Origin of the sequence: Sphingomonas asaccharolytica NBRC 15499 (assembly GCF_001598355.1) — a bacterium.
In the GTDB taxonomy this organism is placed as follows: Bacteria; Pseudomonadota; Alphaproteobacteria; order Sphingomonadales; family Sphingomonadaceae; genus Sphingomonas; species Sphingomonas asaccharolytica.
In genome coordinates this window covers 1-57,671 of the sequence record NZ_BCYU01000004.1, presented here as the reverse complement: position 1 = coordinate 57,671, position 57,671 = coordinate 1, and the positions used below count along the sequence as shown (strand labels likewise).

At 63.2% G+C, this 57,671-nt stretch carries 52 protein-coding genes (1 of these 52 running past the window's edge); 21 read left to right on the top strand and 31 right to left on the bottom strand.

Annotated features, from left to right (window positions below; genetic code table 11):
- From SAS01S_RS01945 to SAS01S_RS01935, 3 genes are all read left to right on the top strand, one after another.
- Positions 1-837, top strand: the 3' portion of a protein-coding gene (locus SAS01S_RS01945; RefSeq protein ID WP_066803950.1) for an NAD-dependent epimerase/dehydratase family protein. 12 nt of this gene lie to the left of the window's left edge; the window shows 837 of its 849 coding nt (coding positions 13-849); its start codon lies beyond the left edge, outside the window; its stop codon occupies positions 835-837.
- Between the two features lie 73 nt (positions 838-910).
- Complete coding sequence (locus tag SAS01S_RS01940; RefSeq protein WP_157082623.1) at positions 911-3,139, top strand: glycosyltransferase family 4 protein; 2,229 nt, start codon at positions 911-913, stop codon at positions 3,137-3,139.
- A gap of 105 nt (positions 3,140-3,244) precedes the next feature.
- Positions 3,245-4,138, top strand: coding sequence for a methyltransferase domain-containing protein (locus SAS01S_RS01935; protein ID WP_084238396.1), 894 nt, complete (start codon positions 3,245-3,247; stop codon positions 4,136-4,138).
- A gap of 122 nt (positions 4,139-4,260) precedes the next feature.
- On the opposite strand, the gene SAS01S_RS22345 is transcribed toward SAS01S_RS01935, so the two are convergent.
- Positions 4,261-5,493 carry a hypothetical protein gene (locus SAS01S_RS22345; RefSeq protein ID WP_157082622.1) on the bottom strand — a complete coding sequence of 411 codons (1,233 nt, stop codon included), beginning with the start codon at positions 5,491-5,493 and terminating at the stop codon, positions 4,261-4,263.
- A 506-nt stretch (positions 5,494-5,999) separates the two neighbouring features.
- Between SAS01S_RS22345 and SAS01S_RS01925 the strand changes: the two genes are divergently transcribed.
- Positions 6,000-7,640, top strand: coding sequence for an outer membrane protein assembly factor BamB family protein (locus tag SAS01S_RS01925; protein ID WP_157082621.1), 1,641 nt, complete (start codon positions 6,000-6,002; stop codon positions 7,638-7,640).
- A 159-nt stretch (positions 7,641-7,799) separates the two neighbouring features.
- Here the strand turns inward: SAS01S_RS01925 and SAS01S_RS22060 are convergent, their stop codons facing one another.
- The 5 genes from SAS01S_RS22060 to SAS01S_RS01900 form a co-directional block, all read right to left on the bottom strand.
- Entirely contained in the window at positions 7,800-9,644 is a 1,845-nt protein-coding gene (locus tag SAS01S_RS22060) for a glycosyltransferase (RefSeq protein WP_157082620.1), read from the bottom strand.
- 44 nt (positions 9,645-9,688) lie between these two features.
- On the bottom strand, positions 9,689-10,348 hold the full coding sequence (locus tag SAS01S_RS01915) for an ABC transporter ATP-binding protein (RefSeq protein ID WP_066803936.1): 660 nt from the start codon (positions 10,346-10,348) through the stop codon (positions 9,689-9,691).
- Positions 10,345-11,148: an ABC transporter permease gene (locus tag SAS01S_RS01910; RefSeq protein ID WP_066803933.1), complete on the bottom strand. Its 804-nt coding sequence runs from the start codon at positions 11,146-11,148 to the stop codon at positions 10,345-10,347. Before SAS01S_RS01910 ends, SAS01S_RS01915 begins: the two co-directional genes overlap by 4 nt.
- On the bottom strand, positions 11,145-12,260 hold the full coding sequence (locus SAS01S_RS01905; protein WP_066803930.1) for a KpsE/RkpR family capsule polysaccharide export protein: 1,116 nt from the start codon (positions 12,258-12,260) through the stop codon (positions 11,145-11,147). The genes SAS01S_RS01910 and SAS01S_RS01905 overlap by 4 nt, the downstream gene beginning before the upstream one ends.
- 113 nt (positions 12,261-12,373) lie before the next feature.
- On the bottom strand, positions 12,374-13,501 hold the full coding sequence (locus SAS01S_RS01900) for a polysaccharide biosynthesis/export family protein (protein WP_245656716.1): 1,128 nt from the start codon (positions 13,499-13,501) through the stop codon (positions 12,374-12,376).
- Between the two features lie 386 nt (positions 13,502-13,887).
- Between SAS01S_RS01900 and rfbA the strand changes: the two genes are divergently transcribed.
- The gene (gene rfbA, locus SAS01S_RS01895; RefSeq protein ID WP_066803924.1) at positions 13,888-14,760 is read left to right on the top strand and encodes a glucose-1-phosphate thymidylyltransferase RfbA; all 873 of its coding nucleotides are present in this window, start codon (positions 13,888-13,890) and stop codon (positions 14,758-14,760) included.
- 46 nt (positions 14,761-14,806) lie between these two features.
- On the opposite strand, the gene SAS01S_RS01890 is transcribed toward rfbA, so the two are convergent.
- Positions 14,807-16,117 carry a capsule polysaccharide biogenesis protein gene (locus tag SAS01S_RS01890; RefSeq protein WP_066804080.1) on the bottom strand — a complete coding sequence of 437 codons (1,311 nt, stop codon included), beginning with the start codon at positions 16,115-16,117 and terminating at the stop codon, positions 14,807-14,809.
- Between the two features lie 337 nt (positions 16,118-16,454).
- Here SAS01S_RS01890 and SAS01S_RS01885 point away from each other — a divergent pair, with 337 nt between their 5' ends.
- Positions 16,455-17,852 (top strand): LTA synthase family protein, encoded by a 1,398-nt coding sequence (locus SAS01S_RS01885; RefSeq protein WP_245656715.1) that lies wholly within the window; start codon positions 16,455-16,457, stop codon positions 17,850-17,852.
- On the opposite strand, the gene SAS01S_RS01880 is transcribed toward SAS01S_RS01885, so the two are convergent.
- Entirely contained in the window at positions 17,833-18,609 is a 777-nt protein-coding gene (locus SAS01S_RS01880; protein WP_066803921.1) for an SDR family NAD(P)-dependent oxidoreductase, read from the bottom strand. The genes SAS01S_RS01885 and SAS01S_RS01880 overlap by 20 nt on opposite strands.
- Before the next feature lie 201 nt (positions 18,610-18,810).
- Here SAS01S_RS01880 and SAS01S_RS01875 point away from each other — a divergent pair, with 201 nt between their 5' ends.
- Complete coding sequence (locus SAS01S_RS01875; RefSeq protein WP_245656714.1) at positions 18,811-19,368, top strand: sterol desaturase family protein; 558 nt, start codon at positions 18,811-18,813, stop codon at positions 19,366-19,368.
- Between the two features lie 52 nt (positions 19,369-19,420).
- On the opposite strand, the gene SAS01S_RS01870 is transcribed toward SAS01S_RS01875, so the two are convergent.
- The 5 genes from SAS01S_RS01870 to SAS01S_RS01850 all read right to left on the bottom strand — a co-directional run bounded on the left by SAS01S_RS01870 (position 19,421) and on the right by SAS01S_RS01850 (position 24,827).
- Positions 19,421-20,614, bottom strand: coding sequence for a glycosyltransferase family 4 protein (locus tag SAS01S_RS01870; protein WP_066803911.1), 1,194 nt, complete (start codon positions 20,612-20,614; stop codon positions 19,421-19,423).
- Complete coding sequence (locus SAS01S_RS01865; RefSeq protein ID WP_369405699.1) at positions 20,614-22,254, bottom strand: capsular polysaccharide export protein, LipB/KpsS family; 1,641 nt, start codon at positions 22,252-22,254, stop codon at positions 20,614-20,616. Before SAS01S_RS01865 ends, SAS01S_RS01870 begins: the two co-directional genes overlap by 1 nt.
- 155 nt (positions 22,255-22,409) lie before the next feature.
- Positions 22,410-23,018 (bottom strand): histidine phosphatase family protein, encoded by a 609-nt coding sequence (locus SAS01S_RS01860; protein ID WP_066803907.1) that lies wholly within the window; start codon positions 23,016-23,018, stop codon positions 22,410-22,412.
- Positions 23,009-23,839 (bottom strand): 3-deoxy-manno-octulosonate cytidylyltransferase, encoded by an 831-nt coding sequence (locus SAS01S_RS01855; protein ID WP_066804068.1) that lies wholly within the window; start codon positions 23,837-23,839, stop codon positions 23,009-23,011. The genes SAS01S_RS01860 and SAS01S_RS01855 overlap by 10 nt, the downstream gene beginning before the upstream one ends.
- Entirely contained in the window at positions 23,832-24,827 is a 996-nt protein-coding gene (locus SAS01S_RS01850) for a KpsF/GutQ family sugar-phosphate isomerase (protein WP_066803905.1), read from the bottom strand. Before SAS01S_RS01850 ends, SAS01S_RS01855 begins: the two co-directional genes overlap by 8 nt.
- A gap of 157 nt (positions 24,828-24,984) precedes the next feature.
- On the opposite strand from SAS01S_RS01850, the gene kdsA reads away from it, so the two are divergent.
- From kdsA to SAS01S_RS01820, 6 genes are all read left to right on the top strand, one after another.
- A complete protein-coding gene (gene kdsA / locus SAS01S_RS01845) occupies positions 24,985-25,833 on the top strand; it encodes a 3-deoxy-8-phosphooctulonate synthase (protein ID WP_066803903.1) in 849 nt (282 codons plus the stop codon).
- Between the two features lie 35 nt (positions 25,834-25,868).
- Entirely contained in the window at positions 25,869-26,177 is a 309-nt protein-coding gene (locus SAS01S_RS01840) for a hypothetical protein (protein WP_066803899.1), read from the top strand.
- 126 nt (positions 26,178-26,303) lie between these two features.
- Positions 26,304-27,968 carry an efflux MFS transporter permease gene (locus SAS01S_RS01835; RefSeq protein WP_066803896.1) on the top strand — a complete coding sequence of 555 codons (1,665 nt, stop codon included), beginning with the start codon at positions 26,304-26,306 and terminating at the stop codon, positions 27,966-27,968.
- A gap of 1 nt (position 27,969) precedes the next feature.
- Positions 27,970-29,166 (top strand): HlyD family secretion protein, encoded by a 1,197-nt coding sequence (locus SAS01S_RS01830; protein ID WP_084238390.1) that lies wholly within the window; start codon positions 27,970-27,972, stop codon positions 29,164-29,166.
- The gene (locus SAS01S_RS01825) at positions 29,163-30,572 is read left to right on the top strand and encodes an efflux transporter outer membrane subunit (protein ID WP_066803893.1); all 1,410 of its coding nucleotides are present in this window, start codon (positions 29,163-29,165) and stop codon (positions 30,570-30,572) included. Before SAS01S_RS01830 ends, SAS01S_RS01825 begins: the two co-directional genes overlap by 4 nt.
- Before the next feature lie 112 nt (positions 30,573-30,684).
- Positions 30,685-32,133, top strand: coding sequence for an ATP-binding protein (locus SAS01S_RS01820; RefSeq protein WP_066804062.1), 1,449 nt, complete (start codon positions 30,685-30,687; stop codon positions 32,131-32,133).
- A gap of 13 nt (positions 32,134-32,146) precedes the next feature.
- On the opposite strand, the gene kynA is transcribed toward SAS01S_RS01820, so the two are convergent.
- Both kynA and kynU read right to left on the bottom strand, forming a co-directional pair.
- Positions 32,147-32,986, bottom strand: coding sequence for a tryptophan 2,3-dioxygenase (gene kynA, locus SAS01S_RS01815; protein WP_066803890.1), 840 nt, complete (start codon positions 32,984-32,986; stop codon positions 32,147-32,149).
- The gene (gene kynU / locus SAS01S_RS01810; RefSeq protein WP_066803887.1) at positions 32,983-34,176 is read right to left on the bottom strand and encodes a kynureninase; all 1,194 of its coding nucleotides are present in this window, start codon (positions 34,174-34,176) and stop codon (positions 32,983-32,985) included. Before kynU ends, kynA begins: the two co-directional genes overlap by 4 nt.
- Positions 34,177-34,333: 157 nt before the next feature.
- Between kynU and SAS01S_RS01805 the strand changes: the two genes are divergently transcribed.
- Both SAS01S_RS01805 and SAS01S_RS01800 read left to right on the top strand, forming a co-directional pair.
- Entirely contained in the window at positions 34,334-34,678 is a 345-nt protein-coding gene (locus tag SAS01S_RS01805) for a contact-dependent growth inhibition system immunity protein (RefSeq protein ID WP_066803885.1), read from the top strand.
- 60 nt (positions 34,679-34,738) lie between these two features.
- Complete coding sequence (locus SAS01S_RS01800; protein WP_066803883.1) at positions 34,739-35,437, top strand: NAD-dependent deacylase; 699 nt, start codon at positions 34,739-34,741, stop codon at positions 35,435-35,437.
- A gap of 167 nt (positions 35,438-35,604) precedes the next feature.
- On the opposite strand, the gene era is transcribed toward SAS01S_RS01800, so the two are convergent.
- The 3 genes from era to lepB are packed head-to-tail and all read right to left on the bottom strand — an operon-like array spanning position 35,605 to position 38,086.
- Positions 35,605-36,498 (bottom strand): GTPase Era, encoded by an 894-nt coding sequence (gene era, locus SAS01S_RS01795; RefSeq protein ID WP_066803880.1) that lies wholly within the window; start codon positions 36,496-36,498, stop codon positions 35,605-35,607.
- The gene (gene rnc, locus SAS01S_RS01790; RefSeq protein ID WP_084238388.1) at positions 36,495-37,259 is read right to left on the bottom strand and encodes a ribonuclease III; all 765 of its coding nucleotides are present in this window, start codon (positions 37,257-37,259) and stop codon (positions 36,495-36,497) included. The genes era and rnc overlap by 4 nt, the downstream gene beginning before the upstream one ends.
- Positions 37,196-38,086, bottom strand: coding sequence for a signal peptidase I (gene lepB, locus SAS01S_RS01785; protein WP_066804060.1), 891 nt, complete (start codon positions 38,084-38,086; stop codon positions 37,196-37,198). Before lepB ends, rnc begins: the two co-directional genes overlap by 64 nt.
- Positions 38,087-38,195: 109 nt before the next feature.
- On the opposite strand from lepB, the gene pgi reads away from it, so the two are divergent.
- Complete coding sequence (pgi, locus tag SAS01S_RS01780) at positions 38,196-39,686, top strand: glucose-6-phosphate isomerase (protein ID WP_066803876.1); 1,491 nt, start codon at positions 38,196-38,198, stop codon at positions 39,684-39,686.
- A gap of 88 nt (positions 39,687-39,774) precedes the next feature.
- Entirely contained in the window at positions 39,775-41,124 is a 1,350-nt protein-coding gene (gorA, locus tag SAS01S_RS01775; RefSeq protein ID WP_066803873.1) for a glutathione-disulfide reductase, read from the top strand.
- Between the two features lie 157 nt (positions 41,125-41,281).
- Here gorA and SAS01S_RS01770 read toward each other — a convergent pair whose 3' ends face one another.
- Positions 41,282-42,112, bottom strand: a complete 831-nt coding sequence (locus tag SAS01S_RS01770) for a TauD/TfdA dioxygenase family protein (protein WP_066803872.1) — start codon at positions 42,110-42,112, stop codon at positions 41,282-41,284.
- Between the two features lie 72 nt (positions 42,113-42,184).
- Here SAS01S_RS01770 and SAS01S_RS01765 point away from each other — a divergent pair, with 72 nt between their 5' ends.
- A complete protein-coding gene (locus tag SAS01S_RS01765; protein ID WP_066803869.1) occupies positions 42,185-42,841 on the top strand; it encodes a Crp/Fnr family transcriptional regulator in 657 nt (218 codons plus the stop codon).
- Here the strand turns inward: SAS01S_RS01765 and SAS01S_RS01760 are convergent.
- A complete protein-coding gene (locus SAS01S_RS01760; RefSeq protein WP_066803866.1) occupies positions 42,838-43,494 on the bottom strand; it encodes an ArsR/SmtB family transcription factor in 657 nt (218 codons plus the stop codon). The genes SAS01S_RS01765 and SAS01S_RS01760 overlap by 4 nt on opposite strands.
- A gap of 71 nt (positions 43,495-43,565) precedes the next feature.
- On the opposite strand from SAS01S_RS01760, the gene SAS01S_RS01755 reads away from it, so the two are divergent.
- From SAS01S_RS01755 to SAS01S_RS01745, 3 genes are all read left to right on the top strand, one after another.
- A complete protein-coding gene (locus SAS01S_RS01755; RefSeq protein ID WP_066803864.1) occupies positions 43,566-43,871 on the top strand; it encodes an NIPSNAP family protein in 306 nt (101 codons plus the stop codon).
- A complete protein-coding gene (locus SAS01S_RS01750) occupies positions 43,868-44,215 on the top strand; it encodes an antibiotic biosynthesis monooxygenase family protein (RefSeq protein WP_066803861.1) in 348 nt (115 codons plus the stop codon). Before SAS01S_RS01755 ends, SAS01S_RS01750 begins: the two co-directional genes overlap by 4 nt.
- A gap of 134 nt (positions 44,216-44,349) precedes the next feature.
- A complete protein-coding gene (locus SAS01S_RS01745; RefSeq protein ID WP_218016230.1) occupies positions 44,350-45,801 on the top strand; it encodes a GH1 family beta-glucosidase in 1,452 nt (483 codons plus the stop codon).
- Positions 45,802-46,376: 575 nt separating this feature from the next.
- Here SAS01S_RS01745 and SAS01S_RS01740 read toward each other — a convergent pair.
- The 11 genes from SAS01S_RS01740 to SAS01S_RS01695 all read right to left on the bottom strand — a co-directional run bounded on the left by SAS01S_RS01740 (position 46,377) and on the right by SAS01S_RS01695 (position 57,626).
- Positions 46,377-49,094, bottom strand: coding sequence for an RHS repeat-associated core domain-containing protein (locus tag SAS01S_RS01740; protein ID WP_157082619.1), 2,718 nt, complete (start codon positions 49,092-49,094; stop codon positions 46,377-46,379).
- Complete coding sequence (locus tag SAS01S_RS01735) at positions 49,091-50,767, bottom strand: hypothetical protein (protein WP_157082618.1); 1,677 nt, start codon at positions 50,765-50,767, stop codon at positions 49,091-49,093. Before SAS01S_RS01735 ends, SAS01S_RS01740 begins: the two co-directional genes overlap by 4 nt.
- Before the next feature lie 106 nt (positions 50,768-50,873).
- The gene (locus SAS01S_RS22340; protein WP_245656712.1) at positions 50,874-51,131 is read right to left on the bottom strand and encodes a hypothetical protein; all 258 of its coding nucleotides are present in this window, start codon (positions 51,129-51,131) and stop codon (positions 50,874-50,876) included.
- A gap of 117 nt (positions 51,132-51,248) precedes the next feature.
- Positions 51,249-52,001 (bottom strand): sigma-70 family RNA polymerase sigma factor, encoded by a 753-nt coding sequence (locus tag SAS01S_RS01730; RefSeq protein WP_157082617.1) that lies wholly within the window; start codon positions 51,999-52,001, stop codon positions 51,249-51,251.
- A complete protein-coding gene (flhA, locus tag SAS01S_RS01725; RefSeq protein WP_281179303.1) occupies positions 51,998-54,073 on the bottom strand; it encodes a flagellar biosynthesis protein FlhA in 2,076 nt (691 codons plus the stop codon). The genes SAS01S_RS01730 and flhA overlap by 4 nt, the downstream gene beginning before the upstream one ends.
- 3 nt (positions 54,074-54,076) lie before the next feature.
- Positions 54,077-55,048, bottom strand: coding sequence for a hypothetical protein (locus SAS01S_RS01720; RefSeq protein ID WP_066803849.1), 972 nt, complete (start codon positions 55,046-55,048; stop codon positions 54,077-54,079).
- 192 nt (positions 55,049-55,240) lie between these two features.
- A complete protein-coding gene (locus tag SAS01S_RS01715; protein WP_066803847.1) occupies positions 55,241-55,558 on the bottom strand; it encodes a hypothetical protein in 318 nt (105 codons plus the stop codon).
- Entirely contained in the window at positions 55,545-55,841 is a 297-nt protein-coding gene (gene flgM, locus SAS01S_RS01710; RefSeq protein ID WP_066803844.1) for a flagellar biosynthesis anti-sigma factor FlgM, read from the bottom strand. The genes SAS01S_RS01715 and flgM overlap by 14 nt, the downstream gene beginning before the upstream one ends.
- Positions 55,842-55,903: 62 nt before the next feature.
- The gene (locus SAS01S_RS01705; RefSeq protein ID WP_066803841.1) at positions 55,904-56,431 is read right to left on the bottom strand and encodes a flagella basal body P-ring formation protein FlgA; all 528 of its coding nucleotides are present in this window, start codon (positions 56,429-56,431) and stop codon (positions 55,904-55,906) included.
- Positions 56,428-56,958: an OmpA family protein gene (locus SAS01S_RS01700; protein WP_066803838.1), complete on the bottom strand. Its 531-nt coding sequence runs from the start codon at positions 56,956-56,958 to the stop codon at positions 56,428-56,430. Before SAS01S_RS01700 ends, SAS01S_RS01705 begins: the two co-directional genes overlap by 4 nt.
- Positions 56,955-57,626, bottom strand: a complete 672-nt coding sequence (locus SAS01S_RS01695; RefSeq protein ID WP_174544930.1) for a motility protein A — start codon at positions 57,624-57,626, stop codon at positions 56,955-56,957. The genes SAS01S_RS01700 and SAS01S_RS01695 overlap by 4 nt, the downstream gene beginning before the upstream one ends.
- Positions 57,627-57,671 lie beyond the last annotated feature (45 nt).

The following is a 57,671-nucleotide window of genomic DNA, read 5'->3' as shown; positions in this document are numbered from 1 at the left end:
CTGGTCACGGGCGCGGCGGGATATATCGGTCTCCATGTCGTTGACGCGCTTTCGAGCTTGGGGGCGGAGGTCGTTGCCGTCCACCGGGGACGGCGACCGTTCGATCGGCAAGTCCGCCAGATCGTCTGCGATTTTGCCGAGCTGGATGCTGCCCGCCTGGCCGAAGGCGGCGCTCCGGATGTTATCTTGCACCTAGCGTGGAATAACGGATTCAACCACAATGCCACGTCTCATATCGACGATCTACCCGACCATGCCCGGTTCGTTCGGCACGCGATTGAGGCGGGCACGCGGCGGTTCGTCGGCCTCGGTACGCTGCACGAGATCGGTTATTGGGAAGGCATGATCGACGAGACCACGCCGAATGCTCCGCGGTCGATGTACGGTGTTGCCAAGAATGCCCTCCGCGAAGTCGCCCGCCTGGAAGTGGAAAAAGCGGGCGGTGTCTTCCAGTGGCTGCGCGCCTATTACATTCTGGGTGACGACGAACGAAATCAATCTCTTTTCACCAAGATTCTTCGCTGGGAGGCCGAAGGGAAGGCGACATTCCCGTTCAACTCCGGCCTCAATAAATATGACTTCATCGATGTCCGCGATCTTGCGCGCCAGATAGCGCTGGCCAGTCTGCAAACCAAAGTCGCGGGCGTGATCGATTGTTGTAGCGGAGTGCCGATGAGGCTGCGCGACAGGGTCGAGGCATTCATCGTCGACAATGCGCTGACCATTCGCCCCGAATATGGGGCCTTCCCGGATCGCCCCTATGATTCTCCCGCGGTCTGGGGCAGCGTCGCAAAGATCAATCGTATATTGGCAGATGCGCCGGAGGCGGGGGCATGAATTGCATTGCGGCCGCGGGCCTCCGCGAGTTCCTGGAAGTCGTACAATTATCTGAATTGGGTAAGGGCTAGACGTGTCATTAGACAAGGTGTTGTTCATTCTCGGGTGCAACGAAGGTCCGAGCGCACGCTATCGCGTTTTTAATCATATCGAGGCCCTGCAGGGCCTCGGCATCGCGGCCGAATGGATGTGGGACATCCATCCCGAGATCCGCGAGGAATCCTATATGAGGGATTTCTCGATCGTGGTGAATTTCCGCGGTGGCTATTCGGACCGGCTCGAAGAAATGCATCGGTTGCTCAAGCGGCTTTCAATCCCCACCGTGTACGACATCGATGACCTCGTGTTCGATCCGTCGCTCACCGATCAGATCGACGCATATCGTAAAATGGACGCTCAAGGGCAGGGCGATTATCTCGCGGGCATGCAGAGCATCGAGCGGGCGATGAAGGCGGCCGACTATGTCACCACTTCGACCTCTTATCTCGCCGACTATGCCAGTCGGTTCACCGGAAAGCCCACCTGGATCATTCCGTTCGGCGTGAACGACCGTCAGGTCGAGATCGCACAGGCCATGTCGGGTTATTCCGCCGGCCCGCGCTTCATCACTTACCTCAGCGGCACCGCTACTCATGAACGCGATTTCGCCGAGGCTGTCGACGCGCTACGCAGGATCCTTGCCGAATATGACGACGTCTATCTGAAGCTTGTCGGTCCGCTCGATATCGAGACTCATTTGCCGGGCCTGCAGCACAAGGTGATCCGGGTTCCGTTCATGGACTGGAAGAACCTCGTGATGGAGGCTGCCAGCGCTTATGTGAACATCGCGCCTTTCGAGGCCGCCAGTCCGTTCTGCCAGTCGAAAAGCGATCTCAAATATGTCGAACCGGCGCTTTCCGGTGTACCGACGATCGCTTCGCCGGTCCGTTCGTTTCAGGACAGCATCACGCATGGCGTGAACGGCATGATCGCCGAAACGGCGGACGATTGGTATGCCGCGTTCAAGGTGGTGCTCGATGATCGGCAATTGCGTAGCCGGATGGGCGCGGCGGCAAAGCGCGACGTCGAGCGTGAGCGGTTTCCCGGTTCGATCGGTCGGAAACTGGTCGATGTCTATCGCAACATCATCGAGTCGCATCGACCGGTGGCGCGGCGATCGGGAGTGCAGAATGTCGCGGCGCCCGATCCCGCCGGGCTGGGAAGCAAGAAGCCGCTTCGGATTGCGTGGGTCATCCCGCAGCCGTTCGAGGCGTCCGGTGGACATCGCAACATTTTCCGGGCGATCCGCTATCTTTCCGAGTTCGGGCATTCCTGCTCGCTTCATGTTCTTCCCGACAATCACCGTTTCAGCCGCGGCGATGAGATCAGGAAGTTCATTGCGGACGAGTTTTTCGACATAATAGCGACCGACGGCGTTTTTCACGGCGTCGACAACATCCCCGAATGCGATGTTCTTGTCTGCACATACTGGACGACTGCCTATGTCGTGAAGGACAATGCCGAAAAGGCCCCGCTGCACGTCTATTTCCTGCAAGACTATGAACCGATGTTCTTCCCGATGGGAACGGACTATGTCCGCGCCTGCGAAACCTATCGGTTTGGCTTCTATCCCATCACGTCGGGGCCATGGCCGCTCCGGATGCTGGAGAAGGAATGGGGAGTCGAGCATGGCGCCTTCTTCCGATTCCCGATCGATCGCGGCATCTATCACGCGCCAGCCTTGCCCAGGTCGAATCCGAGCAAGAGGATCGCGTATTTCGCACGTCCGGACATGCCGCGCCGTTGCTACCCGCTTGGCGTTTCCGCGCTGGAGATCGTCAAGCGCGAGCGCCCGGACGTTGAGATCCTGTTCTACGGCGACAAATCCGAGAAATTCCAGCACGTCCCGTTCGAATTCACCAATGTCGGGATGACCCCGCAGATCAGCGATCTGGGCGACCTGTATCGGTCGGTGGATGTCGGGGTTTGTTTCTCAACCACCAATCCTTCGCTGGTGCCGTTCGAGATGATGGCGTGCGGGCTTCCCGTCGTCGATCTCGACGTGAACGGTAACGAAGTCAGCTATGGCGGGCGGGAAAATTGCATGCTTGCCGCCGCCAGCCCTCGCGATATCGCCGACAAGATCTACGCTATTCTCGATGATCCGGAAAAGGCTGCAGATCTCGCCGGGCGTGGGATCGAATATGCGAGGGAATTTCCGACCGAGGTCGAAATGGTGCGTTTGATCGAAGGCTATATGGTCGATGAGTTCGAGCGCATGACAAATATGCGAAATTTTCCAAATTCGAAGACAAACTTTTGAGTAAAATAGAATTTGTTCTATTACAAATGAGCAGAATAGATGTATCGCTATAATGGCGTCGTAGTTTGTTCGACTCCTCTAAAGGACGTATCTTAACTTTCGGAGATGATCGATTCAATCACCTTCTTGGCGAAAGTGATCGGATCCCGTTGGCTAGATATCTTGGATAAGAGCGGAGAAAAAATCTTGTTGAAAATGGCACGCAATCTGCTGAATCGGGCAGATATCAGTGAAATAAGGCACAATCCTTTCCTGGAATCAATTCCCAACGCAGTTAAGAAAGATCGTTGCGGTGTATGCCACTCAACTGGTCTCGTTAAATATCTCGAGTGCAGGAGCCTGGATTCTGGTTATGCACCATTGTATATGTGTAAAAGCTGCCTTTGTTTATATAATGCGACGGCAGAATTTAACGAGATGGATGTCGTTGAGTGGCAGAAGCGTTGGGCTGAAGATCCGGAATTCTATAAAGTTCCCACAGGCGATGAATTTGTAGCTCTCGTCGACAGAGCAGCTCCAACATTTGAGTGGTTGGAAAACGACTTGGGGGTCAGATTTTCCGGCTCTTACATGGAGATCGGGGCGGGTAGCGGCATCATGGCAGCGTCCGCGTTACGTTTCTTCAGTGATGTCTACGTTCTAGATCATGTGCATGATCGGTTGTTAAAAGTACGCGAAATTGTGGGCGAAAGATATCATGTCATAGACTATGATGATGGACTAAATATCAAGGTAGACACTGTACTTATATGGCATGCAATGGAGCATTTTCTGAATCCTGGCGGCGTGTTCGCATTTGGTGCTGGCCAGCTTAAGAAAAAAGGGTACTTTTTAATGCAAGTTCCGGTGCTTACCGAAGAGCACGTCTATCCAGGGCACTATTATTTTTATAACGAGCTGGTTTTTAAGAGGTTGGCCGAACAAAATGGCCTTTCCATATTAAATTTTTACTACGATCATGCGATGAATGCGATGACTGCGGTTTTACGCAAGAATTAATCGTGTCGTGACGGCCTATGGCGTTAACCATGGGTGTTAGTGGACGTTTCGGCAGATTCCGCTGCTGTAGTGGATAAGGTCTTTACCCTCTGTCGCTTTTCCGGGCGCAAATCACAACTGCGTCAATGTGTATCCAGTTCGGCACCCCACGTAAGATTTACGGGAGCCGCTTTTGCGCTCGAGGTGAGCTTGATCGTGTATTGCTGCCCGGCGATCACATTTGCACTATGAGTTTTGTCGGAGCATGACGTGGCCGCGTCCGAAATTGTGCAGCTCAAAGCGGTTGACGATATGTTCGTTGCGAAGGTGATCGTATATTGCTGGCCGGTTCCGGCAGCAGTGTTGGTAACTACGAAAAGATTCTTAATGGTGGCGTCAAGTGGTGCTACGGCTGCGCACAAGCCGAAGGTGGGGTTGACGCAATTTAGGATGTAGGTCGTGGCGCCGCCAAGTATCGCTATTGCTCCATTGTTACCGCCGATGAAGCTTGGCGCACTGCCTGCGGTAACATTTCCGCTCGCGTCCGTTGTCAGGACGCCACGGCCATATTGAGGAAGCTGAAGCGAGCCTGAGCTTGAGAGTACGAGATGGTTCGCAACTCCGCTCTGCGCCTTGATCGCAAAGCCATTCGTTCCTTCATTCGCGATAAGGTAATCGGATGCATTATAGATTGAAGCAGAATTTGCGCCGGATCCCTTAAAGATTGCACCTCCGGCAGCGCCATTTGGAAATATAACGCATCCCTCAACGACCGATCCCGGGGCACACTGGAGGCCGACGGCCCACGTCCCTCCGGAGTCTCTGTTGATGGATATCGCGCTGGATGGATTTGCGACGGTCCAATTGTTGACGATAAGGCCAGCCGATGCCCCGTTCAAACTCGTGCCGGATCCCGGTTGTATGTCTATTTCGAGCCCGGTTGCTTGGACATTGCTTAAATTCTGATCCGTTGTTGCAACGATATTACTACCAAAAATAACGCTGTTATTCTTTTTGGCCCATCCCCAGGACATATTTCCGACGACTTGCTGAGGAGAGCCGTTATTAATCGCCAGAGACCAAGTGGCTGCCGATCCGGCATTTCCTTTTCCTGTGTCGGCTGGAGTGAATGTTCTAGCCCACCCTTGTCCAATATAGACGTTGTCGTCAAAAAAACCTCCGACAACTGAGATATCGGTGGAACCTTGCCGCCAAGCCGAGTCCACTTGGGCGGTGCTGCCTGCGGTTGGTGAGGCGGGGCCAGCCGTTAGGACGTCGTCCGCTCTCGATATAGTGTACGTTGGTCCAGGGACCGTTTGGCCGAAGCACACTGAAGGGGTGATGAAGAAAAGTGCAGCGAGTGTCTTGTATTTCATGACAATTCTCTCTGTATAAGAAGCATCTCAACCTCATTATCTGCGGCTCGCATTGTTCTACAATCTAGGGTCCGGACCCATGAACGGGATTCCCAAGCGAAGGGACGATTCAAGGCTTCCGGTTAGGAGGCTTGGAGATCGCAGATTCTTCCGGTTTCGAATGCGCAGCTGTCGCGGATCGCGCCCGCCCAAACGGCATCGCAAGGTCGTCGAACGCGTATTCTGTCGCTTCAAGGGACCGGCGTGGCGTCGCCATAGGCCTTGAACCGCAACGTCAGACCTACTTGGCCGCCATGTGGCGGCCCTAACGAGCCTAGACCTTAGTAAAACTGGCACCGTAATCGCCATAAGCGAATATGGAAATTTTGGGGAATTTTGCTTGTATGTCAATCTTCGTGCTAGAAAATACATGGGGCACAATCACTATCCATGCATAGTCTACAAGGCCGGCGATCAATGAGAGGCGAGCATGCCTGGCGGCGGCCCGGCGCAGCGCGCATTAGGGGATGATCATGCGTTCCAGATATGTGGCATCAGGTTGCTTGATATTGATATTCGGGACGCTGGCGGGATGCGGCGGCGACGGCGCGCCAGTGGTCACTGTGCCAGGCGGGGGGAGTCCTACCCCCACCCCCACCCCCACCCCTACGCCTGCCGCAACATTGCCGGTTACGCTGTCGGCCTCGTCGGCGACTGTAACCGTGGATGAAGGACAGGCCGCTACCTTTGGGTTCACAGCGACTTATACCGGCAGCAGCTCACAACCGGTCGTCGCCGACGTTACAATTGGCAGTAAGCGCTATGTGCTCGACGCCCCCCCCACAGCATCCGGCACCAGCTTCCCTGTTGCGCTGAAACTGCCGCCGTTCAGTCCGGGCGGGCAGGAAGCGAGTACAGTAACGTTTCGCCTATGCACGTCCGCGGATTGCGCCACTGTCTATCCCGGTTCGACAGCTTCTTTTGCGGTGTCTCTGGATGTGCGGTTGAAGGATTGGGGAACCTTTCAACGCGATGCGGCGCATACCGGCTATGTCGCGGTAAAATACAAGACCACCGATTTCACTACAGCATGGAGTATGACGGACTATTCGTCGGCGGGTTACATCCCGACTCCAATCGCGGCTCGGCGCGGCAGGGTATTCGTCAACATCCAGACTCAAAACGCATCGGGAAATCCTCGGACGCTCGCGATAAATTCGCTGTCGGGCACGCAGGACTGGGCGTTCGATACCACTCAGGGCTATGTCAGCCCGCCCAGCTACGCCAATGGTCGCCTGATCCATGCGGCGAGGAACTTGACCATATTTGGCACTGTCTCGATGTATGTGCTGGGCGCCGATGGCGGCAACCGTCAGCGCGAGCTACCCATTGCCGGCCGGTTCGCGGCCGACGGCACTCCGATGGCGCTCGACGATAACGTGTACTACGCGACGGAAGGGTATTATGCCGGTGGCCAAGACGGCAATGTGATCTACAGCTACGATGCCGCCACCGGCGCGCGCCAATGGCTTGGCCAACCATTTCCATCGGGAAGTGGGATTGTTCGGGAAGGAGAAAGCGTCGCGGCGGACGGAAAGTTCGTCTATTTCTTCAGCGCCGGCTCTCTGTTCGCCTTGTCGCGGACCACTGGAGCGATCGTCCATGCGATCCAAAACCCGTTCGTTTCCTCGGGCGGTCCCAACTCTTATTATGGCGGCCCCATCCTCGACGGCACTGGGCGCGTGTTCACCTTCTCCGACTACAGGGCCAAAGGGCAAGTATTGCCGTTGGTCGCGTTCTCGATCAACAGCGATTCGGTGCTCTGGCACAGCAGCCGGAGTTATGCGGGGGAGCCGGCGCTACGCGACGGAAAGCTGTACGCGATCCGCGCGAACAGCGCGGTCGTGGACATAATCGACACGACGAACGGATCGGTCACGGCATCGATCGACCTTGGGGCCGACAAGGGGATTCTGACCAGCAACGTGGTGGTCACCGGCAGCCATTTGTTCGTCGCCAGCGATACCACGACATACGCCGTCGACCTCGAACAGTCGGGAAATCCGACGGTATGGTCGGCGCCGCATGGAGGTCCGCTTGCGATCACACCCGACAACCTTCTGGTCGTTTCCGCGTCGGGAGGGATTTACGCATATCGCCTTGCCTGAGTGCGCGAAAGAAAAACGGCTGCTCCGCAACTCAGGATAGGCCACTGCCTGAACTGAAAATACCTCGGTGAATCCGGACCCTTATCCGCGCTGACCGTGAATGGTGGAGGCCGTTCACCTAAAACCGAAAATACATCGCAGAGATTGAGGCGTCGTCTATTAGCGCGGCGGTGGCACTTGCCAAGGGTTGGCCTCCGCCGACAAGCGGATGTGGCGACAGATGTCGGCTATCTTTGGCACGACATATCCGTCGAAACTGCAATCTTCTCGCGTCCAGAGCGGATTATAGCCGGGATCAGCTATCGCCGCGTCGCCCCAACGGGCAAGGAAGATATCGAGTTCGCGTCTCACCCGTCGCCGCTTGGCGCGGCTGCGATTGAAGCCGCGCGAAACTGATTCGTGGTGCAGCGCGGTGATCGCGCCGGTATAGATCACTGCCTTGCCCATCGCTCGCACCCTTAGGCACATGTCGAGGTCGGCAAAATCTATCGCTAGGCGCGCGTCGTCGAATCCGCCTATCTCCTCGAACAGGTCCCGTCGCGTCGCTATGAACGCGCCGGTGACAGCCGCGGCCTGCCGCGTGGCGGCCCAGCGACCGGCCGGCCCGTCGCAGACCGAGGAAATCCAGCGGCCTTCGTGCTGTGGTCCGTCGCCCATGCCAAACACAAAACCCGCATGCTGTATCGTACCATCGGGGTAGATCATGCGAACGCCGACGACGCCGTTGAGCGGGTCATTCAGCAAGTCGGCCAGGATATTGTCCCAAGCCGGCGTGAGCATCTCGGTGTCGTCGTTGAGGAACAGGAAGTGATCGCCTTCGGCGGCGGCCGCTCCGAGGTTGTTCGCGCGAGACCAATTGAAGGGGGCTACAAAGGGCACGACGCGTGTTCTCGGCCGCGCGGCGAGCTGGCTGAGCAGCGCAACCGTCTCGGGGCGCACGCTGCCATTGTCGACGATCACGAGTTCAACGCGATCGGGGCGCGCCGCTGTCGCGAGCAGCGTTTCGACACAGCGTTCGAGCAAGGCAGGATTATCGCGCGTGGGAATGATTACGGATATGCGCTGTTGGTTTGGTGTCGTCTCTGGCTGCAGTCGTTTTTCGGGGTTCGGGGGTAAGGTCCCGAGAACCAGCGGTATGTGCGCCAGGCGCTGATCCGTCCCAGCGGTGAAGCGTTGCGCTTTCAATCGCGGGCCGTATCCGGGCTGTGAGAACCAAATCCTGTCGGCCATGGAGTATAAGGTTGGCGCCCCTCTTACCCGAACGCCGTTGGTATCCAGGACGAACTGGTCATGATCGCTATAGATCACATCTGCCTCGGTCGTACTGGCCGCCCAGGCGATCCATCCGAGCGCCTGGGGATGGAGCTCGGTACCCGCCTCAATCATCAAGTCCCAAGTGCGCGGTTCAACTGCGCAGTGGCCGCCTCGGTCTGTAACGCTCGCTGTCCAATGCGCGTAACGTTGCATCCGAAGGCTGCGCAATGTCACCTCGGTCGCCCCGGTCGCCTCGGGGCAATCCGGGAGCCCGGCGATGTGCACGCGGAGCGCGGGCGCGGGCAATGCCTCGGGAGCTTCCAGGTCAGTCAACAGTCTCGCAAATGCGGGATAGTCGGCGAGTGCGTGGATATGGGGCCGCGTGTTGGGCGCGGCGTCGCGCGCGCCGTACCGGCAAAGCTGCGCGCCAGCGGCGCGAGTTGCGCCAAGGGACGACGCTTTTTTGAGCGCCGTGATCGCATCGGCGCGCCGACCGGCGCCACGACAGGCTCGACCAAGGGCGAGATAGGCCTGGGGACTGGTCGGCCTCAAGCGGCTTGCCTGCGCAAAACAGTCGATGCTCTCCTCATAGCGCTCGCTCAGGCGCAATGCGGTGCCTAGGGCGATCGCGACCCAATACCGGCTTGTATGTGCGGCCCCAATGTCGAGCAGGCACTCCGCAACGGCAGACCAATGCCGTGGTTCCATCGTCGCCCAGGCTCTCGCCGCTTGAAATGGCAGCGCGGCCACACTTGCGAAGGCTGCGAGCGACCGCGGCAGACCTTTAGGCACGCTCACTGAAGATGGATGGCCCGGTGGTAGAATTCGTACGCCTCGTCCGCGTCGTCGAAGCTGGAGAGATGGCCCTGCGACAGAACGCACAATTTCGAGCAATGCTCACGCACATATCCCATATCGTGCGATACGATGATCAACGCACGATCGGCGCGTTTATCGAACAGCTCGCGCTGGCACTTCTCGTGAAAGCGCGCGTCGCCCACCGAAACGACCTCGTCGATCAGGAAACAGTCGAATTCGATCAGCATCGACAGCGCGAAGGCGAGGCGAGCACGCATACCCGAGGAATAGATACGCATGGGCTCGCGCAGATAGCTACCCAACTCGGAGAATTCCTGAACATATTCAACCTTGTCAGTAGGATCGATCCCATAGATCCGACAGATGAACCGCAGATTGTCGTAGCCGGTCAGCGTCGTCTGGAATGCTCCGCCGAAGGCGAGGGGCCATGACACCGACATTGTCCGTTCGATACTGCCCGAGGTCGGGCGCTCGGCACCGCTGAGCAGGCGGATCATGGTCGACTTGCCGGCACCGTTGCGGCCAAGGATGCCGACCTTCTGGCCGCGCTCGACCGTAACGTTCACGTTCTTCAGGACTTCGTGCTGGCCCTGCGAGGTATGATAGCTCTTGCAGATATCATGCAGCCGGATCATTCGGGAGTAACCTCGCGACTGATCTTGAGCATTTTGGCGAGGCCGAGCACGGTCAATACCAAGTTTGCCTCAGCCATATACGCCATATCGTAATGCGATACGATGACCGAGCCGAAGAAGCCCTCGCGTATATACTCCACCCCATTGATCATCGGAAGCCAGAGGATCGCGTCTTGCCCCTCCTTAGGGAGGGTATCGACGATGAAGCCAGCGCCCGACAACGGCATGATTATGTAGGCAAGAGGGTGCCAGAGCTTCTCGATGATCTCGTAATCTTCGGCGAGTGCGCCCAGGAGAATCGCGAGCGCGCAACCGAACCATGTCAGCATCAGCCAACCCTCGATGACCTTCAGCAGGTCTTCGGGCAGCGACATCCAGTCGAACGTCGCGAAGATGATCGTCAATGCGATGAACGATATCGTGGCGCCCATGAATTCGATCAGCAACCGCGAGACAAAGACGTCGATCACCTTGACTTGACGGTGATACATCAGTGAAAGATTGGGCTGCACCGATCCGATCAGCCGCCCTGGCATGTTGCGCCAGAGCAGGATGCTCGAATAGCCGGTGACGGCGAAAGCCGTGATCGGCAGGGCGCTCACGTGGTTCAGCTTGAGGCCACCCCAAAGCAGCGTGACGGCGAGTGTGAACAGCATAGGCTCGACGAAAAGCCACAGGAAGCCAATATTGTGTCGGCCATAGCGTGTGATCACCTCGCGCATCATCAGCGCATAGATCACCCGGCCCTGAACCCTGAGCGCCTCGAAGATCGACGGTACGGCGGGGGACGGCGTGTTCATTGCGCGTGCTCTTTGATCCCGGCGAACAGCATGCTGAGTACAGCCCAGGCAATGAAGCTGAACATCAGGGTCGAGAGGATTCCCCGCCAGCGGCGTGGCTCGATTGGATAATCAGGCAGGTTCGGCTGCACGATCCGCTCGACATAAGCGTGTTTGCGAAGCGCCTCGTTTTCAGCATCCTGAAGCGACGCCATTGCCGCCGCGAGTTGTTTGTCGGCAAACTGGCTTTCGAGTGCTAGGCGCTGATATCGAGCCGCCGTGCTGGATAGCGAACGCGATCCGCCGGCCACGGCACCGAGTTGCTCTTTGATGGCGGCCTCCAGCCCATGGATCTGCGCCTGGAGAACCTCGACCTGCGAATTCTCGGGCGCAATGGTGCGCAATTGCTGGAGCTGGGTGCGCGCCGCGATGAGTTCGTCCTGCAGCTTGGAGATCATCTGAATCTGAACGGTCGCCTGCTTCTCCGGGTCGAGCACACCTTCGCGGTTCCGGAAAGCCGAGAGGCCGAGTGCTGCGACACGCGCTCTTTCCTTGGCGTCCTCGACCTCCTTGAAAGCCGTTTGGATCAGATCCTGCCTGGCGCGATCGTTGAGGCGATTGACCGTTGCTTCGGCCATATCGAGCAGCTGCCGATTGAACCTAGCGGCATCTTCGGGCCGGAAGGCGCGCACTGAAAGCGTCGTGATCGACGACGTCGCGTCATGATCCGCATGCACCTTGCCCGTATAATAGCTGAACATGCCCTCGAACGACTTCGAGAAGCCGAACGGGTTCAACCGATCGAAGACCGAGATTGAGCCCGCGCTATAGGCGTTACGAAAACTGCCGTCCTTGTCGAGAGCCCGCAACGCATCCCGCGAAAGCACGAATTGCTGCGCTGCGAAGACCTCGTCCCCCGCAGTCGAAACGCCCACTCCCTTCAGCAATACGCCGAAGCTGCTGGCTGCGGGTTTATCCGGGCTGCGAACGACGAAGCGAGATTCCGAAACATAGACGTCGGACGCCAACAGACCGAAATAAAGGATGGAAAGCAGCGTCGGTACGACGACCACGATCAGGAAGAGGCGATCGATTCGGCTGGCCCGTCGCGTCAGCGTGTCACGAAAACTCATAATTCCAGATCAGTTCTTTTCTTGCGGTTTGAGATGAGCACGCGACAGAAACCGCATTGAATACGGGGCGATGAAACTGGGCGGCAACACATTCGTCAGAATCGCGTCAAACGCTAGGGTGCCACAGCAGCCGCCGTAGCGACCGGCAACACGGCGGAATAGAGCACGCTGATAAACTTCTGGATATCCGCGAGCGGCGCGTTCGATACGTAGAGCACGTCCTTGTTCCGTATCGGAAAGGATTGCGAAATGAACAGCGATGCCGGATCGCTCAAATCGACCCGATAAATCACCGGGACTTTGCCGTCAGGTGTCAAATGGGCGGTTTGTACCGTAGCCGTGGGGAGCGCCGCAGGATCCTCGAACCGGAAGATGAAGACGCCCTTCACGTTGGCCCGCGCATCTTGCAGGCCGGAGACACGGCCGAGCGCCTGCGATAGGGTGATACCGGTCGCTTCGAATGGCAATTCCTCGTTGCGTCCGGTCGCACCGAGCGCGACGAAACTGTAAGGCTGGAAGAGCGCGGCGACTACGTCGTCGGGTCGCAAGATGATGTTCTGCCGCGGATCACGAATGATCGTGTCGAGCGGCATCGAAACCACTTTCGCCCCCCGTGTGATCTGGATCGAGGTCTTGTTGAGCGGTTGCTTCACGCCGCCGACGCTCGCCAGCACATCAAGTAGGCGCTCGCCCTTCGTGGTCAGCGGAACGCGCGTGCTGCCGGCGACGTCGCCCACCACCGTCACTGCGCTGGATACGTTGCGCACGACCCGCACGATCACCTGTGGCTGATGGGCCTTGCCGATCAGCCGCCGGGCGATCTCGCGTTCGATATCGGTCGGCGTGCGGCCGACGGCGTTCACGGCACCGACGAACGGCACGATCACCTGACCTTCGGCGTTGATCATCTGCTCGGGAATTGATGTGCCGCGCGCGGTGGAACTTGACGACGTCAACCGGGGATCTCCGCCGGTCATGCCGAACAGCGCCGCGGGCGGGGCTTCCCAGATCGCGATATCAAGCACGTCGCCGGCACCGATGATGGCGCCGATCGGCTTGCCCGGGCCTAGCGTATCGGAGAACTGGCTCGCATGGCTGGCGTTGATCAGGCCGCGTGCGATGTCGTCGGTCACGTCGACGACCGCGATCTTTGAATTGCCCAGCGCGGACGAATTGGCGTGCCATACCGCGCGCGAACTCGGGCCTCCGCCGGGCGCAATCGCGCAGCCAGAGGTCAGCAAGCAGACTATCGCTACGCCGAGACGCGTAAAAGCCTTTCGCCGCGGCGGGCTACCGAAATTTAATACCGAAAAACAACGCAAAATCTATCTCTGCCCTTTTTGGCCGGGGGGCACATCTCGGCGCCGCGATAGCGATCCGCCGCACCCAATGCAATGGTCGAGCCCCCCGTCGTCGCCATAGGTGCGACGATCCGAGCCGGTGGGTTTCGTCGGCCTGACGCCCGGTACGAGCGGCGGTTGCTGGCCGGTGAAGGGCTGGTTATCAGGGGTACGCTGCAGGCGCCGCGGAGCAAGAATGGGAAACGCTCCGTCGAGCGCCGGACCTGAGCGATCGGTGAAATAATCCGACGGCATATTCAGATCGAAATGATGGAGAAGAGTTCGCTATGAAAGGAATAATATTGGCCGGAGGTTCGGGCACGCGACTCCATCCCATGACGTTGGTGACATCGAAGCAGCTCATGCCCGTCTATGACAAGCCGATGATCTATTATCCACTGTCCACGCTCATGCTCGCCGGAATTCGCGAAATCCTAGTGATCTCGACCGAACGCGACACGCCGCGCTTTCAGGAGTTGCTGGGCGACGGGGCGCGATGGGGCCTGTCGCTGAGCTATGCCGTGCAGCCCAGCCCAGATGGCCTGGCGCAGGCCTATATCATCGGTGCCGATTTTGTGGCCGGCGAGCAGTCGGGCCTGATCCTGGGCGACAACATCTTCTTCGGCCACGGCATGGACCAACTGTTCGATTCAGCCAAAACGCGCACTCAGGGAGCCACGGTATTCGCCTATCACGTGATTGACCCGGAACGTTACGGGGTGGTCGAATTCGACGCCGCCATGCGCGCGCAGTCGATCGAGGAAAAACCGCACGCGCCAAAGTCCAACTGGGCCGTCACAGGCCTTTATTTCTATGACGAGCACGTGGTGGACATTGCCGCCAACCTCAAGCCTTCCGCGCGCGGCGAACTTGAGATTACCGACGTCAATCGAATTTACCTCGAGCGCGGCGAACTCGCCGTCGAGATCATGGGCCGGGGTTTCGCATGGCTAGATACGGGCACGCCAGACAGCCTGCTCGAAGCGGCCGAGTTCGTTCGCACGGTCGAAAAGCGCCAGGGTCTGCGGATTTCGAGCCCTGAAGAGATCGCGTTTCGAATGGGCTTTATCGACCAGGCACAGCTTATCAGACTGGCAAGCGACCTCGGAAAGTCGCGATACGGACAACATCTGCGGATGGTGGCGGAAGGCGGTCACTGATTGCGCAATCCCAGTCGAAGAAATCCGGCGAGGCATGCAAAAAGGCTCAATCCCGAACCAACCTGCCCTTCGTAGGCAGGGGCGAACCCGTTTGCGCGACCGAGCGCGGCTTCAACGGGCTTGCCGCCTCTAGCCGGGCGATCACGCCCTCGGTGACCTTGGCGAGTGCCTCCTCGGAGAAGAACCCACCCGCCACGAGACACCGATCGATCAACACGCGGCGAAAAGCCGCGAAGGTTTCGGTATCCGGCTTGCCTGGATCACGCCAGAAATCGTCAAGGCCTCCCTGAAAAGTGATGCCCTCGATATCGTAGACCGCCTGGCCGAGCGTGATCACCGGCACATCGAGCGCCAGCGCCAGCGTGCCGCTGGTGCTGTTGATGGTTACCATGCCTTTGGAGCGTTGCGCGACCGGTACGATATCGCCGCTTTCGAGGTAATCGACCCGGTCGGCGACGCCGTGGAGTGCGGCCAGTGTTTCTGTTTCAAGGCGCCAGTCGCGCACGCCGTTATCGAGCGGATGCTCCTTCACCACAAGCCGGAGATCCGCAGGGGCGTTGGCCGCGAACGAGGTGATCACCATGCGTAGCGCGTCGGCAATGCCGGCAAAGGAGGAATGCAGTCGTATCTGGGCATCGGAATCGAGCTGCAACGGGAAAATCACATAAGGGTCGCCGCTTGCCTCGAGGCCGGCAAGCACCTCTTGTGTCCGTGCGGCCGCAACCTTGCGCCGCATCAGCTTACGCGTCCAGCCCATACCCTCGACCAGTGGGTGCCAAGGCCGATGATTCTCCCAATAGGGGTAGCGCCACCGCGTGAGCACGTCGGCAACGTTATAGATGAGACCCTCCGTGGCACGGCGGCGGAACGAAGACGGCACCGGATGGTGTTGGGGAGCCGGTGGCAAAGCGGCCGCCTGCGCGCGATACCAGGCTGGATCGCGCGGCAAGGTCGAATGACCGTTGACGCCGCCAAGTTCGAGCGTGACCCAATCGGGGCGGATATAGCCCTCCTCGAACACATGGACGGGAACATGCAGATCACGGCAGACGCTGATCGCTGCCATATGCATCGGACGGCAATCTCCGAAGAGAACGACGTCGGTGATCTGACGATCGGCGATCAGCGAGGCAAGCGCTGCCGGCCATTCAGCGGGCGAACCACGATAGTCGATTCCGTTGGGTAACCCCCAGAAAAACCGATCACCCCCATTGAAGTTGACCTTGTGTACGCCGTAACCGTCGCGCCGCAACGCCTGTCCGAGGCGGCGGAACAGCGGCCCCATCAGGCCCTGCAACAGCAGGACGTTACGTCGGGCAAGCGGCCGCGCCTCGCCGGGGGCCGCGACCTGCGGCATCACTTCCGGGCCGCCGGTAAACATTTCTGGCATTAGTACTTTTCTCTTCCGAACCGGCAGCGACCCCTCACGTGCCGATCCCGCGGATATAGATGGCGGCGCCTATTTCCAAGTCGTGTCTCGACCAACCGAGGCCGTGACAGGCGCCGGGCTGCCCGCTATGGACAAATCACCCTTCTGTAACCGCTGCCGGACGGCGTGGCTCAATCGAGACTGACGGCGCGACCATCCTGTGACGAACGGTTTGATTTCTCTTTTGGCGATGTTGGCGGCATCGTTGTTGTTGGACGCGACCGTACGTCCGCGCTCGGGTGGCCTACGACATTGGCAAGGAGTCTTGCTTCACCTGCTGGTCGTGACGGGCGTGTTCGCGCTGTGGTTGACCGGCTTCGGCAACGCAACGGCCGCGGCAGTCTTGGCGATCGCTGTGATGGCGCTCTTCACGGTCGCCTCCAACGCGAAGTACAAGATGCTGGGCGAGCCACTCGTCTTCTCCGATCTGGCGTTGATCGTCGGGATATTCCGCCACCCGCGCTTCTATTTCACGGCGATCCCGGCGCGTCAGCGCTGGGTAGCGGCTATCGGCGCATTGCTGGCGGTGATCGCGCTACTGCCGCTCATCTCGAGCCGCCCGCAGCCCCATTTGGTTGGAGCCGGGCTATTACTGTTGGCGAGCGGTGCCTTGTGGTTGTTACTGCGCGCCGAATGGTTCGCTTCGTTGGTGACGACGCCCGACCTAGCGGGTGATGTCACCAGATTCGGCTTGATCGCAACGTTGCTCCTCTATTGGCAGCGCTGGCGGCATACGCCCGACCCTCAGCCTTCCTCACCGCTTGCGGCGATCGGCAGCCTCGTGGGTCCAGCAGTTCCCGAATTCATCGTCATCGTCCAATGCGAATCGTTCGCCGACCCCGGCGAGATCACGGGTGAAGCATTGCCGGCACTGCCCGGGCTGGATCGCGCCCGGGCGATCGCTTGGCAGCAGGGCGACCTTCATGTCAGCGGATTCGGTGCGTACACGATGCGTACCGAATATGGCGTGCTGTTCGGGCGCAGCGAAACCGCGCTCGGCTTTCGGCGCTACGATCCCTTCCTGACCGCGCAAAGCGAGGCCTCCTACGCGCTGCCGGCGCGCCTGGCGGGGGCGGGTTATCGAAGCTCGTTCGTCCACCCGCATGACATGCGCTTCTACAGCCGCGATCGCTTGATGCCCGCGATCGGCTTCGATGAGGTGATCGGCGAAGCGGATTTTGCGCCGATGCCTCCGGGCGGCGGTCGTTACGTCGATGACCGGACGCTCGGCGCGACGCTCGTCGATCTGGCGAGCCGGGCCACGACACCGAGGCTGATCTATGCCGTAACGATGGAGAATCACGGCCCGTGGGACAGCGACAATGCGCGGGACGCGACCGGACGGCTGGATGCCTATCTGGGTCGCCTGCGGAGCAGCGACGCTATGTTGGGCGACCTCATCCAATATCTGTCGACTGACGGACGGCCGGCGCTGCTCGTCTTCTTCGGCGATCATCGGCCGAGCATTCCGGGCGTGACCGCTCCGGGCGGCGCGAGGCACACGCCCTATGTCGTCGTGCGGTTCGACGTCGGCGGGCAGATCGTGACTGGCGATTCCGCGGCGGCCGACCTGACGCCGGCGACCTTGCATCATCTGATTCTCCGGTGCGTCCAACCTGATGTCGCGACGCCCGATGCCGCGCTCAATCGCCCGGAGGCGTGAGCGCGAGGAGCAGCCGGTCGCGCAACGCTGGTGGCAGCAAGCGATCGACCCAGCGCATCACGATGAACGGCCAGGGAAAGATTGCGTGCGCCCGTCCACGCGCCGCCGCCCTTGCGATCCGCGCCGCAGCATCCGAGGATTGCAGCGCGAAAGGCCGGGAGCCGGCAGCCTCTGGCCCGCCTGGGGTATCGATGAACCCGGGCGAAACCAGCGTTACGCCGACGCCATATTGCTTCAAACCCAGCCGCAAAGCCTGGGCAAAATGTGCGATCCCAGCCTTCGATCCGGCATAGGCGGCGGCAAAGGGCAATGCGTGAAACCCAGCTGCCGACCCGACCAGCACGATCCGGCCTCCGCCACGTCGCGCCATACGATCCCCCATCGCAGCCGCGAGCGCAGCAGCAGCGACAAAGTTCACCAATCCCAAGCGGGCGACTTGCGCCGCATCCTCGACCAGGTCGCCAGGCGCTCGTGTGTCGCCCCTTCCGGCAACGAACAGCGCCAGATCGATCGCGCTCGCGTCGTCATCTTGCTCGATCGCAGCGATCGCGGCCGCGCTGTCCGACAGGTCAAGCGAGCGAACCGCAACTTCTGCCCCCGCCCCGCGGCAACTCGCCGCGACCGCATCCAGCCGTTGGCGATCGCGGCCCCATAGCAGCAGGGTGAGACCGGGCGCGGCATAATGACGCGCCAGCGCCGCTCCCAACCCGCTCGAGGCGCCGGTGATCAGGATTCGATTCGGTAATTGCCCCTTCATGGGTGGGTCCTATGACCCTTCCGTCGCGGGCATTCCAGGCGGTCCGCCCCTGTTTCGACCATAACGGCGGCTTTTTGCTGCATTGCAACTTGACGGGCGTCGGCGCGGTGGTCATGCCCGGGGAATCGAAGGGAAAAACGACTGTTCGATATGAAGTACGGGTCCACTTCGCCGCGTATCAGGTTGTTTCGTAACGATTTGATGGAGCAGCTAACGCTGGTGTCGCCGCCGGTGTTCGCGCTGATATGGACGGCGTTCCTCGCTGTTGCCGTCTATGCCAGCTGGGGCGTGGCAAGCCTTCCGGTTTCGATCGTGCTCGTCTCGCTCGGGATGCTGACCTGGACGCTGTTCGAATATGCGATGCACCGCTTCGTCTTTCATTTGAAGCCGAGATCAGCGGTGGGCCGCGCGTTCATCTTCCTCGCGCACGGTAACCACCATGCGGCGCCCGGCGATCGCTATCGCAACATCATGCCGCCGCTGGTGAGCGTGGTCATATCGGCGATGATCTGGGCTGCGTTATGGCTGATGCTCGGGCCGATCGGGTCGGTATTCTATCTCGGCTTCGGGATCGGCTACGTCGTGTACGACACGATCCATTATGCCTGCCATCAATTGCCGATGCGCAGCCCCTTGCTGCGCCATTTGCGTCGCCACCACATCCGGCACCACCATGCCAGGCAGGAAGGTAATTATGCGATTACCGCCACCTTCTGGGATCGCCTGTTCCGAACCGAAATTGCCGCCAAGCGGCGTTAGAGTTTGTTTCAGCGAAGCTGAAACGATTGCGATGAAAGCCATGGCGGCGCGGTCATAGCCGCAGCTCGTCGATGGCCTCGCGGACGATCGCGATATGGTCTTGCCAGGACGGCGGCCGCCACTCCATCAGGCGCTGATTTTGCGCCGCGTGAAGCGGCCCCGCGCGGAAATGATCGAGGATGTGCGCGGTCCAGCCTGGCCCGTCGAGCGGATCGAGAAAATCGGGCACATCCCCTCCCGCCTCGCGCAGTGCGGGAAGGTCGCTGCAGATCACCGGAGTTCCCACCGCCAGCGCCTCGGTGACCGGCATGCCATAGCCTTCCGCGAACGATGGCAGGAGCAGCGCACGCGCACCGCGCAGCAATGTTTGCATCCGCTGATCCGAGCAGCCGTTGAGTTCCTCGACATGCCCGCGTAGCGCCGGACAGCGCTCGAGCATGTCGATCACCTGCTCATTCTCCCAACCGCGGCGGCCGACAATGATCAGGCGGGGAACGGCGTCGCCGGGAAGCTTGTCGGCCATCGCCCGCCATAGATTGAGCAGCAGCAGATGGTTCTTGCGCGGCTCGATCGTGCCGATGCAGACGAAATAGGGCTCGGCTGGTGCGGCCTCCGGCAGGGATGGCGCGGGACCCTCGTGCGTGCCGAGCAGCGCGACGCGCACCTTTACGTTGCGCCCTGCCCGCTCGAGCCAGGGCCGCAGCGAGTCGCCGGTCGCACCCGAATTGACGATGATGCTATTGGCCAGGGCCGCGATTGTTTCGATCCGCCGCTTGTGAAGATCGGCACCATTGGGACGCGCATATTCGGGATATTCGATCGGAATCAGATCGTGGACCAGACACAGGAACCGCGCCTGCTCGCGCGCGAGAATGCGTCGGACGAGCGCGGGTCGCGTGAGATGATGCGGCGAGGCCTGGACATAGACGCTCCCCGCCGCCGCGCGCGGTCGTTCCGGCAGCAGGCCGAGCAACGTCGGCAGAATCTCGAACAGCGAGCGCTGTTCGGCCCCACCCTCTTCCGATTCCCAGCGCTTTTCCAGCGTGTCGAGAAAGCGCAAGACCTTCTCGTTCGAGAGTCGGCCGTAAAAGTCGAATGGATGCACGGCGGCGAACCGCAGGCGATCGCCGAAACGCGCGTGCAGCCCGCGCGCGTAGGCCATCTCCACCCGATCGACGCCGGAGGGTGTGTGATGCCGGGCCCGCGACACCAGCCGCGACAGGTCGAGAATGACGTCGCCGGCCATCAAGCCCACCGCCTCGACAACCGGCCCTGGGTCTGGCGGAGCTTCGTAACCCAGCCCAGCCGGTTATGCGCGGCGCCATCGCCAAACCGCCGGATCAGCACTTCCGGCGTGCATGGCAGGCCCGTCGCCGGGTCGAGATAGCGTGGATAGACGATCAGTACCGCGGCGATCAGTTCGTCGAGCGTCAAGCGCCGACCGCGCCGGTCAGGCACCTCGGCGAGATCGCGCGTCAATCCCCAGCCGGCATAGAAAGGCATTCCATGGCAGGTCACGTCGCGTCGTCGCAGCAGCGCTTCAAAACCGGTGAGCGACGTGAGTACATGGACCGCATCGACCTGATCGAGAAGGGAGGCCATGCCGCCGCCCCGAACGATTCGGTCGGCATGTTCGAGCGCGTCGCTGTCGCGCACCGCGCCCTTGCGATGGCCGGCATCGACGTCCGGATGCGGCCGGAACCAGATTTCCGAGTCCGGTTCGAGCGCGCGCACGCGGCGCACCAGGTCGAGATTGCTCGACAATCCGCCGCCGCCGAGCCGCACCGACATATCGTCCTCGACTTGCCCGGGGACGAGAACCAGGCGACGGCCGATCTGGCGAGGCGGGAAGGCATGCGCGGCGCCATTTCCATATTTGCTGATCCCCGCCGCGACGATGGCCTCGCGCAGCCGTTCGGCACGCGCGAGCAATGCCGGCGGGAAGTCGGCGCCGGCAAGCAAGTCTTCCAGATCACTCGGCCGACTAGGGTCATAATGGATGCCGCGTCGATCGACAGTCACCGATGCAGGCGGCACGAGGTTGCTGCCCAGGCCGACCGAGCGCACGAAGCCATCCTCCACGCGTACCAGCGGGACATGTTTTTCGGTCGCCGACACTGCCATGCCGTCGGACACACGCGACGGCCAGATCGCGACGGCGCCGTCATGCCGGGCGGCAAAGGAAAGCGCGCGGGCCTCGGATCGAAAGAAACGCATGGGGTGCTGGGGCGTCCACAGGAACCGTGCGATCTCGCGCCGCTTCCACCAGCTGAAGCCACATGCCGCGACGATCCGCCGATTGGCGTCAAGCGTCCGGCGCCAGTCTCCCAGCAGGGCTATTGTTTCGTCGATGCCCGCATCCTTCCCATTGAAGGGGTCGCGATACCGCGCGCGCGCGGTATCTTCGGCGACGATCCGGCGCAGCCGCGCGGTATCGTCCGCGGGTGCGCCAAAACGACCGGCGGACAAGAAGTGAATGCGCGCGCCGGCGATCACGGCGATCGCTACCCATTCGTCGTCGCCGTGCGCGATCAACGTCGCCGCGTCGTCGAGCAGCGACCAGGGGTCGATCTCGCAGGTCCCGTCATGGGCCTGGCCAGTATCATCCGCAGGGGATATCCGGACCGCGGCACCGCGCTCCGCCTCCGTCAGCATCGCCTCTGCCTGCTCGACATCGTCGGCGGAACGGCAACGGAGGATCACTGTCGCCCCTGCATCCTCGCCCGGCGATGCCCAAAAGCATCCGCCGATCCGGACGTCGCGGATCGCGGCGAAAAGGCGGTCGATCGCCTCGGACGAAAGTGCGGCCGCAGCGTCGGTTCCCGGCCGCGTAACCGAGGCGCCGATGACGGGGAATGGCGGCGCGCGGAGAAGGGGAATGCTCATCGGCATCGTCTCGGCGGGCGCAGTTCTGGCGATCGTATCACGCGCACCCACGCCTTCGTCGCACCTGGCTGCGGGTCTGTCTCATCGACGGAAGCGAACGGGCACAGCTCATCGCCCGGCTTTCTCTTAATGCCCCTGCCGATGCAAGCCGAGGGTCATGGCCGCCGATCCCACGCGACCAGGCGGAGCTCGTCCTGCTCGCGCACGATCGTCCCATAGGCCCCGGTACGAAGCTTCAGCGACGACAGCGCCGACGCCTGACTGCGCAGCCGCTCGTCGGAAAGCAGGGCGAAACGCGCCGCGCCGTTGCTGGTGACGATCAGGACATGTCCACCGCCGGTCTTCCAGAGATTTTGCCAACCCGCGATCCGGCGGTCCGAATCGACGATCCAGCCGTCGGGCGCCCGCGCCTCTTTGTCCCAGGCGACCAGCGCGTCGTGCCCGATCCTGGCGATGACATCGCTATCGATTAGCCCCTCATCCGGACCATGATCGATTTCCGTCAGCCAATCGACGGATTGGACGACCGGCGCCTGGGGTTGACCAACGAGAATGGCGTCGATCGTCGCCCGCGTCCGCAGCAGCGGCGCCGCCAATGCGCGGTCGAAGACCAGCCCCAGCTCGGCAAAACTCCTGCCTAGCGCCCGCGCCTGATCGAGGCCGCTCGCGACGAGGGGCAAATCGGTCCGCGCTCCGATTCTGCGCGCCTGTTCTCCGGCATCGAACGTATTGCCGTGCCGGACGATCGTGACGATCAGATCCATGACAAATGCGGCTCGCCATGATCGGCGATGAGGCGCTCGGCCATCGCAACGTCGGCCGGGGTGTCGATCCCCGACATGGCATGAGGAAGCGCCGCGACTTCCACCGTGAGGATATCCTCGCCTGATTCGAGGAAACGCAATTGCTCCAGTCCTTCGAGAATTTCGTAAGGCGTCGGAGCCATCGCCTCGAAACGCCCGAGCGCCTCGAGACGATAGGCATATAGGCCGAGATGCCGGAAAACCGGCGACAGCGGACCCTCCTGCCGCAGCTGCGCTTCGCCGCGAATTGCGGGGATCACCGCTTTGGAAAACCACAATGCACGATGGTCCGCACGCCGCACGCAGGTCGTCCCGCTGAACGGCGAGGTATGCTTATGCCGTCGCAATGTATCGAGCGCCTCCCACGACAGGCGAACGATCGGTGTCGCGACGCTTAAGGTCGAACCACGCAGCGCCGCGATCAGCGCAGCGATCGTCGCCGGCTGCACGAAGGGCGCATCGCCCTGCAGGTTGAGCACCACGGACGGCGCAATCTCGCGGTCGCGGGCGACCGCCCAGGCCCGGCCCGACCCCGAGCTGATCGCGGCGTCGGTGACGATCGCGTCACATCCAAGGCTCCGGGCATGATCGAGGATACGCGCATCGTCGGTTGCGACGACGACATCTGCATTGCCGACCCGCCGTGCTCCTTCGCGCGCGACGGCGACGACTCGCTCCAACAGCGTGCGGCCGGCGATTGGGATCAACGGCTTGCCGGGCAAGCGTTGGGACGCGAAGCGAGCCGGAACAACAATCAGCGCGGGCCGCTCGTCCTCAGGCAACGCCGGCACGAAGGATGTCGTGGAGGTGGATCACGCCGACCAGTCGCTCGTCCTTGCACACGAAAAGCGCCGAAACGGCATTCTCGTTGAGGATACGCAGGGCATCCGATGTCAGCGTATCGGGGGACACCGAGATCGGCGTCACGGTCATGTGATCGCGGATATCGTCGCCGAGATGGTTGGCCGTGAAGCTGCGCCGAAGATCGCCGTCGGTAAAGGCGCCGATAAGGCAACCATCATCATCGACCACGGCGGTGCAGCCATGGCGTTTTCGGCTCATCTCGATCGTCGCGTCGACCAGCGTGGCACCGATCCGCACCTTCGGAACATCGTCGTCGCGCGCCATCAACTGTGCGACCGTCGTCAGGCGCGCGCCCAGGCTGCCGCCGGGATGGAATGTCAGGAAATCCGATCTGCTGAAGCCGCGGCGTTCGATCAGCGCCACAGCCAGTGCATCGCCGAGCACCGCCTGAACCGTGGTCGACGATGTCGGTGCCAACTCATTGGGGCACGCCTCTCTAATCTCCGGTACGACAAGACATATGTCGGCGGCACGTCCGGCGGTGCTGTCCGCGAACGCGGTCGCGACAATGAGCTTCACGCCGAAACGGCGGCAATAGGTAATGACGTCGCCGAGCTCGGCCGTTTCGCCCGACCAGCTCAGCGCCAGCACGATGTCGTCCCCGCCGATCATGCCGAGATCGCCGTGGCTCGCTTCGCTGGAATGCATGAAGAGCGCGGGGGTACCGGTCGAGCGCATCGTAGCGGCGACCTTACGGCCCACCAGCCCGCTTTTCCCCATGCCGGTCACGACCAGGCGACCCGACATATCAGCGATCATCGCCACCGCATCGACGAAGCCCGTGCGCAACGGCGGAACTCGTAGTGCCTGAGCGAGAGCCTCAAGTGCCTCAATCTCGATTTGGGTAGTGCGAAGAGCGGAATGGAGGCCTGCTTCGGCCATGAAATTCGCAGCGGGGGCCTGCATAAAATTCCTTAATGCCATACATCGACAACCAGGTCGGCACGCTCTAGTCCGCTATCGCATTGACTTCCAGCGATTATGAAGCGCAGGGCATCGCAAAACGGGCACTCGTCGCCTTAAGCGACCGGCGTATCGCGTGGCAAGCAACTTAAGGGCAAAAATGCAGCTTTGCGGTCAAGAAATTGGTTCAAATCGGCGGCTTTTTTTCATTGCCGGGCCTTGCGTCATCGAAAGTGAGGCTTTCGCGCTGGATACAGCCACGCGACTCGGTGCCATAGCTAAGCGGCTCGGGGTGCTGCTGGTTTACAAAAGCTCGTTCGACAAGGCCAATCGCAGCTCAGGGGCCTCGTTTCGCGGCCCTGGCATCGACGAAGGGCTGCGCATTCTGGAGAAGGTCCGCGCCGAAACCGGCCTCCCCGTCCTGACTGACGTTCATTCGGAGGACCAGGTGAAAGCCGTCGCCCAAGTCGCCGATGTGCTGCAAACGCCCGCTTTCCTTGCGCGTCAAACCGATTTCATCGCGGCTGTCGCTGCGTCGGGCAAGCCAGTCAACATCAAGAAGGGGCAGTTTCTCGCGCCGGGGGACATGGCTCACGTCGTCACCAAGGCGCGCTTGGCCGCGGAGGCTGCCGGCGTTCCGACCGACAATTTCCTGGTGTGCGAGCGCGGCGCGAGCTTCGGGTACAACAACCTCGTGTCCGACATGCGCAGCCTCGCGATCATGCGCGGTACCGAATGCCCAGTGGTGTTCGATGCCACTCATTCGGTACAATTGCCCGGCGGGCAAGGCGACCGCTCGGGCGGTCAGCGCGAATTCGTCCCCGTCCTGGCTCGCGCGGCGGTAGCTGCTGGAATAGCCGGACTGTTCATGGAAACGCATCCCGATCCTGATCGGGCGCTGTCCGACGGACCCAATAGCTGGCCGCTCGATCGGCTGGAACCGCTGCTGCAACGGCTGCTCGCGATCGATGCGGTGGTGAAGGAAGGCCGCCTCGAGGAAGCATCGTAGGCGGAACGCGGTACCGCAGGCAGCGTTCAATCCTCATGTTCGCTCATGTCCCGATCGCGATAGGCGTCCAGCTGATATGCTGGGGAATCGGCCATTTGCTCGGCGCGCCTGCCCGGGCCTCGATCTGGATCGGGTGCTTCGCCGGCGCCGCCGTCTGCATTATGCGCGAGATCACGCAGCGCGAATATCAGTGGATCGAGCAGTTCGGCCACGGCCGCCGCGTCAATATGCCGGGCTATGCTGGCGTCGAAATTTGGCAGTGGAATAGCCATTCGGTTTCGGAAACGATCGTCGCTGTGCTGGCGTGTTTGGTCGTGGCGGTCATCGTGACGAGCCGAACATAGACGGCGCGTCGCCAGCGAAGGCGCGCGCCGGCGCCTTTTGCGGGCGGTACAATACTGGCCAATTGAGCGAAAGCTGGTAACGCTGAGCGGCCGGCGGTAGGTGTCCGGGATGCCAGGGGCAGACGCGTGACGGACTATGTCTTCAAGCCGCACGAAAGGCCGACGCTGCCCGGGTCGCCGGCCAATCCCGATCATCCGACGAACCGCAGGCTGCTCTATTTCCTGATCGGCTGCCTGATCGGCATCACCGGCGGACTGGGCAATGCGCTGGTCACGGTGAACCTCAATTTCGCGCAAGGGACACTCGACCTCTACACCAATGAAAGCGCCTGGCTGACCGGCGCCTATTTCATGACCAACGTCACCGCCAATCTGTTACTGGTCAAATACCGCCAGCAATTCGGGCTGCAGCCGTTCATCCGCTATTCGCTCGTCACTTATGCCGCGACGACGCTGATGCATCTGTTCGTCCACGATTTCTGGAGCTCGGTCGCGGTGCGTGCGATGAGCGGCATCGCGGCGAGCGGCCTGTCGACCTTGACCATCCTCTATTTCTTCCAGTCGCTGCCGGCAGCCAAGCGGCTCGCCGGGGTGATGATCGGAATCTGCATCCCGCAATTGGCGACGCCGATCGCGCGAATCCTGTCGCCGCACCTGCTCGAATGGGGCGATTGGCACAATCTCTACTGGCTGGAATTGGGGCTGGCGCTGGCGACATTGGCGGCAGTGATGAGCCAGCCCCTGCCGCCGAGCGAACGCGAGAAAGTTTTCGAGCCGGCCGATTTTCTGACCTTCGGGCTGCTTGCGCCGGGGCTGTGGCTGCTGATCGCCGTTTTGTCGGAAGGGCGGATCGAATGGTGGACCGACCAGCCCTGGATCGGCTGGGCGCTCGCCGCCAGCATCGCGCTGATCGCCGCCGCGGTGATCGTCGAGCACAATCGCGCCAACCCACTGATCAACACGCACTGGCTGGGCAGCCGAGAGATCGTGCGGCTGATGGTGGTCGCCGCGTCCGTGCGTATCCTGTTGTCCGAACAAGCTTTCGGATCGGTCGGCCTGCTCAATGTGCTGGGACTGATCAACGACCAGATGGTCACCTTGAACTGGATCATCGTGCTCGCCTCGATCGCCGGGCTTGCCACCGCGGTGCTGACCTTCCGGCCGAGCGATGTCGCACTGCCGATCAGCGTCGCGGTGATCCTGATCGTGATCGGCGCCTTCATGGATGCCGACGCCACCAATCTGACCCGGCCGAGCAGCTTTTATGTCAGCCAGGCGCTGATCGGCTTCGCTTCTTTGCTGTTCCTGGCCCAGGCGATGGTCATCGGCATCGCGCGGACCTTGCTCGCCGGCGGCCGCAATTTCGTCAGTTTCGTCGTGCTGTTCGGCTTGAGCCAGAGCGTCGGCGGATTGCTCGGCAGCACCTTGCTCGGCACGTTCCAGGTGATGCGCGAGAAATTCCATTCGCACGAACTGGTCCAGCGCATCGTGGCGACCGATCCCCTGGTCGCGGCACGGCTGCGCGCGGGCGGCGGGGCGATCGCCGGCGTAGTCGGCGATCCGACGTTGCGCAGCGCTCAGGGCGCGGCACTGCTGAGTCAGCAGGTCTCGCGGGAAGCCAATATCCTGGCGTTCAACGACGTTTTCCTGCTGGTCGGGGTGCTTGCCATCCTGATGGCGCTGTGGGGGTTCCTGATCCGTTGGTCGATCCGCCGCCGCGGCGAGGCATCACCGGTTGTGTTGCTCCAGCAGCGGATGCAGGCTCAGGCTCAGGCTCAAAAGGGGCAATGAAATGAGCGATCAGCCGACAGCGGACACGCCTGAAACCGGGCCGCAAGCACCGGCACCGATACCTGCGGTGCCAGAGTCGGCACCGCCCCCACCATCGCCCCCCGAGCCGACGCCCGATCCCCAGATCGACGCGCCGCCATCGAACTGGCGTCCGCCGGCCAAATCGCGCGCGACCGTGGCGGCGATCATCGTGCTCGCACTCTGCGCGATCCTGACGATCCTCTATTCATGGCGGTTGCCGCCGTTCGCCGGATGGTCGGAAAAGACCGACAATGCCTATGTCCGCGGCCGCGTCACGATCATCAGTCCGCAAGTCAGCGGCTATGTCACCCATGTCACCGTCCAGGACTTCGCCGAGGTCAAAGCGGGCCAGGTAATGGCGACGATCGACGACCGCATCTATCGCGCCCGCGTGGCGCAGGCCGAGGCCAATGTGGCGGCGCAGCAAGCGTCGCTGGCCAATTCGGCGCAAGCGCAGCGCTCGCGCGAAGTCGCGACCGAGGCGCAGAATGCCGGCATCGCCAATGCTCAGGCGCAATCGGTCAAGGCGCAGGCCGATATGCGCCGCGCCCGGGCGCTGGTCGCCGACGGATCGATCTCGGCGCGCGAATTCGACCAGACCCGCGCCGCCTTGCTCGCCGCCCAGGCCGGCGTGCGTCAGGCCCAGGCCAGCCGCGCGATCGGCACGCAGGACGTCCGCACCGTCGTCGTCGGACGCGCCGGGCTGGAGGCCGCGGTCGAATCGGCCAAGGCACAGCTTCGCCTGGCGCAGATCGACCTCGACAACACGATCATTCGCGCGCCCGTCGATGGACAATTGTCGGAGATCGGCGTGCGCGATGGCGCCTATGTCACCGCCGGCACACAATTGCTGTCGATCGTGCCGCGCAATGTTTGGGTTGTGGCCAATTATAAGGAAACGCAGACGCGTGACATGGCGGTCGGTCAGCGCGCCACGTTCAAGGTCGACGCGTTGGGTGGCGCGCTCCTCAACGGCCGAATCGAAAGCCTGTCGCCCGCCGCCGGCTCCGAATTCGCAGTGCTCAAGCCCGACAACGCGACCGGCAATTTCGTCAAGGTCGCGCAGCGTATCGCAGTGCGCATCGCAATCGACCCGGGACAGGCCGCGGCGGCGCGGCTGAGGCCCGGCATGTCGGTCGAGGTCAGCATCGACACGCGCGGCGGGCGGCAACGATGAGCATGCGGCTCGCCGCACTGCTGTTGGCGACAGCACTCGCCTCCTGTGCCGGCCCTCCGGTGAGGACCGCCGCGGTGCCGCCGGTGGCGCCGCCGCCAACCTGGCGCACCGATACCGGACCGGTCGCACCGATCGACCGCGCCTGGTGGCAGTCGTTCGGCGATCCGGCGATGACCGCGCTGATCGACAGGGCGCTGGCCAACAACACCGATATCGGCGCCGCAATGGGGCGGGTGCGCGAACTGGAGGCCAATCTGGCGCTCGCGCGCGCGCAATTGCTGCCGACGATCGATGCCAGTCTCAGCGGCGCACGGTCGCGCTCGGTCAACGCGTTCGGCCTGCCGTCGGTGCAGAATGCCGCGCAACCCCAGGTCCAGGCCGCTTACGAAGTCGACCTGTTCGGCCGGCTCGCCGACCAGAAAGCAGCAGCCAGGGACGCCTGGTTCGCCGGCCAGGCGGCGCGCGATTCGGTGCGGCTATCGGTCGCCGCCGCAGTGGCGAGCGGCTATATTTCCCTGCGCGGGCTCGACGCTCGGCTGGAGGTCGCGAAGGCCACCGTCACGGCGCGGGCGGAATCGCTCCGGCTGGCGAGGTCGCGGGTCGGGCGCGGCTATTCGCCCAAGCTCGAGCTCCAGCAGGCGCTGGCCGAATATGACGCCACCGCGCAGATCGTGCCGCAGATCGAGCTCGCCATCGCGCGGACCGAGGATTCGCTCAGCCAGTTGACCGGGGAGACGCCGCAAGCGATCGACCGCGGCCTGCCGCTCGACCGGTTGGCCGTACCGCTTGTTCCCGGCGGACTGCCGTCGGAATTGCTGCGCCGGCGGCCCGACGTGGCGCAAGCCGAATTCCAGCTCGCCGCGTCGGACAAGTCGCTCGCCGCCGCGCGCAAACGCTTCCTGCCGCAAGTCAGGCTCAGCGCCGCCGCCGGCGCCGCCTTTTCCACCCTGCTCAAGGACCCGATCACGATCTGGTCGGTTGGCGGCAGCATCCTGGCCCCGCTTTTCGAGGGCGGCCGGCTGACCGCGCAGGCCGAAGCGGCCGGCGCGCAGCGCGATCAGGCAGCGTTCGGCTATCGCCGCGCCGCGCTGACCGCGTTTCGCGAGGTCGAGGATGCTTTGGCCGGCGCCAAGCGGCTCGACGAGCAAGTGGGGCTTGCCCGCGCGCAGCAGGATGCGCTGGCGGAAGGATTACGGTTGGCGACCAACCGCTATCGCGAAGGCTATTCGCCCTATCTCGAACAGCTCGATGCCCAGCGCGGACTGCTCGGCGCCCAGCTGTCGCTGATCCAGCTTCGTTCCGACGCACTCACCGCGCGTGTCCAGCTGTTCCAGGCGATGGGCGGCGGCTGGCAACACTGCCCAACCGGGGGAGATACCTGCGTGCCGGAGATCACCGGCTATTGATCGCGGCAACACGCGCGTCGCCTCTCCGCCCGGCATAGCGGACGGATAATCCGCAGCTTTTTTCGCCGCCACGGCTTGCCCTTCGATGGCGGTTGCCACCATGCGCGGGGCAATGACGTTCCAGATCGATATGGGGATCGATTCGAGCGGCCGGCCGGCATGCGTCGATCTCGAAGAACTTCTCGCCACCCGTTTGCTCGTCCAGGGCAATTCGGGATCGGGCAAGTCGCATCTGTTGCGCCGCCTGCTCGAAGGCAGCGCGCGGCAGGTGCAGCAGGTCATCGTCGACCCCGAGGGCGACTTCGTCACTTTTGCCGGCCCTTATGGTCACGTCGCGATCGAGGCGGTCGATTATTCGCTGGCCGAGATCACCCGCTTCGCCACGCGCTGCCGCGAGCATCGCACCTCGGTCGTGCTCAGCCTCGAAGGGCTGGAGATGGAAGGGCAGATGCGCTGTGCCGCGACCTTCCTGTCGGCGCTGTTCGATGCCCCGCGCGACTATTGGTACCCGGCGCTGGTGGTGATCGACGAGGCGCAGATCTTCGCGCCGGCTGCCGGGGCTGAAGTCGCCGAGGACGTCCGTCGCGCCTCGCTCGGCGCGATGACCAATTTGATGTCGCGCGGACGCAAGCGCGGGCTGGCCGGGATCATCGCCACGCAACGCTTGGCGAAACTGTCGAAGAACGTCGCCGCCGAGGCGAGCAACTTCCTGATGGGGCGGACCTTCCTCGACATCGACATGGCGCGCGCCGCCGATCTGCTCGGGATGGAGCGGCGCCAGGCCGAGGCGATCCGCGACTTGCCGCGCGGAACTTTCCTCGGGCTCGGCCCGGCGGTCGCGCGCCGCCCGGTGACGATCCGGATCGGCGAGGTCGAGACCAGCGCGCGCAGTTCGAGCCCCAAGCTGGTGCCCCTCCCCGACCAAAGCCCGGCCGAGGACATGCGCGACTTCATCCTGGCGCCGGTCGAGGAAACCATGTCGCTTCCGTTAGCACCCCCTCCCCCGCCGCGTCCGGCACCGGCGGCCGAATTGCTCGAGGCGCTGGCGGCGACGCCCGCGGCCGAACCCGAGGACGCTGATCCGGTCGATGCCGATGCGGTGATGGCCGACGCCCTGCACGGCATCGTCGCCGATCCGGACAGCGCGCTGCGTCCCGCCGCCGCCTTGTTCCAGGATTTCCAGGTGCGCTGCCGGATGGCTGGGCTGCGCCGCATCGCGCTCGATCCGTCGAGCTTCGCGCGCCGGCTCGCCGCCGCGCGCGCGGGGATCTACCAGCCCGAGGACGAGCAATGGGCACCGGCGATGACCGCCGCCGCCGCGGTGCCCGACGAGATGCTCGGCGCCTTCCTGCTGATCGCCCGCGCCGCGCGCGAAAATGCGCCCTGTCCGAGCGATGAGGAGATCGCGCGCATCTATGGCACCAGCTCGCTCGGCCGCGCGCGCCGTGTCTTGGCCTATATGGAGGATCGCGACGTCATCGTGACGCGGACCGATCTGTCGGGGCGGCGGTCGGTGACGATTCCGCGCCTAGGCTGGACGACCGCGTCGACCGACGCGTGAAGCGCGCGAGCGGCTAAAGCTCGGTCCGCACGTGCCATAATTCGGGGAACAGCTCGACCTCGAGCATCCGGCGCAGATAGGCGACGCCCAGCGTCCCGCCGGTGCCACGCTTGAGGCCGATCACGCGCTCGACCGTGGTGACGTGGTTGAACCGCCAGCGGCGGAAATAATCCTCCAGGTCGACCAGTTTCTCGGCGAGTTCGTAAAGCGACCAATGCCTGTCGGGATCGCGATAGATTTCGGCCCAGACGGCGCGCAGCTTATCGCTTTCGCTGCGCTGCTCGCCGAGATCGGAGCGCTCCGACCCTACGTCGAAGCCTGAGCGCGCGAGCAGACGGATCGCCTCGTCATACAGGCTCGGCCGCGCCAGGATGCCTTCCAGCTCTGCCATGACCTCGGCACGATGCGCGTGCGGCTTGAGCATGGCGGCGTTGCGATTGCCGCAGAGGAATTCGATCGCGCGGTACTGGTGCGACTGAAACCCCGACGACTGGCCGAGATCGCCGCGGAATTCGGTATATTCGCTCGGCGTCAGGGTGCGCAGCACGTCCCAGGCGTTATTGAGCTGCTCGAGGATGCGCGACACGCGCGCGAGCATCTTGAAGGCATGCGGCAGCTGGTCGTTGGCGATCGCGTCGCACGCCGATTCGAGCTCGTGCACCGCGAGCTTCATCCACAGCTCCGACGTCTGGTGCTGGATGATGAACAGCATTTCGTCATGCGCCGCCGAGCGCGGCTGCTGCGCGCCGAGGATCAGGTCGAGGCGCAGATAGTCGCCATAGGCCATCTTGTCGGCGAAGTCGGTTTCTGGCCCGCCGGCGTCGCCGGCATCTGATCGGTGGTCGTCGGTCATGTCACTTTGGACCGCGTGGCATAGGCGGGATCGTCCCACAAGCGCTCGGTCATCACGCGTTCGAGCACTTTCGCCGCGGCCATGACGTCCTCCTCCGACAGATAGAGCGGGGTGAAGCCGAAGCGGATCAGATCGGGCGCGCGGAAATCGCCGATCACCTCGTTGGCGATCAGCGCCTGCATGATCGCGTAGCCTTGCGGGTGGCGGAAAGAGACCTGGCTGCCGCGCGCCTGCGTAACGCGCGGCGAGGCGAGCGTCAGGTCGGGGCAGCGCGCCTCGACCTCGGCGATGAAGCGCTCGCTCAACGCAATTGAGGCGGCACGAACATCGGCCATATCGACCCCGTCCCAGGCATCGAGCGCGGCGTCGAGCACCGCGAGCGCCAACACCGGCGGGGTACCGACGCGCATCCGCTCGACGCTGGCATGGGGGCGGTAATCCAAGTCGAAGGCGAACGGTGCCTCATGCCCCATCCAGCCCGACAGGATCGGCCGCGCGCTGTCGGCGAAGCGGGGTGCCACATAGATGAAGGCAGGCGCGCCGGGGCCGCCGTTGAGATATTTATAGGTGCAGCCGACCGCGAAATCGGCGTCGGCCGCCGCCAGGTCGACCGGCACCGCGCCCGCCGAATGCGCGAGATCCCACACCGTCACCGCGCCCGCCGCATGAGCCTTGGCGGTCAGCGCCGTCATGTCGTGGCGCCGCCCGGTGCGATAATCGACCTCGGTGATCAGCATCACCGCGACGCTTTCATCGATCGCACCTTCCACCTCCTCGGGCGCGACCAGCCGCAATTCGAGCCCGCCGCCGAGCGCCTGGATCAGCCCGCCGGCGATATAGAGGTCGGACGGGAAGTTGCCGGTATCCGACAGCACCACCTTGCGCTCGGGACGTAGCGCGAGCGCGGCGGCGAGCGCCTGGAACACCTTGACCGACAAGGTGTCGCCGGTTGCGACACTCCCCTCGGCCGCGCCGATCAGCCGTCCGATGCGATCGCCGACGCGGCGCGGCAGCTCGATCCAGTCGGCCGTGTTCCACGCCTTGATCAGCTCATTGCCCCATTCGCGCGTCATGACCTCGCGCACCCGCGCTTCCGCAGCGACCGGCAATGGCCCGAGCGAATTGCCGTCGAGATAGAGCACGCCCTCGGGCAGATGGAACAGTCGTCGGGTCGCGGCGAAATCGGTCATCGGGCCGTGTCACGCCGAAATCGCTGCTTTGTAAAGGGCCTGTCGTGGAGTCGGCCCGGGCCGCCATAGGCGAGGGCCAACGCCTAGTTGGATGAATGACCGACGAGTTTGCTATCGATCAGGTTGCGGACATGGGCGACAGGTGAGACCATGCCGCATGAGCAGAGCGACACTGGAGCGACGACGCATCGCGGAGGAGCGGTGGCCAAACCTCGCGAATCTCTTGGGCAGCTATTTCTCCCAAGACTTTGAGAGCATCGACGGCTCGCTGACCGAAGCGATAGATGCAGCGGCCCTCGATGGCACTCCAGAGCATCGCCGAGTGATCCTAGAAGAATGGCGCGATTGGAACCTCTCTGAGGGCATCGTCGACGACATCCGTTCCCTTCTGGGCGATGGCTTTGGCGTCGAGGTGCATTTTGAGACGCCGCGTGAAGCGCGAATCTTCATGAACCGGATTTATGATAGCCTCAAATCGAGTGTTAGCACCCGGACAACGTGACCGGAGCGATGCCCGCTTCCACTAATAGCGGTCAGAGCACCTATCGCTTACCACAGTGGCATGACCGACATCCACAACATCGTCATCCTGACCGGCGCCGGCATTTCCGCCGAGAGCGGCATCGCGACGTTTCGCGGGCCGGGCGGGTTGTGGGAAGGGCATCGCGTCGAGGATGTCTGCACACCGCAGGCGCTGGCGCGCGATCCCGAGCTGGTGCACCGCTTCTACGATCTCAGGCGCGCGGTGCTGGCTGGGGTCGAACCCAATGCGGCGCATCATGCGCTCGCGCGGCTCAATGCCGAGTGGCCGGGCGAGTTGCTGATCGTGACGCAGAATGTCGACGATTTGCATGAACGCGCCGGGGCGAAACGGCTGCTTCATATGCATGGAGAGTTGAAGTCGGCGCTGTGTGCGGCGTGCGAGCACCGGCAGGCATGGGAAGGCGACATGCCGGCGGGCACGATCTGCGCGTCGTGCGGCGCCGCGGCGATGCGGCCAGACATCGTGTTCTTCGGCGAGATGCCCTACGCGATGGACGTGATCGAGAGCGCTATCGCCCGCGCCGATCTGTTCGTGTCGATCGGGACGTCGGGCGCGGTCTATCCCGCCGCAGGGTTCGTGCAGACCGCGAAGTATCACGGGGCGCGGACGCTGGAGCTCAACCTCGATCGGTCGGAGGGGAGCGCGTGGTTCCAGGAGAGCCGGTTGGGGCCGGCAGGGGTGCTGGTGCCGGAATGGGTGGAGACGGTGCTGACCTAGCCACGCCCGTCATCCCAGCGAAAGCTGGGATCTCAGGCCGCATCGCATACCCGCACGAGACCCCAGCTTTCGCTGGGGTGACGGAAGTATGTTGGGGTAACGGGAGGGTACGCTGACGTGACGGAAGAGTAAGCCGGGTGCCGGAAGTACGTCGCACTGACGGTAGGCTAATCCACCCAATCCAGCCCGATATCGCGATAGACCTCGCGATCCTCGTCCCAACCCGGCTTCACCTTGACGTGGAGGTAGAGGTGGACCGGGCGATCGAGCAATTCGTTCAATTGCGCCCGCGCCCGCGCGCCGATCTCTTTGATCCGGCTGCCGCCCTTGCCCAGCACGATCGCGCGTTGCGTCGGGCGTTCGACCAGGATCTGCTGGCGTATCTCAACCGATCCGTCCTCGCGCTCGGTGAATGCCTCGGTCTCGACCGCGCTGGCATAGGGCAGTTCGGCATGGAGCTGGAGGTAGAGCTGCTCGCGCGTCACCTCAGCCGCCATCGCACGCTCGGTCGCGTCGCTGACCTGGTCCTCGGGAAAATGCCACGGCCCCTCGGGCATGTTGTAGGCGAGCGCCTTCTTGAGCTCCGGCAAACCGTCGCCGGTCGAGGCCGAGACGAAGAAGGTCTCGTCGAAATGCGTCGCCGCGTTGATCCGCTCGGCATGGACCAGCAGCCGCGCCTTGTCGGCGATGTCGACCTTGTTGAGGATCAGGAATTTGCGTTCGGGGCGGCCGGCGATGCTCTCGACGATCGGCATCACCTTGGGGCCGAGCCCGCCCTTGGCATCGACAACCAAGGCAGTCACATCGGCGCCCTCGGTCCCGCCCCAGGCCGCCGCGACCATCGCGCGGTCGAACCGGCGCTGCGGCTCGAAGATGCCCGGCGTGTCGACCAGCAGGATCTGCGTCTCACCCTCGATCGCCACCCCGAGCAGCCTCGTCCGCGTGGTCTGCGCCTTGGGGCTGACGATCGCCACCTTCTGCCCGACCAACGCATTGACCAAGGTCGACTTGCCGGCATTGGGCGCGCCGAGCACCGCGACCAGGCCGCAATGCTGCGTCATGGCTGCACCCGCGCGAGCAGCACGCGGGCGGCGGCGGTTTCCGCTTCCTGCTTGCTCGATCCTTCAGCCTCGGCGCTGGCGAACGCGCCCAAACTGACCCGCACGTTGAAGCGTGGCGCGTGCTGCGGGCCCGAGCGCTCGATCACTTCATAGACCGGCGTCTTGCGGTTGTGCGCGGCGGCCCATTCCTGCAGCGCCGATTTGGGGTGTTGCGGCGCACGCGCATCGGCATGGACGCGATCGGCCCAGCGCGCGCGGACGAAATCGCGCGCCGGCTCGAACCCGCCGTCGAGATAGAGAGCGCCGATCAGCGCCTCCATCACATCGCCCAGCACATTGTCGCTGTCGGCGGCGCCATCGTCGCGCGCCTGTTTGCCCAGCCCGAGGAAGGGCCGCACCCCGATCTCGCGCGCGATGTCGGCGCAAACCGGACCGGTGACCAACGCGTTGAGGCGTTTCGACAAGCTGCCCTCGGGCTCATCGGGGAACAGTTCGTACAGCCATTCGGCCATGGCCAGCCCGAGCACGCGGTCACCAAGGAATTCGAGCCGCTCGTAATTCGCGCTCGCCTGGCTGCCGTGCGTCAGCGCGCGCTCGAACCGCGCCAGGTCGCCGGGCGCGCGGCCGAAGGTCGCAGCGATCCAGCCGGCAAGTTCCTTGGTCGTCACCTGGCTATTCCCCGATCGAGGGGCAGTGGTCAAAAGCCCTGTCCCAGCCGGCTCCAGCGCGCCGCCGTGAACCAGGTCCAGGGCAGCAGCCATTGCGCATTGCCGTCGGTCGACCAGAAGGTGACGACGGCCTTACCCTCCAGATTCTCCAGCGGGACCATGCCGATCGCGCCATTCTCCTGCGCGGGGAAGCGGCTGTCGCCCGAATCGTCGCGATTGTCGCCCATCAGGAAGACGTGGCCGGCTGGCACGTTATAAACGTCGGTATCGTCGCGGTCGGGGAATTCGCCGCGGTCGAGCACAGTGTAGCTGACGCCGTTGGGCAGGGTTTCCTTGAACTGCATATAGCGGCAGATCGGCGTGCCCGCGCTGTCGGTCGCCTGGAATTCGGCAGGGCATTCCTTGCCGGCGGGATAATTGGGCGTGAGCGGGATGACGAAGTCGGCGACGCGCACCTTGGGCACCGCGACGCCGTTCAGGATCAACTGGCCGTGGCGCATCTGGATCGTGTCGCCGGGCAGGCCGATGACGCGCTTGATATAATCCTGGTCGTTACCCGGCGGCGCCTTGAACACCACGACGTCACCCGGCGCCGGGTTACGGCCGAGGATGCGCCCCGGGATCAGCGGCACGCTGAACGGCAGCGAGTGCTTGGAAAAGCCGTAATTCCATTTCGAGATGAACAGATAGTCGCCGATATAGAGCCGCGGCAGCATCGATTGCGACGGGATCGAGAAAGGCGAGAACAGGAAGCTGCGGAAGATCACCACGACGACGACCAGCTTGATGATGAAGCTGAACGTGTCCTTCCAATCTTCTTCCTTCTTGGGTTTCTTCGCGGCGGACGCAGGCGTGCCGGCGGGCGCCACAACGGGATCGGGCGCGGCGTCGGAGGGGGTCGCCTGAGGTGTATCGGTCATGGCGCGCGGTTTGCGCATCCGCGTTGCGCGCGTCAAGGAGGGCGTGGTTCCTTGAACGGGACGGCCGGAACGCCCATTGAGGCCCCAGAGTCGAATAAGGAACCCAAACATGGCCGATTGGAGCGAGATCGAGGCGCTGAAGCGCATCCCCCTGACCAAGCTGTTCGCAGACGATCCCGAGCGGCTGGGCAAATATTCGGCCGACGTTTCCGGCATCCATTTCGACTGGTCGAAAACCCATTTGACCGACGAGGCGATCAAGGCGTTCGAGAAGCTGGCCAAGGCGAGCGACCTGGCCGGCAAGCGCGAGGCCCTGTTCACTGGCGAGGTGATCAACGTCACCGAGGGCCGCGCGGTCACCCACACCGCCGAGCGGGGAGAGGGCTCAAAGGACGACGTCGCCAGCGCGCAGGCGCTCCACGCGCGGATGCGCGCGCTGATCGACGCGATCGAGGCCGAGGCGCTGGGGCCAATCCGCAATATCCTGCACGTCGGGATCGGCGGGTCGGCGCTCGGCCCTGATCTGCTGATCGATGCGCTGGGCCGCGACGCCAATCGCTATGAGGTGGCGATCGTCTCCAACGTCGACGGACTGGCGCTGGAGGAAGCGTTCAAGCGGTTCGACCCGAGCGCGACCGTGCTGGCGATCGCGTCGAAGACCTTCACCACCACCGAGACGATGCTCAACGCCGAAAGCGTGATCGAGTGGATGCAGACGGGCGGGGTCGAGGACCCCTATGGCCGCGTCGTCGCGCTGACCGCCGATCCCGACAAGGCGATCGAATGGGGTGTCGACGAAACACGCGTGCTGCCCTTCGCGGACACGGTCGGCGGGCGCTATTCGCTCTGGTCGTCGATCGGTTTTCCGGCGGCGATGGCGCTCGGTTGGGACGCCTTCTCCGAACTGCTCGAGGGCGCTGCCGAGATGGACCGGCATTTCCGGCTGTCGGCGCTGCACGAGAATGTCCCCGCGCTCGCCGCCTTTGCCGACCTGCTCTACACCCAGGCGTTCGGCTGCGAGACGCGCGGCGTCTTCTGTTACGACGAGCGGCTGCGGCTGCTCCCGTCCTATCTCCAGCAGCTCGAGATGGAATCGAACGGCAAGGGTGCGACGATCGAGGGCAAGCCTGTCGGCCGTCCGACCGCGCCGATCACCTGGGGCGGAGTCGGCACCGACCAGCAGCATGCGGTGTTCCAGTTGCTCCACCAGGGCACGCACCTCGTCCCGCTCGAATTCATCGGGGTGATCGAGCAGGCCGATACGCTGAGCGAGGATCACCACAAGACCTTGCTCAACAGCATGTTCGCGCAAGGCGCCGCGCTGATGAAGGGGCGCGAGAATCCCGACGACCTGGCCCGCGCCTATCCGGGCGACCGGCCATCGACCACCTTGCTGCTCGAAGAACTCGATGCGCGCACATTGGGCGCGCTGATCGCTTATCACGAGCATCGCGTGTTCGTGTCGGGCGTGCTGCTCGGGATCAATTCGTTCGATCAGTTCGGGGTGGAGCTGGGCAAGGAAATGGCCAAGGCGGCGGCCAAGGGCGGCGGCGATTTCGACGCCTCCACCCAGGATCTGATCAAGCGGGCATTTGGGTAACGATCCGTCATCCCGCGAAAGCGGGGATCTCAGGCGGGGAAATACGGCACGAGACCCCAGCGTTCGCTGGGTGACGAAGGAAGAGTGAATGGCTGACTACGACTACGACCTGTTCGTCATCGGCATCGGATCGGGCGGCACGCGCGCGGCGCGCGTCGCGGCCGCGCATGGCGCGCGGGTTGCGGCGGCGGAGGAATATCGCGTCGGCGGCACCTGCGTGATCCGCGGCTGCGTGCCCAAGAAGCTGCTCGTCTACGGCGCGCATTTCGCCGAGGATCTGGCAGACGCACGGCGCTTCGGCTGGGACGTGCCTGCCGACTGCAAGTTCGACTGGAAGACGCTGACCGGCAACGTGTTCGAGGAAGTCGACCGGATCAGCAAAGCGTACAACACCACGCTCGACAGCCATAAGGTCGAGGTCATCAACGAGCGCGCCGAGCTGACCGGTCCCAATAATATCCGGCTGGCATCCGGACGCGAGGTTACCTCCAAATACATATTGATCGCGACCGGCGCGCGGCCGCACATCCCGACCTGTCCCGGTCACGAATACGGCATCACCTCCAACGAGGCGTTCCATCTGGAGAGCGTGCCCAAGCGCATCCTGATCGCCGGCGCGGGCTATATCGCCAACGAATTCGCCGGCATTTTCAACGAATTCGGCGCCAAGGTGACGTTGATCAACCGCAGCGACCAGATTCTGCGCGGCTATGACGAACAGATCCGCGATCGCCTGCTCCAGATCAGTATGATGAAGGGCCTGGATTTCCGCTTCAACGCCAAGTTCGAGGGGATCGAGAAGCAGGCCGACGGGTCGCTCAAGGTCTCGATGTCGAACCACGCGCCGATCGAGGTCGATTGCGTGATGTTCGCGACCGGCCGCGTGCCCAATACGGAGAATTTGGGGCTCGACGCGGCGGGAGTCGAGCTCAACGAAAAGGGCGCGATCCGGGTCGACGAGGACAATCGCTCGAGCGTCCCGAGCATCTATGCGGTCGGCGACGTCACCGACCGCATCCAGCTGACCCCGGTCGCGATCCGCGAAGGCCAGGCGTTCGCCGATACGATCTTCGGCAACAAGCCGACCCGGGTCGACTATGATTGCGTCCCCGCCGCGGTGTTCAGCCATCCGCAGATGGCCGGCGTCGGGCTAACAGAGAGCCAGGCCAAGATAAAATTCGGCTCGGTCAAAGTCTATGTCAGCGACTTTCGCCCGATGAAGAACGTCCTGGCGGGCCGCAACGAGCGCGCGCTCTACAAGATGATCTGCGACGGCGAGACCAACAAGATCCTCGGCATCCACATGATCGGACCCGAGGCCGCCGAGATCCTGCAGGCGGCAGCGGTCGCGGTGAAGGCGGGGCTGACCAAGGATGCGTTCGATCAGACCGTGGCGCTGCATCCGACGATGGCGGAGGAACTGGTGCTGATGAAGTAGCGGAAAACTCCTCTCCCTGTGGGAGAGGAAGGGGCCCGCTTGGCGCAGCCGAGTGGGAAGGTGAGGGCAGGACGGGGCGCCGAATGCTGCCCTCGCCCTTCCGCGCCTTCGGCGCTCCCTCCTTCTCCCAAGGGAGAGGGAATTTGGCCGCGTCCTCTTAGTTCAACGCCACCCCCGAAATCGTGATCCGGTGCATCACCCGTCGGTGCCCCTGATAATCGTTCATCGCGCAATGCCAGGTCGAGCGATTGTCCCAGATCGCGAGCGAGCCCGGTGCCCATTGCAGGCGGCACTGGAATTCCGGCCGCATCGCGACCGAATAGAGATACGCCAGCAGCGGCATGCTCTCCTCGCGCGTCCAGCCTTCGAAATGGAGCGTGAAGGCGGGATTGACGTAGAGGATCTTGCGGCCCGTCACAGGGTGGCGGATCACCACCGGATGGACCGCATTGGCGCGGATCTCATGCCCTTTGAGGTCGGCGGCCTGATCGGTCTTCGCGTAGATGCCGTCATGGCCGTAGATGTGGTCGGCCGAATGCACCGCGCGCAGCCCCTCGAGCGTCACCTTCAATCCGTCCGATAGCGAATCGTAGGCAGCACCCAGGCTGGAAAACAGCGTGTCGCCGCCAGTTGGCGGCGTTTCGCGGGCGAGCAGGATCGAGCCCATCGCCGGGACCTGATCGTAACTATGATCGGTATGCCAGCCGCCGCCGATATTGGTGGTCTGGGTTTCCGCCTTGCGCACTTCGGCGATCTCGGGATGGCCGCCGTTCGCCGGGAAGTAGTTGTTGATGTCGATCGTGCCCCAGCGGCGCGCGAAGGCGATGTGATCCTCGGGGCTGAGCTCTTGGTCGCGCACGAACAGCACGCCGCGTTCGGCGACCGCGGCCTTGAGCGCGTCGATGCCGCTGTCGTCGAGATTGCGCAGGTCGATGCCACTGGCTTCGGCGCCGCAATGAGCGGTGATCGGGCGAATCTGGATGGTCATGATTCCTCTCCTTTGCCGATTTAAATACAGCGCGGCTTGCGACACGATTGCTACGATCGTAACAATCGAACGATGGAATTGCTTGAAGTCCTGCGCCGCGGCCGCTGGTTTGCCGCGCTCGATCGCGCGCTCGCCGCCGAGCTGATCGCGGCGGGCCGGGTCGCCGCACTCGACGCCGGGCAATGGATCTATTCGGAAGGCGACGAGGAGCCGGGCCTGTGCCTGGTGGTCGACGGCGTGCTGCGGCTGGAGGCTAGCGTCGGTCCCGATCGCGACGTGCTGGTCGGGCTGGCAGGGCCGGGCCAGGCGATCGGCCAGTCTCGGCGGTTCGGCGGCGGGCGGCGGATCGTGACCGCGCGCGCCCAGCGCGCCGCGCGCGTGCTGCTGGTGCCCGACGCCGCCTTGCCGGGAATCGCCGCGCGCCAGCCCAGCGCATGGCCGGCGACAATGGCGTTGCTCTACGACCAGCTCGACGTCGCGGTGCACAATGCCGCGCTCAACCTCTGCCTGTCGCCACGCGAGCGCGTCGCGGCGCGGCTTGCACAATTGGCCGACGACCGTGGCGAAGTGCCCGTGACCCAGACCGATCTCGCCGAGATGTGCGGCCTCAGCCGCAAATCGGCGAGCGGACATATCCTGGCGCTGGCCAAACGCGGCTGGGTCGCGCCGGGCTATCGATCGCTGAGCGTGCTCGACGCGGCAGCGCTGCGGGGCGTTGCCGGGATTTAAAGCCCGAACAACCGGTCGAACGCCGCCGCGCCGCGCTGGCCGAAGTCGATCACCCTGCCCTCGCCGCGCCGCGCCCAGCCTTCGTCGAGCGCTCGGCTCAAGATCTGCGCGCCGAGCGCACCGCCGAGATGATGCCGCCGCTCGCTCCAGTCGAGGCACGTACGGCAGAAGGGCCGCCGCCCGTCCCCGCGCACGAAGCCGCGCTCGGCGAGCCACGCGCGGCCGGCATCGGTCAGGCCGTGGTCGACCATCATCCCCTCGTCCGCGAGTTTCGCCGCGACCGCCACCGCGCGCGCGCCGGCGAGATGGTCGTAGCACACCCGCGCCACCCGCAGCGCCGGGTCGCGCGGCCCCGTGCGCAGTCTGACCGCGCCGGTGCGCTGGGCCAATTCCATCAGCGCCTCGAGTGCGGTGGCCACGTCCGACCCCGACAGCCGCAAATAGCGATGCCTCCCCTGTTTTTCCGCGGCGAGCAGCCCCGCCGTCTCCATCCGCGCAATATGCCCGCTGGCGGTCGGCAAAGTGATGCCCGCGACCTGCGCCAGCTCGCTCACCGTCAGCGCGCGCCCGTCCATCAGCGCGGTCAGCATGTTGGTGCGCGCGGGGTCGCCGATCAGCGCGGCGATTTCGGCGATATAGGGGCCTTCTCTCATGGTTCGATCTGTACCGAACCATCGCCGCGGCCGGAATCGCTAAAGTGCCCAAACACTTTGGGGAAGACCAAATGATCACCTGCTTCATCCGCTACGATATCGAGCCCTGGGGCCGCGACGCGTTCGTCGATTACGCCCGCGCCTGGGGCCAGGCGATCCCCGAGTGCGGCGCCGATCTGATCGGCTATTTCGCCCCGCACGAGGGGTCGGCGACGACGGCTTACGGCGTCTACAACATCGACAGCCTGGCCGAGTACGAAGCGTATCGCGCGCGGCTCAAGGAGCATCCGCTCGGCCGCAAGAACTTCGCCTTCGCGCAAAGCGAGCGCTTCATCCGGTGCGAGGACCGCATCTTCCTGGCGAGGGTCGACCGATGATCGCGGTGATCTTCGAGGTCGAACCCGCCGAGGGACAGCGCGACACCTATCTCGACATCGCCGCACGGCTGAAGCCCGAGCTGCAGGCGATCGACGGGTTCATCTCGGTCGAGCGGTTCGAGAGCCTGACCAATCCCGGCAAGGTCCTGTCGCTGAGCTTCTTCCGCGACGAGGCGGCAGTCGCGGCGTGGCGCAACACCGAGGACCATCGCCGTGCGCAAGCATCGGGCCGCGGCGGGGTATTCGCGGATTATAGGCTGCGCGTGGCGCGGGTGCTGCGCGATTATGGGATGACGGAGCGAGACGAGGCGCCGGAGGATAGTCGGGCAGCGCATCGGAATTAGGATTATGAGTGCAATGCGGTGATCTCACCCGAAAAATATAGCGTTGACTATTGTTTCTTCGCGCTCTTTGATCTCGTTCGCTACCCTGCTTGTGCCGTCGCGGCCGAGACAATGGGAAGGCGGGAGAGGCGAGCATGCGAAGGCGTGAATTCGTACTGGCTGCGGGCGCGACGATTGCGGCGCCTGGGCTGATCGCGGCGTCGAAACCAGGGGCACAACCCGCCATGCCGGCCTTCCCGCCCGATTTTCTGTGGGGGGTGGCAGCCTCCTCCTATCAGATCGAAGGCGCGGTAAACGAGGACGGTCGCGGCACATCGATTTGGGACACGTTCTGCCACCAACCCGGCAATGTCGCGGGTAACGCCAATGGCGACATCGCGTGCGATCACTATCATCGGTATCGCGAGGACGTGGGGCTGATCAGCCAGCTCGGCGCGCGCACCTATCGTTTCTCGATCGCCTGGCCGCGGATCCAGGCGGAGGGCCGCGGCGCGGCCAACCCCAAGGGGCTCGATTTCTATTGGCGGCTGACCGACGAATTGCTCGCCAAGGGCGTCGCGCCGATGCCGACCCTGTTTCACTGGGACTTGCCGCAAAAGCTGCAGGATGCCGGCGGCTGGCAGAACCGCGACACCTGCGACCGGTTCGCCGACTATGCGCACATCATGGCGGAGCATCTCGGCGACCGCGTGCCGCGCTGGATCACGCATAACGAGACCTTCATGCACCACGTCCTCGGGCACGTTCTCGGCGTCAACGCGCCGGGACTGAAGCTCGATATGCAGCAATCGTTTCCGGTCGCGCATCACTTGCTGTTATCGCACGGCAAAGCCGTTCAGGCGATCCGCGCGACGGCGAAGCGCAAGGCGCAGATCGGCATCGCCCAGAATTTGGCGATGGTACGGCCGGCCGATCCGGCGCGGGACGAACCGGCGGCGCAGGCAATGACGCTCTATTATTGGGGATTGCACGTCGATCCGCTGCTGCTCGGTCGCTACCCCGAGGAATTGCCGGACGCGCTCACCGCGACGGCGGTGCGGGACGGCGATCTCAAGACGATCGCCCAGCCGCTCGATTTTCTCGGCGTCAATTATTACAATACCAACTTCATGCGCGTCAGTCCGCCGGGCAGCGCCCAGCCGATCGAGGAAGCGCCGCCACCGGCGACATTCGCGCGAACCGCGATGGGCTGGCCAGTCGACCCGCAAGGCATGACCGACATGCTGCTCGGCTTACGCGATCGCTACGGCTCCGCTTTGCCTCCGATCGTCATCATTGAAAACGGTGCGGCCTTCACCGACACCGTAGCGCGGGGAGCCGTGCATGACACCGACCGGATCGCGTTCCTCGACGCCCATATCCGCGCGGTCAGGAAGGCGATGGATGCCGGCATCGATGTGCGCGGGTACCTGGTGTGGTCGATCCTCGACAATTTCGAGTGGGCCGACGGCTATGGACCCCGCTTCGGTCTCGTCCGCGTCGATTACGCCACGCAACGCCGGACGCCGAAGGAGTCCTACCATTGGTATCGCAAGCTGATCGCGGGCCCCGATCGCGCCGCCTCGTCGGACAAGAGCTCAAGTTAGGCTCGTAGTCGCCCTTTTCGAAAAACACCTGCTGCCAGCGATTGCCGCGCAGGGTCACGTGATAGGGATAGCCGGGCAACACGAGGCGAGGAAGACGAGCCACGGCGCAACTCTATGCGCGTTCCGCCCTCCGCGGAGACGAACTGGCTCCCAATTTGGCGCTTTTGGATGGGGTACACCCGTCACCGTAATTCCAATTCCCGAATTCCTGAGTGACAGACAGCATCACAAAGATCAACGGAGATACGTTTTTTTAGTGATGCTTCCCGTTTTATCAACAATGTATGTGATAGTCGGCCCGCACGAGGCCGGCTGTCCCCTAACGGCGCCCTCAGTGCTCGGCTTCCCTAGAAATATCACGCGCATTGATCCGTCGAGATCAGCAATATCTATAGTGTAGCAACTTCGATCGACAATCTTTTCATCATAAAAATCATTTAAAGCACTTCTCAGGGCCGGGCCGAGATTAATTGGGATTTGCATATTTTCGCTTGCATAAACAGGTTCTGTGGCGCTCACTGACAAAAAAGCCGAGAATGCTAGTAAAGGTATACAGCTCTTTGCCATGATAAGCCTCACTTTATTCTGATAGTTGCATTAGTTGCTGGATTGTATTCAAGGACGTTTTTATCCGGCGTTCCTAGGTAACCCCGGTAGTCGGAGTTCCCAAGCAATGCTGCCGCAGCGGCGTCGCTTGTTATACCGCCTCGATCGCCGTAAGCTGGGCTCTGGCTACCCGAGAAATCACCACTATTAAACGTGTCGTTGCCCTTCGTGGTTCTAATCAAGTTACCGCTTGCATCTTTCATCGACCAGTCACCATGGTCGTGCCAGTCGCCTACGTCATCAGATGCCACTGGCGGCAGCGTTACCATAGTGCCAGAACCATTCGGCGCCAATGTCGCGTAATATCTGCCCTTAGAATCCTTTTTGATACGACCGCCAAACTCTCTGTTCGCGCGGATGGACCTGTTAACAGTGCTTCCAACGGCGTCTTTGGCGGCTCCACGTCGTGTTTTAAATTTATCACCAATCGCATTAGCGGTGGGGTTGCGCCCTCCTCCATATCCAGAGTTGCCAATGCCGTTCGCGGAAAGCGCTTCTCCTGAGCCGCTACAAAAAAGAGTGCCAGTGCATCCGTCAGCCAACTCGCCCGATGGATCTTTGCCATCGATCGGATCATTCCCGACATAAGCATAAAGGTTATTCTGATCCTTATACCCGATCGGATCGGTCTGCATGAACCGCCCCAGCGTCGGCGAGTACATCCTGGCCTTGTAGTAATTGAGCCCGATCGCGGGCAGCCACACCTGCCCGGTATATTGGAACCGCCCGTAATTGCTGGTCGGCGTAATTCCATATTCGTCGAAAGCGTTGATCCAGTATTTGGCGCCGGTCGCATCCGCCAGCGATACGATCGAACCCTGATAGTCCGGCTCCAGGCTGTAGCGCGTACCATAGCCAGTACCGTTATACTGGATCATCGGATCGTCGTCGCCGGGGCCGTGGACGTACCTGTACGGATTGGCGCCGTTCATCTCCATGACCAGCGAGTCGCCGTCATAGGTCCATTCGAGCATATTGCTCGGCGTCACCACCTGCCACAACCGGCCCAGCGGATCGTAGTTGAGCGTCACCGCCACCCCGCCGACCGTGGCCGTCTTCATCCGGTTTTCGACGTCGTAGGTATAGGTGTTGCTGCCGTCGCCGGTCAGATTGCCGTTGTCGTCATAAGTGAAGCTCGCCGAGCCCGCCGTCGCATATTGGTTGAGCCCGTTGACCGCATAAGGCCGGCTGACGCTGACATAGCCGGTGAACCGATAGGCATCGTTCGACCGCGTCTTGGTGACGATTTGACTGGCCGGGTTGTAGGCGAATGTGCTGGTCACATCGCTGGTCGTGCCCGCCAGATCGTCCGCCCAATTCGTCGGCCGCGATACCGCGTCGTAGCCCAGGGCGGTCGTCACCGCGCCGCGCGTCTGGCTCGCGACCGTTTGTTGCGGGTTGTAGAGGGTCGACACGATCGCGGTCGTGCCGGCTTCCTTGATCGTGGTCAGCCGGTCGAGCCCGTCATAAACGTAGGTGAAGAATGAGCTGTCGGGATAGGTCAGCTGCGACCGGTTGCCATCTGCATCGTAGGTGTAGCCGAGCGTCCGGGCGGTCGTGCCCATGTTGTTGGTCGTGCTGCTGAGCTCACCGAAGCTGTCATAGATGTTGGTGATTCCCTTGCCGCCGGTCGAATAGGTCGCGGTCAGCTGATGGCCCGTCAGGTCGTAAGTGTAATCCACGTCGGCCACCGCCGTGCCGCCCTTATGGGTCACGCGGTTGAGCGCGTCGAACCCATAGCGGATGATATTGCCGTCGCGCTTCATCAGCTTGGCGCGGTTGCCGTTGCGGTCGTAGGCGTATTTCTCGCAATCATCGCCGGCAGTGCGCGTCTCCGAGGGACCGGCCACCGTGTTGCCGAAGCCATCGGTCGCCTCGGCGATCGTGCCGATCGTGCACGCCGCCGAACTGCCCGTCACCGTCTTCGACGGGAACGCCCAGGCGGCCAGCCGGTCGAACCCGTCATAAGTGTAGGTGGTCAGGTTGCCATTGGCATCCTTCAGCGTCTTCTGCTTGCCGTTGTCTGTGTAGGTGTCGGTGACGTAATCCTGTTGGAGTTGCGGCAGGCCGTTGGCCGTCGTCTGGCCATAGGCCTTGATCACCTTCAACACTTGCCCGGCAGCGTCGTAGACGTTCCTGGTGATGCGGTCGGGGCCGTAGGTGCTGCTGGTCGTCGCCAAGGTACAGGCCGAGGCCGGCAATGTCCCCCAGGTGGTCGGGTTCATCCGCTGCGCGGTGCATTCGAGCCGCCCCACGGAGTCATAGCTATATTGGGTGACGCTCGCTTCGATCCAGGCCGAAGTCGAAGCGTCCCAGCCCCAATTTGCCTCGACCGTCTTGCGGTCCATGACATCATAGGTGCTCTCGACCTTCGAGAAGACCGTGAAACCACTCCATGAAACGGGCGCAATCGTCTCGTCCTGCCAGCCTGATAGCTCACCCTTCTCGACCCGGATGATGTTACCCGCTGCGTCGTATGTCGTGCGCGTCGCCGCGAATTTGATTACGCCGGCGCCGTCGGGGTCAGGCGCGATCGTTCCCACTACACGGCGCGCCAAGTCGTAGCGCGTCGCATAGGTGAAGTCGGAGGACGAGGATTGTGCGGTCGCAGGCATCGCGGCAAACGCTGCGATGGTCAGCGCCCCGGCGCGCCATGTTGCGCCGACCCAGTTGATCGCGCGCCTCACGAGCACACCGCCAGACCGGCACGCGGCTTGGTCTCGCTGATCTTGTTACCCATCCAATCATAGCCGAAACAGGTTCGTCGGGTGACTCCGTCTGCGGTCGCCGCCACGCCGCGCAACAACAGATTGTTCGGGCCGGATGCTGGACCGTAATCATATGTGGTGACCACTTCGTCTGAACTGCCGCCCGCGCACGCCCCGCCAACGGTCGCGGTAGTCCGGCAGGTGCGGTCCTCGGCCAACACCCAGACCGGCGTCGCCGCCGGCGAATATCCGCCTCCGCTGTTTTTGATATAGGCGTATTTCTGTGCATAACTGTGCCGCACCACGGCGTTGATCCCTGCGCTGTCCGCCGGCTTAGTTTCGGTCAGTACGCCACCATGGGTGGAATCGTACGTATAGGTCGTCACGGCGCCCCTTGCGTCGGTCACCGTCAAGGGCAGGTTGCAGATGATCGGATTGGTGCAAGAGGTCGGAAAAGTCTTGCTGCTTTGTTCGATATTGGCGAGCCCGCTGCCCGGTTTGGCGACGAACGTCCGCTTGCTCTCGATCAGCGCCGGGTTGTAGCTGAAATTCGTCTGGTTCCCTTCCGGGGACGTGATCGAAAGCGGCACCCCGCTAGCATAGAACGGAGTATATTCCTTGCCGTTTTCGTTCTGGTAATAGCTCGGGTAACCGCTGTGAGAGAACCACATCGAAGAGGTGGCGCCATTGGGTTCCGTCATCGTGCTATATTCTTCGGTGGAGAGATTATCGGGATCGGCCGCCGCTTCGTCGCCGCAACTGCACACGAAATTCCATTCCGCACCGTCAGCTGCCACCTGCTTGGTGACGGTTACCCTCGTCATCCAGGCATTAGGCGAGATGGTGATCGTGTATTTGCAGGTCGTCGTGCCTGGGTCGGTGGGGCAGATCAGATAATTGTCACTGTTGTAAGAATAGTGCGCGACATTGTTCGACACATCGGTCACTGACGTCAGGTTCGAACCGGTATAGCCATAGCTCGTCTTGAGCGTCGCCGAACTGCACGTCGTGGCAGTTGTGACATAGGTTACTGCCAGATTGAAGCCGCATGCCGTCGTGATGCGCGACGAGGAATAATCGAATACCAAGGCATAGCCGCGATTGCTGACAATCGTTTTCGGCAGATTGGATACATAACTGAACGTGAGAATCGTGCCGTCCGGATGGGTGACCGTGGAAATCCGGGCAAAGCCGTTGACGGTAGGGAGAAACCGGTAAACCGTGCCGTCGCGGTCGGTGAAGATCATCGCGCCGGCGACCTCCGTCAGGGTCGTCCCGGAACTGGCGCCATCGGGATAGGGGTTGTGTGCGGCGAAGGCCGAGAATTTGTAGGGCGACCGGCCGATAACGACGTCGGCCGATTCCTGCCCATTATAAAAATTATTCCGCGCCCAGATGTCGAAATTATGCGTCCAGCTATTGCCGAAATAGGCACTGGACATCCCGGCCCCGCTCCCCGGCCTATCGGACCCCAAATACGATCGTTCAAGCGTCAGCGATCCGATCGAAAGGTCGGTCGACGACATGGTGTAGACACCAGTCAACAGTTCAACGCCCGTCGGACTCAACGTCATAAACTTGGGTGGGGTGAGCGGCTGCGCGTGCGCTATCCCACTGGAGAAAATCAGCAATGCTATCGCCAGCGCGAACAAGCTCCGCGCCTTAGCGACAAAGGCCAACCCGATTGATCCAATCTCATAAAACGTCATTGATTTGCCCCCAACTCCCAGCTGATTCACAATTCCTCTCGAATGCAAATCACGGAGTGGGCGTAGGTGTCGGCGTCGGACATGCGGCAGGGGAAGTCGTCGCCACGTCATAGCGCATGCGGTTGCCAGCAGCGTCGAAACATGTTCCGGTTGTGCGGCCGTTGTTGGTCCCACCAGTGATCGTCGAGCCCTTCAATCGGCCCAACCCGTCATAGGAATAAGTCGTAGTCTCTTGCGCCAGCGCGCTGCATGACAAAATGGCGGCGGTCGCGACCGACGTCGCCAGCCAGATCTTTGCACGACTCATGGAATTCTCCCCTGCCCGGATCGGCAGAGAATATTAGAAGCCGGATCTTGGCAATTGGATATCGTGTTCAAATAGGTGGTTATTTGCGCGCAAACTACTTTTGCCCCCGCGCTCCCCTCAAACCGCCTTAGCCAGCACTTTCTTCAACCGCGCATGCGCCGACGCCTTGATCTGGCACACCCGCGCCGCACCGACACCGAGCACATGCCCGATTTCCTCGAGGTTGAGTTCCTCGACATAATATAACTGCACCACCTGTGCCTCGCGCTCGGGCAACGCGGCGATCGCGCCGACCAATGTCTCGCGCAGATCGGCCTCGGCGAGTTGCTCGAACGCGTCGGGCTCGTCGGACATGAACCAAGGACCGTCGTCGGTATAGACTTCATCCAGCGAGTCGAACCGCACCGCTTCCGCGCTCGAATAATCGGCGCGCAGTTTCTCGACGCTGACGCCGAGTTTCTCGGCGATATCGGCCTCGGCGGGCGGCTTGCGGTCGACGGTCAGCGAGGCGACCGTCTCCTGATATTGCTTGCGCCGGCGCATAGCGCCACGAGTCAGGGTCGCCTGGCGGCGGAGCTGATCGATCATCGCGCCGCGCAGGCGCGTGGCGAGATATTGTTCGAACGTCACCTGGCCGCGATCCTCGAAGCCGTGGATCGCCTCGACCAAGGCGACCAGCCCGATCTGGACCAGATCCTCGACCTCGCACACGCCGGAAATACTGCCATGGACGTGCCAGGCGATGCGACGGACGAGCGGCGAATGCTTGCGCACCAAAGCGTCGATATCGGCACCGGTGCGGCCATAGGTCAGCGGCCCCGGGACCGGTTGCGCATTGGCGAACGCGCCCATCATCGGTTCCGCGCTCATGCCGCGAGCGCCTGGGGAGCGCCGATCACGGCGACGACTTCGACTGATTTCTCTTCAGGCACTTCGAAGAAACTCATCACTGGAGTGTCGGGGAGGCAGGTCTTGACCAGCTTGCGGATCGCGAGACGGATCGAGGGCTGGACGACGAGCGCGAACGGCTTGGCTTCGGCGACGAGCGGCGCCGCGGCTTGGGTCAGCGCATCGACGATACGGCGGCCGAGATCGGGTTCGATCGTGTGGCGGCGCGACGGGTCCGAGCGGACCGCCTGGCCGAGTAGCCCTTCGAGCTGCCCCTCCAGGGTCATCACGCGCAATGGCTCGTGCACGCCGCACAATTTCTGGATGATCAGCCCGCCGAGATCGGGACGGATCGCCTCGATAATCTCTTCGGCGTCGACCGTGCGTTGCGCGGCGACCGCGATGGCCGAGGCGATGCGGCGGAATTCCTTGAGGCTGATGCCCTCGGCGAGCAGACCCTTGAGCACTTGCGTTAGCGTGGTCAGCGGCAACGGCGCCGGGGTCAAAGCGGCGACCAGCTGCGGATTGCGCTCCTTCAGACCCTCGAGCAGCTGCTGGACCTCGTCCGCGCCGAGCATGTCGGACGCATTCTGGCTGAGCTGATGGTTGAGGTGCGTCGCGACCACGGTGCCGGCGTCGACCACCAGATAGCCCTGGCCGGTCGCGGCATCGGCGTCGCCCGGCTGGATCCAGGTCGCGTCGAGCCCGAAGGTCGGGTCCTTGGCCTTCTTGCCGCGCAGCTCGCCGACGCCCTGGCCGGTATCGAGCGCGAGCATCTCGTCGGCCGACGCCTGGTCCTCGGCGATGACGACGCCGCCGACGATGATGCGATAGGTGTAAGGCGCGAGGTTGATGTCGTCGCGGACGCGCACTTGCGGCACGACGAAACCGAGGTCCTTGGAGAGCTGGCGGCGGACGCCGGTGATGCGGCCCATCAGCGGCGCGCCGCGGCGCTCGTCGACCAGCGGCACCAGGCCATAGCCGATGTCGAGATGGATCTGCATGCCGTCGCTGACCTCGTCCCAGCCGATCTTCGACAGATCGGGCGCGGGCGCGGCGGGCGCGGGCGGCGGCGGGCGATGGGCGATCTGGCGCAGCTTCCATGCGGCGAACCCAGCGATGCCCGCAGCGGCCAGCAGCACGAGGTGCGGCATGCCCGGCAGCACGCCGAGCAGCCCCAGGATGCCCGCGACCGGGGTCCAGGTACGTGCCGAGCCGAACTGGGTACCGATCTGGCCGGCGAGATCCTGGCTCGAGGTGACGCGAGTGACGATCGCGGCGGCGGCGATCGAGAGCATGAGCGACGGCAGCTGCGCGACCAGCGCGTCGCCGATCGCCAGCAGGATATAGTTATGCGCGGCGGCGCCAACGGTCATGCCGTGGCTGACCGGGCCCAGGATCAGGCCGCCGATGATATTGGCGAACAGGATCAGCAGGCCGGCGACCGCGTCGCCCTTCACGAACTTGGACGAACCGTCCATCGATCCGTAGAAATCGGCCTCGGTCGACACTTCGATGCGGCGCGCCTTGGCTTCATCGGGCGTGATCAGGCCAGCATTGAGATCGGCGTCGATCGCCATCTGCTTGCCCGGCAAGGCGTCGAGGGTGAAGCGCGCCGACACTTCCGACACGCGCCCCGCGCCCTTGGTCACCACGATCAGGTTGATGATCACCAGGATCGAGAAGACGAAGATGCCGACGACGTAATCGCCGCCGATCAGGAACGATCCGAACGCCTCGATGACATGGCCGGCAGCGCTCTCGCCTTCATGGCCATGGACCAATACGACGCGGGTCGAGGCGACGTTGAGGCCGAGGCGGAACAAAGTGGCGAAGAGGAGGACGGTCGGAAAGGCGGAGAAATCGAGCGGCTTCTGCGCGTTCAACGCGACCATCAGCACCGCGAGGCTGATCGCGATGTTGGTGACGAAGAAGATGTCGAGCATGGCGGCCGGGATCGGCACGACCATCAAAACGACGAGCAGCAGGATCGCGCCCGGAAGGGCGGCGTTGCGGGCGTTGCCGGCGAGGAGATTCTTCAGGACAGGCGGCACGCGTTACGCTCCCAGGCTCGCAAGCATCAGATAGGCCAGCCGCGCATTGTCGGGCGTCGGCCGGAGAAGGTTGACTGAACCGGTATTGGCCACCGGCGCGAGCGCGCCGGCCGCCTGACCGGTATTGACACGGGCGAGCGCCGCCTTGGCCCAGTCGGCGGCGGTACGGCCGGTGTCGCCGCTGCCCGGGATCACCTCGGCCCCACCAAGATTGGCGTCGAGCCCGGTCTGCGCGGCGAGCGAGGCGAAATTGGCCCTGGCGGTCTCGAACGCGCTGGTGCCATAGGCCTTGGCGAACGCGGTCGCGCCCGATCCGTCGAGCGCATCGGAGGCCAGGCTGGTTGCGCCGACCTTGGCCGCGCCCTTGTCGAGCTTTGCGGCGAAACGTTGATAGATGTCGCCCAGGCTGCGGGCATTGCCGCCGGCGTCGTAGAAGATCGAGCGATTGGCGCGGGCGGCCGCCGGAAACATCGCCGCGCCCGACGCGCCGGGATTGCTCTGCATCGTCTGCAGGAACGACTTGGCCCCGGCCAGGCCGAGGAAGTGTGCCATGTAGAGGTCGGTGCCGGTGGCGCCGCGACCGAGCGAGCTTTCGAGCGATGCCTGGTTGTCCGAGGCGAACTCGGCGGCCATCGTTGCGGAGACTTCGGGATTGTTGCGCAGGTTGAGGATCGCGCTCTTCATCTGCGGATCGCTCACCACCCAGCGATTGCCCGAGCGAGTGATGGCGTTCGACGCCCAGCCCAGGCCGTTCTCGGCGCCGTGCTGTTTGACGATGCCGAGCCAGGATTGGTCGATGAACTGGTAGAGCCCGGTGGCCGACGAGGTGCCGGCGCGCGCGCCCGGGTTCAGCCCGCTTTCGAGCTGGGCCTGGCCGAGCAGATAGTCGAAATCCATGCCGGTCGAGCGGCTCGCATTCGCGATCGCCGTCCTGACGCGGTCGACATTTCCGGTAAGTGCTACGACGCCGCCCATGGGGTTTGGCTGAATGCTCCCTGTTACGGGGATCACTCAGCAAGCAGCGTGCCAGTTTTGGTTAATGGGGGAGTCTTTTGCTCGGCTCACGCCGAGGAAACGGCTCCGGCCCGCTCCCCCACCCGGCCTCCCAGTCAGGATATGCTATGGAAGGCCGGGTGGGGAAGCGGGCCGGAGCCGCGAAGTCAAATCTTACGCGTACGCAGCAAGATGCCCGTTGGCGCGGTATCCACCGGCAGCGTCACCGGCAAGAATTTGCAGGCGGCGACGGACATTTGCCGCCAGCAGGTTGCAATAGATCCGCGCGGTCTCGTTCAGCCGGTGCGCTTCCTCGGCGAGTTCGCGCACGCCGGGCTCCAGCATGCCGCCATCGATCGCCGCCAGCTCGTTGAGCGCGGCCAGCTTCGCACTGGTCGCTTTATCGAGCGCGTCGACATCGTTGGTCTTCATCGCCGCGATCTCGGCGTGAAGCAGGTCGATCACCTTGATCAGGCCATCACGCCGCGTCATCGATCCATTCCCCCCTTAGCGACAACAGCCGGTCCGCGACCTTCTGTGGGTCGGGCTGGAAGCTGCCATCGGCGATCGCCCGGCGAAACCGGTCGACGCGATCCGCATCCACCGGCGGCTTGGCGGCGAGTTCCTGCGCCAGTTGCCCCACCGGGTGCGACGCCTGCATCTGCTGCTCGGGCGTAGCGATGGCCGACGCGATTTTCGCGGCGGCCGCCGCTCCGAGCACCGGAGCGATACGGGCATTGGGCGTTGAGCCCTTCGGTCCGATCGAGTCCACCATTGTCCACCCTGAAGCGTGTCTGGATCATCGAACGTCCGCCTGCCCAAATTGTTTAGAAAAAATTATTCCGCGCCGGGAATCATTGCTTTGCCCGGCTCGACCGCGACCGCCTGGATCGGCGGCTTGCCGTCCTGGACACGGATCAGCACGCGCGCGCCGGCCGCGGCATCGGTCGTAGCGATCCCGTCGCGCGTCACCGAAAAGGCGCCATCCCCCGCGACCACCGTCACCGGATCGCCGCGCTTGATCACGATCGCCGCCTTGGCCGCGGCAACGGGTGCCGCTGCCGGCGTCGCGGCAGGCGTCGGACGTGCCGGCATCATCACAGGTACGAAGATGCGCCATTGCGGGTCAGTGCAAGTCACCACGACCGAATCGTGGCTATCGGTACGCCAGTTGAGCGAGACCATCGGACAGGTCGCAAGCTTCAGCCGGGCGTCGACCACTGTGCGCGCGCCGCCGGACTCGCCGATCGCATGGCCGGTGAAGCCCGCGACCGCCTTGTCGATCAAAGTCGTGCTCTGGAAATTCTGCGCCGTGGCGGGGCTGGCCGCGAGCATCAGCGCGATGAAGGCTAAAGGTCGAGTCATGGTTGTTTCCTGACGGGATCGCCGGTGAAGCTCATCGTCACCAGCGCGATGCGGCGCCCCGTTCCGGGCGTCGCGATCATGATGCGGTCGGCGGCAACGCCGTGCGCGATCAGCCAGCTGGCGGTGGCGCGGGCGCGGTCGCTGGCCAGAATCTGGGCGCTGCCGGTGGTCGGGTCGCTATCGGCCTGCGTGCCCTCCGCGCTGCCGGCGATGCGCAGCGTCACGCGCGGATCGCGCAGGCTTTCCATCGCAAAGTCGAGCAGTCCGTCAGTGATGACGATCTTGGCCGATCCGGGAGCGAACCCCGCGGCAGCGGAAGCGAGCGGGATCGGATCGGCGGGCGTGGAGATCGCGGCGGTCGTCGCCGGTTTGCCGCCGAACCCTTCGCGCAATCCCTTGGCCAGTGCCTGGCGATCGGTCGCCTGGACCAGGACGAAGAAGCCGACCAGCAACAAGGCGAGATCGGCCAGCGTCCATAGCCAGAGCGGCCGCGCGGGCGGCGGATCGAGGAGATCGGTCTCGTTCATAAAACCGCCGGCGTGAAACTGGTGGGCGCCTTGACGCGCCCTTTTTCGGCGAGCGCGGCAAGCGGCGCGACCAGTCGCGTACGCTCTTCCGCTTCGGCGCGAGCACGGCGGCGCAGGCGCACCGCGATCGGCATCGCGATCAGATTGGCGACCAGCGCCCCATAGAGTGTCGCGAGCAGGGCGACCGCCATTCCCGCGCCTATCGCGGCGGGGTCGGTCATCGCCCAGAACATCTTCACCAGCCCGACCAGGGTACCCACCATGCCCATGGCCGGCGCGACCTCGGCGGCACCTGCCCACATGTCGGCGGCGGCGGCGTGGCGCAGGATTCGCGCGCGGCGACGCTCGTCGAGTTGGCGCGCGATCTCGTCGGGCATCGCGCCGTCGACAATCCCGGCGACCGCCGCGGCGACATCGCGGTCGGCAATCACCGAGCGGTCGAGCGCGTGCATGCCATGGCGGCGCGCGATCCGGCCAAGCGCGGCGATCTGGTCGACCAAAGGCGTCGCGTCGAACGGTTTCCGCGCCAGCGTACCGATCGCGGCAACACCGCGGCCGACATCGCCGAGCGAGGTCCGCAACAAGGTCGCGAACACGGTGCCGCCGGCCACGATGCCGATCGCGACTGGGTCGAGGAAAGCGCCGAGCGTGATGGGATCCGTCGTCATATGCGCGATGTACTGCAAGCATGGTGCCAGTTGACTCGAAGCACC

Coding starts and splice junctions, on each gene's coding strand:
- SAS01S_RS01715 (WP_066803847.1), bottom strand. CDS start 55,558: ATGACGCGGCGTGATGGCCTGATCAAGGTGATCGACCTGCTTCACGCC.
- SAS01S_RS01865 (WP_369405699.1), bottom strand. CDS start 22,254: ATGAGCATTCCCCTTCTCCGCGCGCCGCCATTCCCCGTCATCGGCGCC.
- SAS01S_RS01820 (WP_066804062.1), top strand. CDS start 30,685: ATGACGTTCCAGATCGATATGGGGATCGATTCGAGCGGCCGGCCGGCA.
- lepB (WP_066804060.1), bottom strand. CDS start 38,086: ATGACCGATACACCTCAGGCGACCCCCTCCGACGCCGCGCCCGATCCC.
- kynA (WP_066803890.1), bottom strand. CDS start 32,986: ATGACCGACGACCACCGATCAGATGCCGGCGACGCCGGCGGGCCAGAA.
- SAS01S_RS01800 (WP_066803883.1), top strand. CDS start 34,739: ATGACCGACATCCACAACATCGTCATCCTGACCGGCGCCGGCATTTCC.
- gorA (WP_066803873.1), top strand. CDS start 39,775: ATGGCTGACTACGACTACGACCTGTTCGTCATCGGCATCGGATCGGGC.
- SAS01S_RS01830 (WP_084238390.1), top strand. CDS start 27,970: ATGAGCGATCAGCCGACAGCGGACACGCCTGAAACCGGGCCGCAAGCA.
- SAS01S_RS01870 (WP_066803911.1), bottom strand. CDS start 20,614: ATGGCCGGCGACGTCATTCTCGACCTGTCGCGGCTGGTGTCGCGGGCC.
- flgM (WP_066803844.1), bottom strand. CDS start 55,841: ATGGTGGACTCGATCGGACCGAAGGGCTCAACGCCCAATGCCCGTATC.
- era (WP_066803880.1), bottom strand. CDS start 36,498: ATGACGCAGCATTGCGGCCTGGTCGCGGTGCTCGGCGCGCCCAATGCC.
- SAS01S_RS01755 (WP_066803864.1), top strand. CDS start 43,566: ATGATCACCTGCTTCATCCGCTACGATATCGAGCCCTGGGGCCGCGAC.
- pgi (WP_066803876.1), top strand. CDS start 38,196: ATGGCCGATTGGAGCGAGATCGAGGCGCTGAAGCGCATCCCCCTGACC.
- SAS01S_RS01910 (WP_066803933.1), bottom strand. CDS start 11,148: ATGAACACGCCGTCCCCCGCCGTACCGTCGATCTTCGAGGCGCTCAGG.
- SAS01S_RS01875 (WP_245656714.1), top strand. CDS start 18,811: ATGGAGCAGCTAACGCTGGTGTCGCCGCCGGTGTTCGCGCTGATATGG.
- SAS01S_RS22345 (WP_157082622.1), bottom strand. CDS start 5,493: ATGAAATACAAGACACTCGCTGCACTTTTCTTCATCACCCCTTCAGTG.
- SAS01S_RS01860 (WP_066803907.1), bottom strand. CDS start 23,018: ATGGATCTGATCGTCACGATCGTCCGGCACGGCAATACGTTCGATGCC.
- rfbA (WP_066803924.1), top strand. CDS start 13,888: ATGAAAGGAATAATATTGGCCGGAGGTTCGGGCACGCGACTCCATCCC.
- SAS01S_RS01880 (WP_066803921.1), bottom strand. CDS start 18,609: ATGAAGGGGCAATTACCGAATCGAATCCTGATCACCGGCGCCTCGAGC.
- SAS01S_RS01705 (WP_066803841.1), bottom strand. CDS start 56,431: ATGACTCGACCTTTAGCCTTCATCGCGCTGATGCTCGCGGCCAGCCCC.
- SAS01S_RS01905 (WP_066803930.1), bottom strand. CDS start 12,260: ATGAGTTTTCGTGACACGCTGACGCGACGGGCCAGCCGAATCGATCGC.
- SAS01S_RS01840 (WP_066803899.1), top strand. CDS start 25,869: ATGTTCGCTCATGTCCCGATCGCGATAGGCGTCCAGCTGATATGCTGG.
- SAS01S_RS01915 (WP_066803936.1), bottom strand. CDS start 10,348: ATGATCCGGCTGCATGATATCTGCAAGAGCTATCATACCTCGCAGGGC.
- SAS01S_RS01720 (WP_066803849.1), bottom strand. CDS start 55,048: ATGGGCGGCGTCGTAGCACTTACCGGAAATGTCGACCGCGTCAGGACG.
- SAS01S_RS01770 (WP_066803872.1), bottom strand. CDS start 42,112: ATGACCATCCAGATTCGCCCGATCACCGCTCATTGCGGCGCCGAAGCC.
- SAS01S_RS01850 (WP_066803905.1), bottom strand. CDS start 24,827: ATGCAGGCCCCCGCTGCGAATTTCATGGCCGAAGCAGGCCTCCATTCC.
- SAS01S_RS01890 (WP_066804080.1), bottom strand. CDS start 16,117: ATGCCGCAGGTCGCGGCCCCCGGCGAGGCGCGGCCGCTTGCCCGACGT.
- SAS01S_RS22340 (WP_245656712.1), bottom strand. CDS start 51,131: ATGAGTCGTGCAAAGATCTGGCTGGCGACGTCGGTCGCGACCGCCGCC.
- SAS01S_RS01935 (WP_084238396.1), top strand. CDS start 3,245: ATGATCGATTCAATCACCTTCTTGGCGAAAGTGATCGGATCCCGTTGG.
- SAS01S_RS01750 (WP_066803861.1), top strand. CDS start 43,868: ATGATCGCGGTGATCTTCGAGGTCGAACCCGCCGAGGGACAGCGCGAC.
- SAS01S_RS01760 (WP_066803866.1), bottom strand. CDS start 43,494: ATGAGAGAAGGCCCCTATATCGCCGAAATCGCCGCGCTGATCGGCGAC.
- SAS01S_RS01745 (WP_218016230.1), top strand. CDS start 44,350: ATGCGAAGGCGTGAATTCGTACTGGCTGCGGGCGCGACGATTGCGGCG.
- kdsA (WP_066803903.1), top strand. CDS start 24,985: ATGCAGCTTTGCGGTCAAGAAATTGGTTCAAATCGGCGGCTTTTTTTC.
- kynU (WP_066803887.1), bottom strand. CDS start 34,176: ATGACCGATTTCGCCGCGACCCGACGACTGTTCCATCTGCCCGAGGGC.
- SAS01S_RS01700 (WP_066803838.1), bottom strand. CDS start 56,958: ATGAACGAGACCGATCTCCTCGATCCGCCGCCCGCGCGGCCGCTCTGG.
- SAS01S_RS01925 (WP_157082621.1), top strand. CDS start 6,000: ATGATCATGCGTTCCAGATATGTGGCATCAGGTTGCTTGATATTGATA.
- SAS01S_RS01825 (WP_066803893.1), top strand. CDS start 29,163: ATGAGCATGCGGCTCGCCGCACTGCTGTTGGCGACAGCACTCGCCTCC.
- rnc (WP_084238388.1), bottom strand. CDS start 37,259: ATGGCTGCTGCCCTGGACCTGGTTCACGGCGGCGCGCTGGAGCCGGCT.
- SAS01S_RS01805 (WP_066803885.1), top strand. CDS start 34,334: ATGAGCAGAGCGACACTGGAGCGACGACGCATCGCGGAGGAGCGGTGG.
- SAS01S_RS01765 (WP_066803869.1), top strand. CDS start 42,185: ATGGAATTGCTTGAAGTCCTGCGCCGCGGCCGCTGGTTTGCCGCGCTC.
- SAS01S_RS01695 (WP_174544930.1), bottom strand. CDS start 57,626: ATGACGACGGATCCCATCACGCTCGGCGCTTTCCTCGACCCAGTCGCG.
- SAS01S_RS01730 (WP_157082617.1), bottom strand. CDS start 52,001: ATGAGCGCGGAACCGATGATGGGCGCGTTCGCCAATGCGCAACCGGTC.